Below are 57,511 nucleotides of genomic sequence, written 5' to 3' on the forward strand. Positions count from 1 at the left end.
GATAGACCTGCCCCGACGAGGTGCTGGTGGCCGTCTCCCCCCGCTGCTCCAGCAGCGGGCCACCGGCCGGGCGGTACCAGCTCAGCGTCCCGCTCAGCTCACCGACGAGCAGCAGCGCGCCGTCGGCCGAACGCAGCAGATGACGCGGGCCGGTACCGGGCTTCACCTCGACCGCGACCTCCGGAAGCCCCAGCCGGCCCGTGTTCGGGTCCAGGCGCGACCGCCACACGCGGTCCGACCCCAGGTCGGAGATGAGGATGTCGGCGCCGTTCGGGTCGGGGACCACCTGGTGGGCGTGCGGACCGGACTGGCGCTCGGCGTCCGGCCCCGAACCGGTCAGTGTCAGCAGGTCGCTGCGCTCGGCCGGGGCGCCCTCGGCGTCGAGCGGGTGCACCGAGACCGAGCCGCTCGCGTAGTTCGCCACCACCAGGTGCCGGCCGTCCGCGGTCACCGCCAGATGACACGGATCCGCGCCGCCGGTCGAGCGGGTCACCATCGGGGTCAGCGAGCAGTCCGGCGCCACCGTGAAGGCGGACACCGTGCCCCGGTCCAGCTCGTTCACCGCGTACAGGACCGGGAGGGTGGGGTGCTGGGCGAGGAACGAGGGCGACGAGGTCCGTGCGGCCAGCCCCAGCCGGGTCAGTTCCCCGGTCACGGGGTCACGCCGCAGGAGCGTGATGCCGTCGCCCTCACCTCCCTTGTCTCCGGTGTAACAACCGACGAAGACGTACTCATGGCTTGAACCCATGTCCCCGATCCCATCACAGAACTCGGGAACCGTCCGGTATGACACCACCCCCGGCGGCGCGGACCCCCGTTATCGCCCGCGCAGCTGGTGGTGGTGTCTCAGGTCGTGCCCGATCAGCCGTTCAGGAGCTCGTACGCCGCGGCCGGGGCGGCGACCGCGTCGGCCGGCGCCTTGACCGGAGCGGCCGTCCCGTACTGGTCGTAGACGACCTCGTAGGTGCTCGCCTTCGTCTTGCCCGCGGCCGGGATCTTCACGACGGCCTTGGTGATCCGGCCCTCGGAATCCAGAGCCAGCTCCAGCGGTACGGCCTTCGCCTGCTCACCGAGCGCCTTGAGGGTCGCGTCGTCGACGATCTCCGCCTCGGTCGCCCGGGTCAGGTCGGCGGTCCCGGCGTACACACCCTTGCCGGTCTCCGCCAGGCCCGTGGCCGACTCGATCAGCGTGCTCACGAAACCGGGGTCGCTCTCACCGTTGTAGGTGAGGTCCTCGGAGGAGTCGGCGGACAGCTTGCCCGACTCCAGCTTCATCCACTTCTTCGGCAGCTTGGGCAGGCCGGAGTTCGCCGGCGCCCCGGCGAACGAGATCTTCGCCCAGGCCTGCTTCTCGACGACCAGGAACTTCATGGTGAGGGTGAATCCACCACCCTCCTCGATCTTCTGGACGAAGTCACTGGTGATCGACTTGTTGGGGGCGTCCACCACGCCCGAGAACGGCGACACACCGCCCTTGATCGTGTAGTGGAACACCGGGCTGCTCGTGGTCGGGACGCCCTTGATCAGGGTGGTGGTCGCGGAGACCTCCTCGACCGTCTCCTGAACCGTCTCGGCGACGCCGCAGGCGGACAGGCCGGCGGTGCCGATCAACAGTGCGCCGGTCGCGGCCAGGCGCTTGGCGAGAACGTTCATCACTTCGTCTTCCTCACGGCGGGTACGCAATGCGTTTGATGCCAGGAAGCCTCCAGAAGACGACTGCCGATGCGCTGCGGCTATGCTGCTGCCGGCTGCGGTTCCGCTGCCGAAAACGAGAAACCGCAGGTCAAACAGGGGGTGCCGATGTACGGGGAACCGGCCACCAACCCGCTGCGATTCGAGATCCTGGGCGTCGTCCGCGCCTTCCGCGGCGGCCGGCAGCTCGATCTCGGACCCGCCAAGCAGCGTGCCGTCCTCGCTGTGCTGCTGCTGAACCCGGGCCGGCCCGTCCCGACCCATCGCATCGTCGACGCGGTCTGGGGCGACGAGCCGCCAGAGAACGGCCCCAACGTCGTCCAGAAGTACGTGGCCGGCCTGCGGCGGGTCCTCGACCCCGACCGGTCCCCGCGCACCCCCGGCGAGATGCTCGCGCTCACCGACGGCGGCTATGTGCTGCGTGCCGCCTCACTCGACGCCGAGGACTTCCGCAACGGACTGGCCCGCGCCGACGCCGAACGCCGGGCCGGTCGTCTCGAGGAGGCCGCCCGGCTTGCCCGTACCGCCCTGGAACTCTGGAACGGCGAGGCGCTCGGCGGACTGACCGGCCCCCTCTTCGACTCCGCCCGGACACGGCTGGTCGAGGAACGGGCCAGTGCCTGGGAGATGTGGGCCGAGATCGAACTGTCCCGCGGCGGTTTCGCGGGCCTCGTCTCCGAACTGTCCCGGCTGGTCCAGGAGTTCCCGCTCCGCGAGGGTCTGCGGGCCCAGCTGATGATCGCGCTGCACCGGAGCGGGCGTCAGGCCGAGGCGCTGGCCGTGTTCCGGGACGCCCGCGAGTACCTCCTGGATGAGCTCGGCGTCGAACCCGGCGAGCGGCTGCAGGAGACACATCGTCAGATCCTGCGCAACGAGCCGCCGGCACCGCCTACGGCTGTGCACACCCCGGCGGCCGTGCACATCCCGGCGCCGCGACCACCCGCCGATCCGATGCCGGCGGCGGTCCAGCCGTACTCACCGGCGCCACCGCCGCACGCACTGATGCCGGGCCTGCCGTTCGCGCCGCGCCGCCACGGCATCTCCTGGGCCGAGGTGATCCTCGCCGCGGTGCTGCCGCTGGCGACCTGCTCCATGGGCAGCTGGTTCTACTTCGCGTACGCGGCGTTCCAGCGGCGCACGATCCGCGACGTGCTGGTGGCCGTCGGATACTTCTTCGCGGTCATCGGCGTACTCGTCTTTCTGGTGATCGACCCCAGCGACCCGAATTCGGAACTCGCCTCGGACGCCGAGACGATCGGGTTCCTCCTCGGCCTGGGCCTGATCGCCCTCGCCGCGTTCCACGGGGCGTTCCTGGCCGTCTTCCCCGGCGACAGCCGGCGGGCCCGCAGGCAGCGTGACATGGCGCGGATGTACGCGACGTTCCACCCGGACGCGGCCCGTCAGGCCGGGATCGGCCGGCCCGACCTCATGCGGTCCTTCGACGACGGCGGGCTGGTCGACCTCAACCACGCTCCGGCCCAGGAGATCGCACGCCTGCACGGGATCAACCCGATCGAGGCGCACCGGATCGCCGTCGACCGCTACGAGCGCGGGCCCTACCGCGCCCCGGATGATCTGGTGGTCCGTGGACTGCTGCGGCCGAAGACGTTGCAGCGCCTCGAGCCGTGGCTGATCTGCGTCCCGCCCGCGATGCCGGCCCGGGCCGACGCTCCTGGCCCGGATCCGGTCTAGCGACCGCGTTTCGAAAATTCGGCCTAGCGGCTCGCGGCCGCGGCCAGCTGGCGCCGGGCGACGTACTCCACGAGCTCGATCAGCACGTTGCGGGCCGAACCCTGGTCACGAGCGTCGAAGAGGACGACCGGCACACCGGGGTCCAGGTCGAGGGCACGCGCCACCGCCTCGGGCGCGTACCGGTGATCGGTGTCGAAGCAGTTCACCGCCACCACGAACGGGGTGCCGCGCTGCTCGAAGTAGTCGATCGACGGGAAGCAGTCGGCCAGCCGCCGGGTGTCGGCCAGCACCACGGCGCCGAGCGCGCCCTGCGACAGCTCGTCCCAGAGGAACCAGAACCGGTCCTGCCCCGGCGTACCGAAGAGGTAGAGCTGCAGATCCTCGGTGATGGTGATGCGGCCGAAGTCCATCGTGACCGTGGTGGTGGTCTTGGTCTCCACACCGGAGACGTCGTCGGCACCCTCGGCACCGGTCAGGACCTCTTCGGTCTGCAGTGGCCGGATCTCACTCACCGATCCGACCATCGTGGTCTTGCCCGCTCCGAACCCACCCGCGATGAGGATCTTGAGAGCTACGGGAATGCGCGACGATCCGCCGTTGCGGTCAGAGCGCACGGAGTCCATTGACAACCGCCTTGAGTACGTCGACGTCATGCGGCTGGGTTGCAGCCGGGGGTTCGTACAGCGAGATCAAACCCGCTGAGCGTAGATCACCGAGGAAGACCCGGACCACGCCGATCGCCAGGTCGAGCTGGGAAGCCAGCTCGACCACGGAGATCGGCTCCCAGGCCGCGGCCACGATGGCATGGTGCTCCGGCTGCAACTGCTGCCCGGGCGTGAGGTCGGGCACGGTCGCCACGACGAACGCGACCAGGTCGAAGTCACAGTCCGCCGGGGCGACGCGTCCCTGGGTCATCGCATAGGGGCGCACCACCGGGCCCGCGTCGTTGTCCAGCCAGTCGTGAGTCACACGCGGCTGCTCAGAAGACGTCGGACGGTGTCAGTACCGTCCGTTCGGGGGCGGCCATGGTCTGGCCGACCCGGGTGACCAGCATCGCCATCTCATAGGCGATCAGGCCGAGGTCGGCGTCGGCGGACGCGAGCACGGCCAGGCACGCCCCCTGCCCGGCGGCGGTGACGAAGAGGAAGGCCTCCTCCATCTCCACCACCGTCTGACGGACCTGGCCGGCGTGGAAGTGCCGGCTCGCCCCCTTGGCCAGGCTCTGGAAACCGGCCGCCATCGCCGACAGGTGCTCCGCGTCCTCGCGGTCCATCGCCGCCGAGGCGCCGAGCATCAGGCCGTCGGCCGAGAGGACCACCGCCTGCTGTGCGGTTGGCACGCGTTCGACGAGGTCGTCGAGGAGCCAGGTGAGATTCGCGCTCTGCTTCGTCTGTGCCACTATGCGTCCTTCTCCAGCATGAGGTTCTCCCCGGGACCATCGGCGTGTTCGCCGTTCACGCCGGCCTCCGGCCCGGATGGTGCTTTCTCCCCGTCCGTCGCGGGATGCGCGAGGGCCGGGAAACTGACGGTAGCCGCATCGGAGATCGTCGCGTCGCCGGGCTTCGCGGCGTGTCCGTCGACCGGCGCTTCGGAGTCGCCGGACTCCTCGCGGGCCGCATCGGCGCGACCACGGTTGGTACCGAGTTGCAGGGCGCTCATCAGTGAACGGACCTGCTCCGGGCTCCGGGCCGGAGCCGTGGACTCGGGTTCCACGACCGGCGCACGCAGCTGCGGCGCCAGGTTCGCCTGCCGGACCCGGCGGGGCAGGCCGTCTTCACCGATGATCTCCCCCGTCGTCTCGCCGACGGGCTGCGTGATCTCCTCCACCTCGACCGGCGGCAGCTCGGCCGGTGCAACGGGTTCGGCGGGCCCCGAGTTCCGCGGCACCGCACGGGGCGCGACGGGCAGGCCCGCGGCCAGCTCGTCCAGCACCGAGAGATCGATGGTCTGGTCCGCCTCGGCGGAGCCGTTCACGGCCGCCGGCGGTAGCGCCTGCTTGCGGGTCCTCCGGCGCTGCACCAGGCCTTCGGCGCTCAGCTCGGCCGCGACCGTGCTCGGTGCCGGACCGGTCAGCTCCGGGGCCGAGCGGTGATGGCCGTTGAGTGAGGGCGTGCCCGCGCTCGCCGGGGCCGGGCTGTCGTCCGGCGTGGTCCGGCGGCCTCTCGTGGCCACCTGCCGCAGGTCGCCGCTGATCTGCCCCGGCAGGACCGCGAACCGGTCCTCGGACGGGCCGTCGCCGGCGGGGCCGGCGGGAGCGGGCTGACCACCGGAGCCGGGTGCGGAGACCAGCTCGCCGGGGAGCAGCACCACCGCGGTGATCCCGCCGTACGCCGAAGCCCGCAGCGAGACCCGGATGTTGTGCCGCTGAGCGAGCTGGGCCACCACGAACAGGCCGAGCCGGGCGCTGTCGGCCGGATCGAAGTCGGGCGGCTCGACCAGACGCCGGTTCGCCTCCTCGATCGCCTCGGGGGTCATGCCCAGGCCGCGGTCCTCGATCTCGACGGCGTAGCCGTTCGGCAGAACCTGCCCGATCACCTGGACCCGGGTGTGCGGCGGCGAGTACGACGCGGCGTTCTCGATCAGCTCGGCGAGCAGGTGGATCACGTCACCGACGGAACGGCCGACCAGCGCTGAGGTGGCGATCGCCCGGATGTCGACGCGCTTGTAGTCCTCCACCTCACTGATCGCGCCCCGGATGACGTCGATCACCGGGACCGGGTTGCGCCAGCCACGGCCGGGGGCGGCGCCGGCCAGGATGACCAGGTCCTCAGCGTGGCGCCGCATCCGGGTGGCGAGGTGGTCGACCCGGTAGAGGTCCTCCAGCTCCTGCGGGTCGGTCTCGCGACGTTCCATCTTGTCGAGCAGGGACAGCTGGCGGTGCAGCAGCGTCTGGCTGCGCCGGGCGATGTTGAGGAACACCTCGTTGATGCCGCGCCGGACGTTGGCCTCCTCGACCGCGGACTGCACGGCCGTACGCTGCACGTCGTTGAACGCGCGGCCGAGCTGGCCGATCTCGTCCTCGCCGTACTCCAGCGGCGGCGTCTCGGAGCCCACGTCGACCATCTCGCCGCGCTGCAGGCGCCGTACCACCGAGGGCAGTTGTTCCGAGGCCAGTTCCAGCGCGTCACGCCGCAGCCGGATCAGCCGGCCGACCAGCGAGCGGCCGAGGCGGACCGAGACGTAGACCGACAGGCCCAGGGCGACCAGGCCGAGCACCGCGCCGATGCCCAGCTTGCCGAGGATGTCCACGGCGAACGGGACGGCGTCGCGGGACACCTGCTGGATCGACCGCTCACCGAAGAGCCGCAGTTCCTGGGCCGCGTAGTCGTAGGCGTGCTGCCACTCGGTACCGGACACCGGCGGCGGGCCACCGGCGTAGCTCTGCGCCAGCAGCCTGTTCTGCATGATGTCGAGGTCGATGAAGGTCGGGTGCGTGATCAGCCGGGCGTAGTCGTTCTGCACGCTCTCCGGCATGTCGGCCACACCGGAGACGAGCAGGTAGCGCTCGATGCCGATGTACTCGATCAGCACCTGCCGGGTCTTGGCGTCGATGCGGCCGTCGGCGTTGGCGCCGGCCAGGAGGGCATCGATCCGGCTCAGGTACTCGAGGCCGCGAAAGGTGGCGATGACGCCACGGACCTCCCGGTCCACCCGCTCGTGGAAGAACACGGCGGCGGTACGGGAGACGTCGAACCCGATCTCGATGATCGTGTCGTACTTCTGCACGACGTAGAGGTAACTGATCTTGCGCTCGTCGACCTCACGACGCAGATCCGGCAGCTCGGCCGCCTTGCCGAGGAAGGCCTCGACCTCGACACGGAGGTCCTCGGTCATCTCGGTGTCGCCGGCCTGCCGCTTGAACTCGTCGATGATCAGGTCGGTGGTGGCGCGTTCCCGGTCCAGCTCGGTCTTCGCCGGACGGGTGGTGGCCTGGTAGATCGCCGAGAAGTGCCGCTCCCGCTGCAGCTGTGCGATCAGCCGCAGGCCGGGGTCGCCCAGCCTCTGCACCGCGTCCCGAGCGTTGAGCAGCGTGAAGGCCGGGCCGGCAGTCACCACGGTCGCGAAGATCCAGATCGCGAGCAACGCGGACAGCGGCACCGCGACCATCGCGATGATCTTCGAACGGATCGACCAGTTGCGGCTTCTCATCAAGCTCCGCCCGAGGGGTTCGGCAGGGAACGATCAGCGTCCCGCCCGTGACATCGGCCGTCTGGAAGGGGGAAACGACCGGAACGCCCGTGGCGTGCGCTCCGGAAGAATACGTAATGACGTCCGTCTCAGCTAGCTCCCGGAGCCGGTCGATCCCCGTCGTCTCTCCTGTTTGTCCTGCCAGAGCCGCTCACGATCTTTTTCTCGCCGATCGTCGGGCTTACGACAGCGGGCCGGTGTCACCGTGCCCGATTACGACCCTGGCGCGCGTTGTTCGTGCCGACGGGATTGGCGCAGGGTGCCGATTGGGAATACAGGCGGTGGAAGAAGGAGGAACCTGATGTCCCCCACCGCCACCATCGTCCTGATCGTCGTCCTGCTGCTCGTCGTGGCCGCGGTCGTGATCGGTGTTCAGCTCGGACGCCGCCGGCGGCTCCGGCAGACCTTCGGCCCCGAGTACGACCGCGTGGTCGCCGACACCGGCAACCGCACCGAGGCGGAGAAGGAACTGCTCGAGCGCACCAAGCGGCATGCGCGCCTCGAACTGAAGCCGCTCTCGGCCGAGTCCCGCACCCGTTACGCCGCCGCCTGGGAAGAGGTCCAGATCCGTTTCGTGGATGACCCCGGCGAAGCGGTCTCGACCGCCGACGAGCTGGTCACCCGCCTGATCGCCGAGCGGGGATACCCGACCGGCGACTACAACGAGCAGCTCGCCGACCTGTCCGTCGAGCACGCCGCCACCCTCGAGCACTACCGCTCCGCCCACGACATCAGCCGGCGCAGCCGGGAGGGCGCGGCCGAGACCGAGGACCTGCGCCAGGCGCTGGTCCACTACCGCGCGCTCTTCGCCGACCTGCTCGGTGAGGACCCGGTCGCGCACACCACGCCCGCGCCCCGGCCGGCCGCGGACGAAACCGTCCCCAACACCGACACCAGCACCCGCTGAGGAGGCTCCACCGATGCGTTTCTTCTCCAACGAGGCCCAGGAGAACGTCGACGACAAGAACGCCGACGGCAAGGCGGACGACCGTGTCGACCGCGACCCGGCCGAGACGCAGGCCGTGCCGCAGCAGCGGGCCGGATCGCCGTGGCAGCACGACTCCGACCCGACGCCGCAGCCGACGGCCGTCGGGACGTCACCGCAGCCCACGGTGGTCGGCACCGCGCCGCAGCCGACGGCGGTCGGGACTTCTCCGGTAGCCGGCGCCGAAACGGTTCCGGACCCTGCCGACACCGACAGGAAAGACACCGACGAGCAAGACGCCGACAAGCAAGACACCGATAAGAAAGACACCGATAAGAAAGACACGCACGAGATCGACGCGGACAAGAGGGACACCGACAGGATCGACGCCGCACTCGAGGACCGCGGCACCTTCGACGACCCGCACGTCGGTGAGCCCGGCCCCCGCGACACCGGCACCGGCCCCCGCGACACCGAGACCGGCTTCCCCGACGCCAAGGTCGGCTCCCACGACGCGAAGATCGACGCGCCCGTGGACGAGAAGGTGGACGACAAGGTCGATGAGAAGGCGGACGAGAAGGCCACCCCCGAGGTCACCACACCGTCCGGCCCCGCGCCGTTCTTCCCGTCCGCCGACACCCAGCCGATGCGGGACCGCTGGCGCGACGTCCAGCTCCGCTTCGTCGACGACCCGAAGGGTGCCACCGCCGAGGCCTCCGGGCTGGTCGACGAGGCCGTGGACAAGCTGTCGAAGGCGTTGCGCGACCATCACGGCTCACTCGCGAAGGGCACCGACGACACCGAGCAGTTGCGTGTCGAGTTCCGCAGTTACCGCGACATCCTGGACCGCCTGCTCGGTCTGTGAACGTCCGGCCGCGGAGGAGGGGGAGCCGTCAGGACTCCCCCTCCTCCGTCGTTGCGGGGCCGGTCGAGGCACTGGGACTCGCACTGTCGCTCGTGGAGGGTCCGGTGGGCGGATCCTCCGGCGGCGAGGACGACGTGGACGCCGAAGGCGAGACCGACGGTGACCGGGACGGCGAGGCCGGCGGGCGCGGCGGCACGGTCCGCGCCGGACTGGGGCGGCTGGTGGCGACGAGCTTCGGCACCGGCGAGGTCTCGGTGGGCGGCGAGTACGAGTACGTGATGACCGGCCCGTCGTCCGCCAGATCACCCGCTCCGGCCCCACCGAAGTCCATGTCGGCGCCGGGGAACTGTTCGTCGACCGTTCCGGGGCGCTGGCCGGGGGCGAGATTGACGGCACCGAGCTGGGCACCGAGCCACAGCGCCGGGCCGAGACCCACGGCGATGATGGCTCCGAAGAGCGCCAACGGCCCTCGTTCCATGACGGCCTCCCCCGTTACGCCAGACGATCGTCTCGCCTCACCCGGGACCCTGCTACCCAATTCGGGCATCGGCGAAGCGAACGATCGCTGAGGCCATTGTGACCCGAAGTGACGTAACGGTTACTAGTTCGTCGCACACGCGACTGGGTTCACTTTCGGGTACGCAGGAGTCTCCCGACGGGTTCACCCCGTCACCTCATCGTGTACCGGCCAGGAACGTCAGCGCCTCATCCCATGCGGACCATCCGCCGGGCAGCTCGTCGGTGTCGAGGGCCGGGCGCAGCGTCAGATCAGGGCCGTCCCGCATGTCGAGCGTCCAGCTCCTACGTCGCCCGCCCGTCGCGGTGACCCCGGCGACGTCCGCGAACGGCACGAACCGGCCGCCGCCGGGCAGCACAAGGGCATCACCCGCCGGGCCGCCGGACGGATCACCCTCGGGTGCCACCGTGCCACCGACCGGTACGCCGTCCGCCGCGATGCGGGTGAGCCGGCGTTTCGACTCCGGCCCGCGGCCGCGCGGCAGTCCGGGCACCAGGAGCAGCCCGAGATCGGTGATCAGTACGTCGGTACGCGCTCCGTCGGCGGAGAGGTTGACGAGCCCGCCGAGCACCTGGGCGCGGGCCGAACCCGGCCGGGACGCCGCGGCGGCCAGGTCGACGCCCGCCTCGGTCAGGTAGGCCCGGACCGCCTCGGTGGTCTCCGGGTCGGCGGCCGCGGCGGCCAGTTCGGCCAGGTTGAGGTAGGTTCCGTCGGCCGCGGCCACCTCGGCGGCACCGGTCCAGCTGTGCCGCCAGCGGGCCACACCGCTGCGCAGCGCGGCGAGGGCGAGCATCAGTCCGAGCAGCTCGACGATCCGCTCAGTCCTCTCCTCCGGCGGCACCTCCGGGAAGACCGTCTCGGCGGCGGCGCGCAGGCGTCCGTCGGCGACGAGCGTGAGCAGCTGACCGGCGTCGGGCACCGGGCTGCCCACGGCCCGGGAGATCGCCGCGAGCGCGGCCTCGGCCTCCCGCTCCATCTCCGCGGTGCGGGCCACACTCAGGCACTCGTCCCAGGTCACCACGGCCCGTCCACGCGGCGGGAAGGCCACCGCCTGCAGAACCCGGCCAAGCGCCGGTAGGTCCGGAACGAGCTCCGGCCCGGCAGCGGCGGACGATTCGGATGAAGAGGGCGATTCAGCGGAGTCGGTGGCGGGCTGGGTGACAGCGTCGGGCTCGGGAGAGGCTGCGGGTTCGGGGGAGGCTGCGGGTTCGGGTGAGGCAGCGGGCTCGGGAGATGCCGCGGATCCCGCCGTGAGGGCCGCGATCCGCTCGGCAGGCGGTGGATGGGGGTCCCACGGCCCGGCCGGTTCCGGCTCCCGGGCCCGCAGCATGCTCATCTCGGTGCTCCGGGCCGCCAGCACCCGCAGCAGCCCGCCGAACACGTCATCCGGCACGTAACCGGCCTGCCAGCCCGGCCCCACGTACTCGGCGTGGAAGAGGCGCTGCATCCCGGCCAGCGCCGGCAGATCCCGCAGTGCCGCGACGGTGGCCTCGGTCCCCGCGAAGGCCGCGGCGATCCGGTCGGCGGCGAACTCCTGCTCCCGGCCGAACGGCGCGTCCAACCGCCGGTAGAGCCCCGCGTAGGCACGCAGCAGCATCCCCGCCGGGTTGCGCCGGGAGATTCGCGGCAGGGTCCGCCCGACCGCGACCCGGCCGCGATGCGCGAGCGGCGCCCATCGGCCGAGCACGGGTGAGGAGTGCGCGAGTTCGTGCGCGACGATCGCCTTCAGCCGGTCCGGGTCCAGTGCCTGCAGCAGCGGAAGCCCGAGGTAGAGGTCCCGGCGTCCGCCGATCAGCCCGAGGAGCCGGGTGCGCTCGCCGACCGCGGCGGTGGCGTCGGCGACCACGGTCACGCCGGCCGGCACCGGCACTCCGGCGGCCGCCGCCGCCCCGTCGACGAGCTCCCACAGCCGAGGTGCCTGCTCACGGCCGACCGCCACGCCGGCCGGGACGCGGTGCCGGGTGTGCAGGGCACGCCACGTCGCGTACGCCAGGGTGCCGAACGTGGCCAGGCTGAGCGGCGCACCGATGCGCAGGGCGAACGAGCTGGGCAGCAGCCACAGCACCGCCCAGAGGGCGAGCAGGACGGCTGCGAGCTGCAGTCCCGCGACGATCAGGAACCCGGCCAGCGCCACGGCCGACCGGGCCGCTCCTGGTGCACCCTTGCTCAAGCCGCACTCCTCCCGGACGAGTCGGCCCCCAACAGTAGGGCCAAAACGGTGCGTAACCGTTTCGCGCACGTCCAGTGGGTTATACGAGCCCTATGGCTGACCTCGATCAGACACTGGCCGTCGCCCTGAAGGGGTACGCGTGGCTTCCGGATCTCCGCCGCCGGACGGGTGGCGGGCCGGCGCGGACCCGGGTGATGGGGCAACCTGCCGTCGGCATCTGCGGCCCCGCGGCCGCGCGGTCCTTCTACGCCGCCGGCAATCTGGAGCGGCACACGGCGCTGCCGGAGTTCGTGGTGCGGACGCTCTTCGGCCGCGGAGCGGTGCACACGCTCGACGGGGCCGCGCACCGGCGCCGCAAGTCCCTCTTCACGTCTCTGCTGATGGGCGACGGGATCGACCGGCTCGCCGCGATGGCCGGGGAGGAGTTCGACGTGGCGGCCGCCCGATGGCGCGGCGGGCCGCCGGTACGCCTCTTCGACGAGGCGGCCGTGATCATCACGCGGGCGCTGTCGCGATGGACGGGCATGCCTCTGGAGGAGCGCGAGGTGACGGCGCTCGCCCGGGACTGCGTCGCGATGGTGGACGGGTTCGCGACGGTGGGCCCACGCCGTGCCCGGGCGTTGCTGGCGCGGCGGTCCCAGGAGCGGCGTCTTTCCAAGATCATTTCTGCGGTACGGGCAAAGCCGCTCTCCACCAGCCCTCTGTCGGTGGTGGCGCACCACAGCGACGAGGACGCGCTACTGGATCCGCGAACGGCGGCCGTCGAACTGCTGAACATCCTGCGCCCGACGATCGCGGTGGCGTGGTTCGTCGCGTTCGCCGCGCACGCCATGGACATGTGGCCGAGCCACCAGGCCCGGATGCGTGCCGGCGACGACGAGTTCACCGAGGCGTTCACGCACGAGGTCCGGCGGTTCTACCCGTTCGTCCCGTTCCTCGGCGGCCGGGCACTGCGCGACCTGTTCTTCCAGGGTGAGCCGATCCAGGCCGGCACGCTGGTGCTGCTGGACGTCTTCGGGCAGAACCACGACCCGGAGCTGTGGCCGGACCCGTACCGGTTCGACCCGGCGCGCTTCCTGAACCGGGAGATCGGCGAGTTCGACCTGATCCCGCAGGGTGGCGGCGATCCGCGGACCGGCCACCGCTGCCCGGGCGAGAAGATCACCGTGGCACTGCTCGGCACCCTGTGCCGGCGCCTCGCCGGCCTGGACCACTACCTGCCGCCGCAGCGGACCGGGATCGACCTGTCCCGCATCCCGGCGATACCCCGGGACCGCATCCGCCTGGTCGTCCCGGAGCACCGCCCCGCGTTCAGCGACACTCTCAGTGCCAGTCGATCTCCGGTGAGCGGTGGAAGCTGACGCCGGCGGCCTCCCAGCGCGGGCCGAACGCGGCCAGCCGGGCCCGGAACGACTGCCAGTCCCGGCTCTCCCGCGGTGACCAGGCCACCTCGGCGACGGCCGGGAGCCGCGGGAAGGTGAGGTGGCGCACGTCGTCGACGCTGCGCAGGGTCTCCGACCAGAGCGGCGCCTCGACGCCGAGGATCGCCTCCTCGCCGACGCCCGGCAGTCGCTCGGCCGGGTCCCAGTCGTAGGCGCGCTCGACGCTGACGTGCCCGGCCCAGTCGAGGCCGAGCCGGGTGCCGGCGTCGTACTTCATGTCCAGGTAGGTGCGGTCGGCCGGGGAGACGATCACCCGGTGGCCGGTCGCGGCGGCGCGGGCCACGGCCTCGTCGGCGGCCTCGATCCGCCAGTACTGCACGACGGCGTCCTCGGGCAGGTCGGCGGTGGCGATCTCGTGCCAGCCGATCACGGTCTTGCCGAACCGGGCGGGGATCGGCAGCACCCGGGCCAGGAAGGTCCGGTAGTCCTCCGGCGGCGTGGACAGGCACTCGTCGCCGCCGATGTGCAGGTAGGGGCCGGGGGTCAGGTCGGCGACCGTCTTGAGGACGGTCTCGACGAAGGCGTACGTCTCCTCCTTGCCCGCGACCAGCGAGGAGTAGCCGACCTCGGCGTCGGTACGCGGCACGACCGGCTGCCCGTCGGCGGTGAGCTCCGGGTAGGCGACGTGCACGGCGTTCACGTGGCCGGGCATGTCGATCTCGGGGACGATCGTGACGAACCGCGCGGCCGCGTACTCCACGACGTCGACGTACTCGGCGCAGGTCAGGAAGCCCGGCCCGGCTCCGTCGACACCCGTGCCGGGGCCGCCGCTGACGTCGGTGAGCCGGGGCCACCCGGGGATCTCCAGCCGCCAGCCCTGGTCGTCCGTGAGGTGCAGGTGCAGATGATTGATCTTGAACTGCACCAGCAGGTCGATGTGCGCCTTGATCTCGTCCGGGGTGAAGAAGTGCCGGGCGATGTCGAGCATCGCGCCGCGGTAGGCGTAGCGGGGACGGTCCTCGATCACGCCGCCGGGCAGGACCGTGCCGAACTGACGCAACGTCTGCACGCCCCAGAACACGCCCTGCGCCGAGCCGCCGAGCAGGCTGACCCCGGCCGCGGTGATCTCCAGCCGGTACGCCTCGGCAGGCAGTGCCTCGTCGAGGCCGAGCCGGATCGCGCCGTCCGCGGCGGCCGGCAGATTCAGGTGCGCCGCGACGTCCCCGAGTGACGGCGGCGCGCTCACCGCCGTACTCCCGGTGATCGTGAACGATGCGTCCGTGACCGGCCGCACCGATGCCGGTCGGGGGATAACATCGCCGAGTTGCTGTTCCGTCCGCTCGCTCACTCTGAAGATTGTAAACAGTTTCGCCATGACGACCATCACACGTCTCGCTCGCCGGGGTGACGAAGCGGTCCTGCACGACCTGGCCGCACGGACATTCGGGCTGGCCTGCCCGCCCGGGACCGAACAGGCCGACATCGACGCGTTCGTGGCGACCCATCTGTCCGAGGCGAGTTTCGCCGGCTACCTGGACGACCCCGCCCGGACCATCGTGATCGTGTCGGCAGACGACCGGCCCGTCGGATATTCGATGCTGGTCAGCGGCCCGATCACCGACCCGGACGTGTCCGCCGTGGTGGACTGGTCGACCAGTGTGGAGCTGAGCAAGTTCTATCTGGCGGCGGAGCGGCACGGGGGCGGCGCCGCGCACGAGCTGATGTCCGGGACGCTGGCGGAGGCGGCGCGGACCGGCGCCGCGACGTGCTGGCTCGGCGTCAATCAGCAGAACGAGCGGGCCGCCCGGTTCTACGCCAAGCACGGCTTCGAGATCGTCGGGGTGAAGAGGTTCCTGGTCGGCTCCGAGTGGCACGACGACCACATCAGGCAACGCGCCCTATCCTCGGCGAATGGCACTGGTACGACCGGCTCGTGACGAGGATGCGGCGGCCATCGTGGACATCTGCACACGGGGTTACCGGCACACCTATCCCGCCCTGCTGAGCAGCGAGTTCATCGAGCGGATGATCGCCGAGTCGTTCCACCCGGAGCGGGTGGCCAAGGAGATCGCCCCCGCGCCTCCGGGCCGGCTCGGCTACCAGGTCGCCGAGGAGGACGGCCGGGTCCTGGGTGCGGCCGTCGGCGGGATGATCGCACCCGAGGCGGGTGAGCTGTTCCTGCTCTACGTGGACCCGGACGAACTCGGCCGCGGACTCGGAACCCTGCTGCTGAACCGGGTGATCGATCAGCTCCGCGCATCGGGCGCCACCGCGGTGTGGGTGGCCGCCCTGGACGGCAACGAGCTGGGCATCCCGTTCTACGAGGCACGCGGTTTCCAGAAGATCCAACGGCGGCGCACCCACGGCGCGACCGATGCCGACAACGCCTGGTCCTGGCTACTCTCCCGCCCTCTCTGAGTCCGCGTGAACCGGATCGGCCGTTGCGGGCATCAACGGTTGTGAACGACCTACGCTCGCAACCGATGCACCCTCAACCGATGCATACGGCCGATGACGTGCTGATCCGGGAATCGGTGCGGGAGCCGGACCGGTTCGCGCCGCTCTTCGACCGGCACGCGGTGGCGATCCACCGCTACCTGGCCCGCCGGATCGGGGCGCCCGCTGACGACCTGCTCGCCGAGACCTTTCTGATCGCCTTCCGCCGCCGGGCCGCCTATCAGCCACTCGGCCTCGAGGTCCGGTCCTGGCTGTTCGGCATCGCCACGAACGTCCTGCACCGGCACGTCCGGCAGGAGGAGCGGCGGTACCGGGCCCTGGCCCGCGCCGTCGCGGAGCAGCCGCGGCCGCACGCCGACGACTCGGCCGAGGACCGGGTGGACGCCGCGGCTCTGCGCTCGGATCTGGCCGCGGCGCTGGCCCGGCTCAAACCGGGTGACCGAGACGCGCTGCTGCTCCTGGCGTACGCGCAGCTCTCGTACGCCGAAATCGCCGTGGCCCTGGAGATCCCGGTGGGCACCGTCCGCTCCCGGATCAGCCGGGCCCGCAAGATCACTCGCGCCGCCCTCAGTCTTCCCGCCGAGCTCAGCCCTCTCGAGGAGGAGAAGTGAACGACCTCGAACTGCTCGACACCTACGGTCCGGACGCTCCCCCGCCCTCGGACGCCGCCCTGGACGCCGCACGAGCCAGGCTGCTCGGTGCCATGGACCCGGCCACCGCACGCCCTCGTCCGTCTCTGACCCGCGGCTGGGGCATCGCCGTGGCCGGACTGGGCCTGGCCGCCGCGGTGGCCGTAGCCGGTGTCACGCTCCCCCGGATCGCCGACCGTCCGGCCCCCGGAGTGACGGCGACGACAGGTTCGGGCCCGATCCGGCTGGTCGCCGCCGCGAAACCGGAGTTCCCGTGGACACTTCCCGGCCTCGGCAAGGCGTCGTTCACCGCGAACCCGGGCGATCCGGTGATCGCTGTCTACCTCGCCGAGGACCACAGTGACGTCTACCTGACCAGCACGGACGCTCCGTCGAAGGGAGAGCCGGCGGACGTGGGCGGGCGGCCGGGACGGATCATCGAGTTCAACGGCACCACGGACAACGGCCGGCCACCGCTCGACCTGGTCTGGGAGCACCGGCCGGACCTGTGGCTGCGACTGACCGGACAGGGGCGATACGCCACGCCGGAGGCACTGATCGAGCTGGCCGGCCGCGTCCAGGACAAGCCGCAGCGCCTGCGTTTCGAGGTCACCGTGGGCCTGATCCCGGACGGCTGGGAGCTCGCCGCGTTCAAGGACGAGAGCATCCTGACGTATCGCGATCCGGCCGATCCCGGCACCGACTTCTCCGTCCAGTGGACGCCGAAGGGCGAGCCGCTGTTCCGGGCCCGGGAGATCGAAGGGATGGAGAACGCGTCGAAGGTGACCGTGCAGGGCCGCCCCGCCGATCTGTTCCGGGCGGGCGAGTTCTGGATGGTGCAGGCACGGCTGGCGGACGGTTCGATCTTCCGGCTGATGACGCCACGGTCGTTCACGGAGGAGCAGGCGCTCGAACTCGCGGGGTCGATCCGGCGCTCCACGTAGTTTTCATCGATATTTATATAAGTGACGACTGAAACGTGACAGGAATTTGTCGTACCCGGTCGCTAATTTCTTTCCTGCGGACCGGCGCCACGGGGGCGCCGGTCTGTCCACATTCCTCACGCGGCGTGGCGCATCAGGTTCTCGCCCGTCGCACGGATCTGCTCCCGCAGCTCAACGGGTGACTCCACAGTGAACGGTGCGGCCAGCACGCCGAGCACCATGACCGGCCAGCCCAGATCGTCGACACCCATCCGCAGCCGGCAACCCTCCGGCAGTTCCTCGATCCGGCCCCAGTTCCCGACGAAGGCACGCACCGTGTCGGCCGGAGCCTGGATCACCACCGAGACGTCATACCTGTTGGGGATGGTCCGCATCCGCGAGCGCAGCCACTCCACCGGATCACCGCCGGGCAGCTCACGCGGGCGAAACCGCGCACCGGTCGGCTGCGGGGCGGTCAGCCGGTCCACCCGGAAACTGCGCCAGTCACCGCGCTCCAGGTCCCACGCCACCAGGTACCACCGCCGGCCGAGCGAGACCAGCCGGTGCGGCTCGACGTGGCGGCGGGCGGCCTCGCCCTCCCGCGGGGCGTAGTCGAAGCGCAGCCGCTCCTCACCCCGGCAGGCCATCGCCAGGGTGGTGAGGGTGAGCGCGTCGAGGACCGGGCCGCCGCCGAACACCCCTGGCGAGGTGACCGCCTGGAGCGCGTCGATCCGGCGCCGCAGCCGGGGCGGGAGCAGCTGAATCACCTTGGCGAGGGCGCGTACCGAGGTCTCCTCGAAGCCCGCGACCGCACCCGCGGCGGCGCTGCGCAGGCCGACCGCGATCGCGACCGCCTCCTCGTCGTCGAGCAGCAGCGGCGGCATGGCCGCTCCGGCCTGCAACTGGTAACCACCGGCGACGCCGCGCGAGGCGTCGACCGGATAGCCCAGCTCGCGGAGCCGGTCGACGTCGCGCCGAAGCGTCCGGGAGCTGACCTCGAGACGGTCGGCGAGTTCGGAGCCCGGCCAGTAGCGATGGGTCTGCAGCAGCGACAGCAGTCGCAGCATCCGTGCACTCGTGTTCGCCATGCGTCCAAGACTCCATTGCATTGCGGTCAAAAAGTGGCCGCATCAAATCCTAACCTCGAAGCATGATTGAGACGCGAGAGCTGACGAAGCACTTCAAGGACGTCCGCGCCGTCGACGGCATCGACCTGACGGTGGCCCGGGGCGAACTGGTCGCGCTGCTCGGGCCCAACGGCGCCGGCAAGTCGACCACGCTGCGCATGCTCACCACCCTCATTCCGCCGACCAGCGGCAGCGCCCGGGTGGCCGGATTCGACGTGGTCCGTCAGCAGCGCGAGGTTCGGCTGCGGATCGGCTACATCGGACAGGGCAACGGCGCGGGGCACAGCCAGCGCGGCCGTGACGAACTGATCAGCCAGGGCCGGGCGTACGGGATGAGCGTCAAACCCGCCCGCGCCCGTGCCGACGAGCTGATCGAGTCGCTGGGCCTGGCCGAGGTCGCGAACCGGACCGTCTCCACACTCTCCGGCGGCCAGCGCCGCCGCCTGGACATCGCGATGGGTCTGATCCACGCGCCCGAGCTGCTCTTCCTCGACGAGCCGTCCACCGGGCTGGACCCGCAGAACCGCGCCAACCTGCAGGAGCACATCGTGCGGCTGCGCGCCGAGCACGGCACCACGATCGTGCTGACCACGCACTACCTGGAGGAGGCCGACTCGATGGCCGAGCGGGTGGTGGTCATCGACCACGGGCGGATCATCGCCGACGACACACCGCAGCGGCTCAAGGCCAAGCACGTCGGCGACCGGGTGATCCTCGGGTTCGCGTCGGCGGACGAGGCGGCACGGGCCGCGCAGTCCTCGGGTGGGCGGCAGGACGGCACCGAGGTGCGGATCACCGACGAGGACGGGCCCCGGCTCGCCGCCAGGCTGGCCGCGACTCTCGCACCGGCCTCGATCGAGGTCATCCGCCCGACCCTGGACGACGTCTTCCTCACCCTGACCGGCCGCAGCCTGCGTGAGGACGCCGCAGCCGTCACCAAGACCGAGCTCGTGGAGGCCTGATCATGACTTCTCTCGTTTCCGACACCCGTGTCGTCTTCAGCCGCGAGCTGCGGCCGGTCCTCCGCGACCCGTTCTCGGTGATCTTCTCAATGATCCAGCCGCTGTTCTTCCTCGCGCTGTTCGCGCCGCTGCTGCCGGGCGACAACTCGCTGCAGTGGTTCGTGCCCGGGATCATCGTGATGTCCTGCCTCTTCGGCTCCTCGATGACCGGGTCGAACCTGCTGTACGAGATGCAGACCGGCTCGCACGAGCGGATGCTGGTCACCCCGCTGCGCCGGCCCGCGTTGCTGATCGGGCGCGCGCTCAAGGAGATCGTCCCGATGTTCGTGCAGGCGGGTGTGATCGTGGCGGCCTGCATCCCGTTCGGGTTCGAGCTGCACCTCGGCGGCGCGCTGCTCGGACTGCTCGTCATGGCCGCGTTCTGCATCGGGCTGGGCTCACTGTCGTACACGCTGGCTCTGGCCTCGAAGAGCAAGGAGTGGCTGTTCTGGACCGTACAGCAGACCCTGATCTTCCCGTTGTTGCTCCTGGCCGGGGTGCTGCTGCCGCTGGACAACGGGCCGGGCTGGCTGAAGGCGCTTTCGAAGATCAATCCGATGACGTACGTGGTGGACGCCGAACGGGCACTGTTCAACGGTGACGTGTGGGCGCGCAGCACGGTCGAGGGCCTGATCGCGGCCGTCACGGTCGGAGCCGTCGGCCTAGCCGTAGGCGTTCGCGCCATGAAGCGCTCCGACTGACCCCGGGTTCCGTACAGCCACAAAGATGCGACAGCCGGGACCCGGCCCGCTACCTTGTGCTTCGCAATGAATGGCGAGGCGGAAGGTGGCGGGCCGATGCTCGGTCGCGAACGTGGTGACAGGCGACGGCGACTGCTCCCCCTGCCCGACCTGCCCGGCGCGGTGAAGAGCTTCATCGGCACCATCACCCGGCCCGACGTCCCCGGCCCCGCGCCTCGTAACGGCAATCCGGACGCCGTGGTGGACTGCGCGGTCTACGCCGGCGGGCTCCGGCACGGCGGCTCCGCCCAGGTGCCGTACCCCGAGGCGGCCCGGCTGGCCCGTCGTCGCCGCGGCGCGTTCGTCTGGCTCGGTCTGCACGAACCCGACCTGGCCACGATGCGCCCGGTCGCCGAGGTGTTCGGGCTGCACGAGCTACTGGTCGACCAGGCCGTCTCGGGCGGCGGCCACCGTCCCGGCGTGGAGACCCTCGGCGAGGTGACCCGGCTGGTGCTGCGCACCGCGCGCTACGTCGAGCACGACAAGCTGACCGCCACCTCCGAGGTCGTCGAGACCGGGGACGTCACGGTGCTGATCGGACCCTGGTTCGCGATCACGGTGCGGCACGGCCCGGTCGGACCCCTCTGGGAGGTACGCAAGGAGCTGCAGAGCCGTCCCGAGGTGCTCCGCCAGGGACCGTGGTCGGTGGCGTACGCGGTGGGCAGCCGGATGGTCGACAGCTACCTGGACGTGGCCGAACACGTCGAGCACGACCTGGAGCGCATCGAGGAGGAGACCTTCGCCTCCGAGCGCACCTCCGATTTCGCCCATATCTACCAGCTCAAACGGGAGATGGTCGAGTTCAAGCGGGCGGTGCTGCCGCTGGCCGAGCCGCTGTCCCGGCTACTGGAGTCGCGCGGCCTGCCGGTCAGCCTGCGACCCTATCTGGAGGACGTCCGCGGCCGCCTGGCCCGGGCCGTGGACCGGGTCGGCAGCTTCGACGACCTTCTGAACTCGATCCTGCAGGCCCGGCTCGCGCAGGTGTCGGTGGACCAGAACCACGACATGCGCAAGATCGCCGCATGGGCCGCCATCGCCGCGGTGCCCACCGTCATCGCCGGCATCTTCGGGATGAACTTCGACGTGATGCCCGGCACCGGGGAGCCGTGGGGCTTCTATGCCTCGGTCGGCACGATGCTCCTGATCGGTGGCGGCCTGTATCACCGTCTGAAAAAGTCCGGCTGGCTCTGATCACTCCGAGTAACTGTGCCATCTTCCCCCAATAAGGCCATCTTACAGGCCATATAGCCACCCGAACCCGAGCGTCTCGACCTACCAATGAACACGGCGAGTTACTAACTTAGGTAACTGAGTCGACCATTGGGGGGAATCAGCGTGACGGCAATCGACGCTTTGCCACGGCACGCCAAGCACGGCATGTTCACCGCCCTCAAGGGGCACGTGGACCTGTTCCTGAACGCGGGCTCCCTGATGGCGACCACGCTCGTCACGTCCGTGTTCGGCTTCGCCTACTGGTGGGTGGCGGCGCAGTTCGCGCCGCAGGCGGCGGTCGGCCAGGCATCGGCCGCGGTCTCGGCGATGACCCTGATCGGCACGATCGGCATGTTCGGCATGGGCACCATGCTCATCTCCGAGCTGCCGACGATGGCCCGCGGCAAGTGGGACCTGATCTCCACCTGCCTGCTCACCGCCGGAACGGCCGCGACCGCCGGAGGCCTCGCCTACGTCATGGTCGCGAGCCTGTGGGTACCCAGCCTCCAGGACGCGCTCGGCGGGACGCCCGGCACGATCCTGCTGGTCGTCGGCATCGCCCTGAACGCCATGACCCTGGTCCTCGACGAGGCCATGGTCGGCCTCCTGCAGGGGCCGCTCCAGCTGATGCGCAACGCCTGGTTCTCGCTGATCAAGCTGGCACTGCTCGCTCTCGTGGTGGTGATACCGGGCCTGGCGCTGACCGGCACCGTACTGCTGCTGACCTGGGTGGCCGGTATCGTCGCCGCCACCGCGATCCTGTTCCGCACGCTGCGCCGCCGCCGCATGATCGACTCGCTGCAGCCCCGGCCGGGCCTGATGCGCGGTCGCGGGCGGGCCACGTTCGACCACAACCTGCTGAACCTGGCCACCTATCTGCCCCGGGCCGCACTGCCGCTGATCGTCACCGCCACCCTGTCGGCCGAGGCCAACGCGGCGTTCTACACCGCGTTCATGGTGCTGTCGTTCATGGCCATGGTGCCGGGCAACGTGGCGCTGACCCTGTTCGCGGTGACCGCCGGCGACCGGAGCGCGCTGCGGAGCAAGGTCCGGGTCGGCCTGGTGATCTGCCTCGGTGGAGGTCTCCCGGCATCGCTCGTGGTGTTCCTGCTGTCCGAGCAGATCATGGGCCTGTTCGGCGCGAACTACGCGAAGTCGGCGGGCGAGGCACTGGCGATCCTGTCGCTCACCTACGTGCCCTTCGTCTTCCACCACTTCTTCCTGGCCATCTCCCGGGTGCAGAACAAGCTGCGCGGCGCGGGGATCTTCTCGATCTTCGCGGGCGTGGCCGAGTTGCTGGCCGCCTGGTGGGCCGGCTCCACCGGCGATCTGAACGACCTGGTCACCGCGGTGGCCGTGGTGATGGCGATCGAGATGGTGCTGGTCGCCCCGATCGTGCTGAAGGTCGTCTTCGCGCCGGTCCCCGACATGTCCGCGGTATCAGAGGGAGTAAACGTCATGTCCACCACCAGCCTGACCCTGCACGAGCGTGCCTGGCTGCCGCTGGAGTACATCCGCACCGTCGGCCCGCTCGCCGGTGTCGACGCGGCACGGGTGCGCAACGCGCTGATCGGCCTGCACGCCATCGACCCCACTCACCGGGCGGTGTCCCGGCTGGACCGTTCCGGCGCCCGCTGGCAGCACATGGACGCCACGTCGTTCGCCGCCTACGTGCAGGAGGCGGTCACCGACATCGGCCACGGACCGGTCGACTTCGACGCCATGACCCGGTACCTGCAGGCCGAGCCGCGGGCCCACCACCCGGTGCGGATCCTGGTCGGCGGCGGATACTTCGCGATGAAGGTGTCGCACGCCTACGGCGACGCAGGCCCGGTCAACACCCTGGTTCAAGAGCTGATCAAGGCGGCGTACGAGGGTCGCGCGGCCCGGATCGCGCCGTCCAAGCGTCACCGCACCGCCCTGGCGAAGGCGTGGTGGAAGCAGTTCGGCCTGAAGCCCGGCCGCTGGAAGGAGGGCCTGAGCTTCGCCCGCCCGCCGCACGTCGAGGAGGGGCCGGCGCGGCCGTGGCAGGCGAACCTCACCGTGGTCACGGCCCGGTCCGGTCACGTGCTCGGTCAGATGCGGACCTGGCGTGACCAGTACGCGCCCGGCGTCACCACCTCGGCGATCACGTTCGCGGCCTTCACCTCCGCGCTGATCGAACTGGGATTCCGTCCCGACCTGCGCGGGGGCACGTTCCTCGCCGACGCCCGCCGTTACCTCGACTCCGGCGTCAGCATCGACAGCAACTTCTGCATGGGGCCGTTCCTCACGCCGCCGAGTCTCACCGACCCGATGGCCATCCACCGGACGCTCAAGGCGGAGCTGGCCACCGGCCGGATCCTGACCATGATGCTGCTCCGCGAGGGCAAGATTCTGCTCAGTGGCGCGCCGGGGATGCCGGACCCGTACCCCACCGAGGTGGCCGCCGAGGCGCGTCCCCGGCTGACCTTCAGCAACCAGGGTCGGCACGACATGCTCGGTGACCTGCCGTGGGCGGTCGAGCCGGGTGGCCGGGTCAACCAGAGTGTGCCGACGCTCAACGGGCCGGAGGGCATCACGCTGACCACCAGCGAGATGAACGGGGTCCTGCACATGGAGGCCACGTTCCACGCTTCGACCTACGACCCGGCGATGGTCGCCCGTGCCCTCGACATGGTGTGCCGCGACCCCGCCGGACTGATCATGGCAAAACGATGAAATAACAATTTATGTACGAAAGCGCCCGGCCGCTGAATCCAGCGGCCGGGCGTTCGTTATTCGCGAGCCGGACCGGCGCTCATCGAATCATGATCAATTGCGCGGGCCGTTCTGGCCGCCGTTGCGCGGGCCATTGTTGTTCTGGCCACCGTTCTGCTGCTGGCCACCGTTGTTCTGCTGGCCACCGTTATTCTGCTGGCCGCCGTTCTGCTGCTGCCCGCCGGCGTTCTGCTGCTGACCACCGGACTGCTGGCCGCCGGCGCCCTGCTGGCTGCCGGTCTGCTGACCATCCGGCTGCTGGCCACCGGACTGCTGCCCGCCGGTGCTCTGCCCGCCGGTGCTCTGCCCGCCGGTGCTCTGCCCGCCGGTGCTCTGCCCGCCGGTGCTCTGCCCGCCGGTGCTCTGCCCGCCGGTGCTCTGCTGGCCGGTGTTCTGCTGGCCGGTGTTCTGCTGGCCGGTGTTCTGCTGGCCGGTGTTCTGCTGGCCGGTGTTCTGCTGCTGGTTTCCGGCAGGCGCACCCTGGCCACCACCGGGGGTGTGCTGACCAGGGCCGCCCCCCGGGCCGTGGGGTCCCTGGGGACCCTTCGGGCCCTGTCCCGGACCGTCGTGTCCCGGACCGCCGGGACCGCCGTGGCTCGGGCCGCCCGGGTGGCCGTGTCCGGGACCGCCCGGACCGCCGTGACCCCCCGGGCCGGTGTTCCGCAGCACGGGCAGCGAGAGCGCCACCGTGCGCGTCTGAGTACGTGACTTGAAGCCGCAGTCGTCGTACGAGATGGTCGCCCACAGCTTGGCCACACCGGGCCGCTGCAGGTACGGCGTGACACGGACCTTGACGGAGTCGGTGCGCCCCGGCCACAGCTTGTCGCCGCGGGTGAACGACGCCGAGCGCTTGAAGCCGGTGTAGTCGACACGGACCTTCTCGCCGCGGACGCGGACCTCGGCGTCGCAGATCGGCCGGTCGGTACGCCACTGGATGGTCACCCAGCTACCGGTGTTGGCCCGTACCGACTGGAGCCAGCTCGACACCGGCTGAGGGCCACGGGCTGCGGCGCCGGCCGGGGCCGTGGTGACCGTCGCCGCCATCCCGAAAGCCGCCGTGGACAGGGCGACGATCGCCCCGAGTCGCTGTGTCTTCCGCATCAGAAATTCCTCCAGTACCTGAGTCCGCCGCATCACCTGCCGGCCTGACGAAACGGACAATATGCGGATTCAGCGCAAAGGCGGCTACTTTCAACGGTGTTTCGGCATGAAAAAGATAATCCGGACAAAATGTTTAGAACGCCTTGACCGAAAAGATGATGTTGCCGAGGTGGGCTGAATGGTCGGTAAGCGGGTAAAGCGACCACATGACACAGCACACCGCACCAGAAGACCTCGGCGCGCCGGTGTCGTACCTCGTCCTTAAGGACGGCACGGACGTCTACGACCGCTCCGGCGACCCGGTGGGCACGGTCAGTCACGTGCTCGCCGACGAGCATGCCGGCATCTTCCACGGCCTGCTCATCAACACCTCGGACGGTCACCGGTTCGCCGGTGCCGACCAGGTCGACGGCCTGTTCGAGCGCGGCGTGATCGTCGCCGAACCGGCTGCGGGGCTGGCCACGCCATCCGCCGACACACCCGCCGGGCTGGCCGAGAACCGCGCCACAGGGCTGCAGCGGGCCTGGGCGTGGCTGGTCGAGCCCAAATAATGAAAAAGACCGGCCCGTCATGAAAAATCGGGCCGGTCTTTCGCGTACGTCGGTCAATGCCCCCAGCGCACCAGCGCGGCGCCCATCGACATGCCGCCGCCGAAACCGGCCAGCAACACCAGCTCGCCGTCGCGCAGCGATCCGTTGCGGCTCGCCTCGTCCAGGGTGACCGGGAGGGACGCGCTGCCCACGTTGCCGTACCAGGGCAGCGTCAGGTGGGTGTGCGCGTTCTGCAGGCCGGCCGAGTTCACCAGCTCCTGCAGCATGATGCCGTTGGCCTGGTGCGGCACGAAGTGGTCGACGTCCTCGGCCTTGAACTCGTTGCGCCGCAGCAGCGCGTCGAGCGCCGGCGGCACCGAGGTGGCCACGAAGTCGCGGACGCCGCGGCCGTCCATCCGGAAGAAGTGGTCCCCGGCCGCGACCGTCTCCGCCGAGGCCGGCAGGCGGCTGCCACCCGCCTTGATGTGGATGAGGTCGTTCGCGTCACCCCGGGAGGCCAGGTCCAGGTCGATGATGCCGTAGCCCTCGGGCACCCGGCCGACCACCGCGGCACCGGCGCCGTCGCCGAAGAGCACGGCGGTACGCCGGTCGCTGAAGTCCAGGATGCGCGAGTAGACGTCCGACGCGATCACCAGCACCAGCGCGTCGGGCTGTGCCCGCACCAGGCCGTTCGCCACGCCGAGGGCGTAGACGAAGCCGGCGCAGACCGCGTTGACGTCGAAGCAGGCGGCCTGGGTGGCGCCGATCGCGTACTGCACCAGGTTCGACGTCGGCGGCTGCGGCGAGTCCCCGGTCGAGGTGGAGACGATGATGTAATCGATTTCGGCCGCAGCCACTCCGGCCCGCTCCAGCGCCGCGTGTGCCGCGCGGACCGCCAGATCGGACGCCGCCTGATCCGGGGCGGCGAACCTGCGCGCCTCGATCAGGGTCTTCCGGGACACCCACTCCGGGTCCGCGTCGGGCACCAGAGCGAGCAGATCCACATTGGTCACGACTCGTTCCGGGAGGTACGACCCGGTACCGAGAATCCCTACCGCCACGCCTGTTCCCCCAGCTCTCCGCACGTTTTCACGTTTCACGCTCCCGCCCTGCAAACGTAGTTGCGCAGGGCGGGAACTAGCGGATCGATCAGCTGGCGGTTCGGCTGATTAAGAACGGACAGTCGTTAGGCCACCATCGGCCCGCGGGCGTGTCTACTGACGACCGCGGTCGCGGTAGGTCCAGGAGCCGTCACCCAGCGTGGTGCGACCGGCGCGGTTGCCCGACTGCTGCTGCTGTTGCTGCGGCTGCGGCTGCGGCTGCTGCCACTGCTGACCGGCCGGCTGCCCGCCGAACGGGACCTGGGCCGATGTCTTCGCCTGGGCCCGCTCCTGGGCGTGCCGGGTGTCGATGCGTGCCCGCAGGTACTCGGCGGCCGCCCGGTCCTCCTCGGTGGGAGCCGAGACCAGGGCGTACCCCATGCCGATGATCGCGAAGACCACCGCGGCGCCGACCGGCACCAGCAGACCTGCCGCGGTCGCGCCCTCGACCGAGCCGAACTCGGCCTCCGGGACCACCGACATGGCGAGCATGCCGGTGAAGTGCATGCCGTTGACCGCGACGCCCATCACCAATGCGGAGATGAAGATCGCGATCGGCTTGGTGACGACCAGGGTGAGCCAGAGCGCGACGGTCGCGGCGACCACGGCGATCGCGATCGAGGCGATCACCTCACGGCCGGAGTAGTGGATCTCGCCGCGCAGCTGCATGGCCGCCATGCCGGTGTAGTGCATGGCCGCCACGCCGAGACCGGCCAGGATGCCGCCGATCAGGATCCGGATCTTGGAGGCCGTCCGTCCCAGCAGCGCGATGGACAGGCCGACGCCGACCGAGACCAGCGCGATGACGGCGCTGGCCACCGTCAGGCCGATGTCGTAACGGATCGGCGTGCCGTCCACGTCGAAGCCCATCATGGCCACGAAGTGCATGCTCCAGATACCGGTCGCGCCGATGGCGACCGCAGCCAGGGTGAGCCACCAGAAACGCTCACCGCTGGTCTTGGCCGACCTGAGCCGAACAGCGCTGGTGAGACCGAGTAGTGATCCGAGCACGGAAAGGATGTAGCTGACCGTTGGGGTCAGCGCCCCGTACTCGAAATGATGGATCTGCGCCATCTCGCGCTGTTCCTCTCGTTTGCGAATCCGCCGGGCTGCATACTGCCCGCACCACCGCCATGGGCGTGACTGATTGTGACGCAGGTTTCGTTAAGAGAGAACGTGCACAGCATCTCGATTTGGATCACGCCAAACGTGAGACCGGGCGGCTACCCGCACTTAGGGCTCATATTGCGACAGAACGTGACACAGCGATCACGAAGGAATTGTGACACCTAATATAACTTTCGGTAACACCGGAGAAATCCTCATATAGGTACGGTTCACCCAGCGCGGGACAGCAGGACCAACGCCTGTGCGCGCTGAGAATGCAGGATCTGCACGGTGTCCTCGGTGCATGTGCCCGGAGTCTCGTCCATCACGCACAGGGTTCCGACGACGTGCCCCTCGGCCGAATTCAAGGGCACGCTGGCGTACGACCGGACACCGCTGACCGAGAAGAGCGGGGACGTGGCGTACTCCTCGTCGGCGGCGCTGTCGCTGATCAGCACCGGCACGTCCTCGGCCACCACGATGGTGTCCGGCGACCACTCGACCGGCACTCCGCCGGCCTCACGCACCCAGCGCGGCATGCCGTGCGACCCGGCCACCACCACGCTGTCGTTGAGGACCAGGGTGATCGCCGCGGCCGGCACCCCGGTCACCTCGGTCAGACTCTCGGCGAACGCGTCCAGCGCGTCGGCGTGCGCCGGCCGGGTCAGGTAGTCCGAGACCGCGAGCAGGCGCCCGACGTCGACCAGTTGATGCGCGGCGTGGTGCTGCTCCGGCGCCTCCCCGTTGCTGCGCGCGGCGAGCAGCTCGTTGGCCGCCTCCACCACGTGCTTCGGGCGCACCGGCTTCGAGATCGTCACGTCGCAGAGCCCGCGGGCGGCGGCCGGCGCCGCGGCCGAAAGCATGATCAGCGGGATCGAGGCGGTGGCCGCGTCGTCGCGCAGCCGGCCGGCCACGTCCAGGCCACTCATGCCGGGCATGTGGTGATCGAGAATGATCAGATCCGGTCCGGTCTCACCGATCATGTCCAGGGCGGCCCGGCCGGTCGGCGCGGTCCGGACGGTGTGCCCGGCATTGCTCAGCACGGTGGCGAGAAGCTGTGCGATGTCGGTGTCGTCCTCGGCTACCAAGATCGACGCCATCTCGTACTCCCCTCGCCGAGAACAACGGGTCGACCGACACTAACCCGGCCCGGCTGCACCACGCCTGTGAACAGGCAATACAGCGGCCCAGAGGTGCCACGTAGGGTGGTGACCATGCGGGAACGTCTGACCAACTGGGCCGGGAACATCGACTTCGGCGCGCGGCGAGTGCACCGGCCGCGCACCTTCGACGAACTGGGCGAGGTGGTCTCCGCAGCGGACCGGCTCCGGGTCCTCGGCAGCGGCCACTCGTTCAACCGGCTCGCCGACACCGACGGCGACCTGATCTCCCTGGCCGGGATGCCGCGCACGGTCGAGATCAGCGCCGACCGCTCGACGGTCCGGATCGACGGCGGCATCCGGTACGGCGAACTCGCCACCCACCTGGCCGCCGAGGGCCTGGCCGTGCACAACATGGCGTCACTGCCGCACATCTCGGTCGCCGGCGCGATCGCCACCGCCACCCACGGTTCCGGCGTGCGCCACGGCAACCTGGCCACCGCCGTCTCCGGCCTGGAGATCCTCCGCGCCGACGGCTCGACGACGGTCCTCGACCGGTCCCACCCAGACTTCACCGGAGCGGTCGTCGGCCTGGGCGCGCTCGGCGTCGTCACGGCACTCACCCTCGACGTCGTTCCGGCGTTCGAGCTGCGGCAGTACGTCTACGAGAACCTGCCCGGGCAGTCCCTGCACGCCCATCTCGACGAGATCCTGTCGGCCGGCTACAGCGTCAGCCTGTTCACCCGCTGGACCGGGACCGACATCGACCAGGTGTGGCTCAAACGGGCCGAGCCACTCACCGGCGACCTGTTCGGCGCCCGGCCCGCCGACGGCCCGCGGCACCCGGTGCCCGGCATGCCCACCGTCAGCTGCACCGAGCAGGGCGGGGTGCCCGGTCCGTGGCACGAGCGGCTACCACACTTCCGGATGGAGTTCACCCCGAGCAGCGGCGAGGAGCTGCAGTCCGAGTGGCACGTGCCCCGGACCGCAGCGCTGTCCGCGATCGAGGCCGTGGCCGGACTCCGCGAGCGGGTCGCGGCGGTCCTACAGGTCTGCGAGATCCGCACGATCGCCGCCGACGACCTGTGGCTGAGCCCGAACCACGGCCGCGACAGCCTCGCCCTGCACTTCACCTGGATCGCCGACACCGACGCGGTGCTCCCGATCGTCGCCGACCTGGAGAAGGCGCTCGCCCCGTTCGACGCCCGCCCGCACTGGGGCAAGATCTTCACCACCGCCCCGGCCGATCTGCGCGCGTCATACGACCGCTTCGCCGACTTCACCGCCCTGGTAGACCGCTTCGATCCACAGAAGACGTTCGCCAACCCCTACCTCGAAACCCTGCTCCACTAACCCCAGCCCAACCCCGCCTCCAACCCCGGCTCCCGGCTCCCGCTCGCCCCCGCTCCCCGCTCGCCCCGCTCCCCGCACCAACCTCGCCACGCCTCCACCCGGCTCCGGCTCCGACCTCCCCCAAACCGACCGACCTTGTGAGTTTGGGGTGGAACGGGCGGCCAAAGTTCACAACATCGCCAGGAGGTAGGCGGTGTGGTCGGCCGCCACCAACCGCCAGCCATCCGCCACCAACCGCAAGTCAGCCGCCACCGCCGGCCGCCAGCCAACCCGCCGCCATCCGCCATCCGCCATCCGCCATCCGCCATCCGCCGTCCGCCGTCCGCCGTCCGCCGTCCGCGCGATCTTGTGAGGTTCCGGTCGCGTAGGCGCTCAAAGCTCTCAAGATCTAGCAAGAGCTGGGCGATGAGGCCGATCGGCCACAGCCCAACCACCACCGGCCAACCACCGCCGCCCGTCCGCCCGCCATCCGCCGCCCGCCATCCGCCATCCGCCATCCGCCATCCGCCGTCCGCCATCCGCCATCCGCCATCCGCGCGATCTTGTGAGGTTCCGGTCGCGTAGGCGCCCAGAGCTCTCAAGATCTAGCAAGAGCTGGGCGATGAGGCCGATCGGCCACAGCCCAACCACCACCGGCCAACCACCGCCGCCCGCCACCCATCCGCCCGTCCGCCCGTCCGCCCGTCCGCCCGTCCGCCCGTCCGCCCGTCCGTCCGCCCGTCCGCCCGTCCGCCCGTCCGTCCGCCCGTCCGCCCGTCCGTCCGCCGTCCGCCGTCCGCCGTCCGCCGTCCGCCGTCCGCCGTCCGCCGTCCGCGCGATCTTGTGAGGTTCCGGTCGCGTAAGCGGCCAAAGCTCTCAAGATCTGGCAGGGGTGGGCGGCGTGGTCGGTTGGCAGTCCTCCGCCAACCACCCGCCTGTCAGCCGCCGCCCGCAGGCAGTGGGCGGCGGACGTCAGCGACCACGGGCGGTGGGCGGTCGAGGCCAGCAACCACGGGCGGTGGGCGGTCGAGGCCAGCAACCACGGGCGGTGGGCGGTCGAGGCCAGCAACCACGGGCGGTGGGCGGTCGAGGCCAGCGACCACGGGCGGTGGGCGGCCGAGGTCAGCAGCCGCAAGCGACGGTGGCCGGGGCGGTCAGGTCGTCGACCGGGCGGGAGCTTCGGCCGTCGGCGGTGTCGATCGGGAAGCCCTCGCGCGCCCAGTACTCGAAGCCGCCGATCATCTCCTTGACCGGGTAGCCGAGCTTCGCGAACTCCAGCGCGGCCCGCGTCGCCCCGTTGCAGCCGGGGCCCCAGCAGTAGGTGACGACCGCGCTGCCGGGTGGCACCAGGGAAGCGGCCCGCGAAGCGATGTCCCGGGTCGGCAGGTGGATGGCGCCCGGGATGCGGCCCTGGTCCCAGGATTCGGTGCTGCGGGAGTCGACGACGACGAGGCCGGGGGTGCCGGACTCGAGGTCGTGGTGGACGTCGCTCACGTCGGTCTCGAAGCGGAGCCGGTTGCTGAAGTGTTCGATCGCGCTGGTCATGGCATTGATCGTGCCGCCCGGCGAGAAGGGGGCCCAGTGGCGGTGATGCCATCCACCGCTAGGATCCCGCCATGCTGTTGCATCAGGTCCGCAGTCGCGGGCACCAGGTCACCGTGCTCGCCTACGACGGCATGTCGCTGTTCGAGATGGGCATCGTCACTGAGGTCTTCGGCCTGCCCCGGCCTGAGTTCGACCGCGCCTGGTACGACCTGACCATCTGCGCCGAGACGCCCGGCCCGGTGCGGGTGATCGGCGGCGCGGCGCTGCACACCGAGCACGGCCTGGACACCTTCGCCGCGGCCGGAACGCTGATCGTGCCGGGAGTGCCGGACGTCCGGGCCGACCCGTCACCCGCACTGGTCGCGGCGCTGCGGGCGGCCCACTCCCGGGGTGCGCGGGTGATGTCCATCTGCTCGGGCGTTTTCGCGCTGGCCGCCGCCGGCCTGCTGGACGGGCGCCGGGCCACCACCCACTGGCGGTACGCGGAGGCGCTGCGCTCCCGTCATCCCGCCGTCGACGTCGACGCCGACGTGCTCTACATCGACCACGGCGACGTGCTGACCAGCGCGGGCAGCGCGGCGGGCCTCGATCTCTGCCTGCACGTCATCCGGCGCGACCACGGCCCGAGTGTGGCGAACATGGTGGCCCGCCGCCTGGTGGTGCAACCGCACCGGGACGGCGGTCAGGCCCAGTTCATCGAGGCGCCGATGCCGGACGAGCCGGACGACGACCGGCTGTCCCGGAGCATGGAGTGGGCTCTCGGCAACCTGACCGAGCCGATCACCGTGGAGACGCTGGCCCGGCGCGCGCACATGTCGGAGCGCACCTACCTGCGGCATTTCGCGCGGGCCACCGGGACCACGCCGATCCGCTGGCTGATCAACCAGCGGGTGCAGGCCAGCCTCGCGCTGCTGGAGGCGACCGGCACACCGATCGAGGAGGTCGCCGCCGCGGTCGGTTTCGAGAGCACGGTCACCTACCGGCACCACTTCGGACAGGCCATGCGCACGTCACCCTCGGCCTACCGCCGGGCCTTCCACGGCTGACCGGATTCGGACACCTCCGCCGGGGACCACGATGTCGCCGACGGTCGCCGGCGCCGTTCCGTGGTTGAAGAGGAACAGCCGATCACCGCGGCGCACCGCCTCCACCTCGGACGGCAGTCCGCTCAGCACCGGCTCCACTCCGGCGGCGGCCGCGACCCGGCGCAGCAGGGTTTCCAGGGAGTCGTCGGTCAGGCCGGTCGACACATACCAGGCGCTGCCCGCGCCGTACCGGTTCCGGGTGATCGCCGGCGCCCCGGCCAGCGGCCCGTCGGCGTAGAGGCTGATCGTCTCGGCTCCGGCGGTCTCGACCCGCTCGATCCAGCGGTTCGCGGTGAGTCCGTCGTCCAGCGTGATCGGGGTACCCGGCGCCTGCGGGTGCCACTCGACCACCCGTACGCCCAGAATCTCCCGGAAAGCACCGGGGTAACCGCCTAGCCGGATCCGCGTGTCGGGTTCGGCGATGCCGCTCAGGTAGGTCACCAGCAGGTGCCCGCCGTCCGCCACGTAGTCCCGGAAGGCGGCCGCCGCCTCGTCGGACACCAGGTAGAGGTGCGGCACGACGATCATCGCGTAGTCACCGAGCCCGGTGGAGACGCCGGGGAAGACGAAGTCGGTCTGCAGCTTGGCGCGGAACAGCGCGCGGTGTGCCTGGCGTACCGCGCCGAGGTAGTCGATGTCCGCCGACGGGAGCCCGGGCGCCTGCAGCGCCCACCATGACGGGGCGTCCCAGGTCACCGCGACGCTTGCGGCAGGCGGATCACTTTCGGACACGTCGGAGAGATTCTTGAGGGTACGCCCCAGCGCCACCGCCTCGCGGAACACCGGTGTGTCCGGCCCGGCGTGCGGCACCAGCGCCGAGTGGAACAGTTCGGCCCCGCCGCGCGGCTGCCGCCACTGGAAATACATGGCCCCGCGCGATCCGCGCGCCACATAGCTCAGGCTGTGCGCGGTGAGCCGGCCCGGCTCCTTGGCGTGCATCCGCCCGCGCGTGTAGATCAGGTTGGGCCCGGTCTCCATGAGCAGCCACGATCCGCCGCCCCAGCCACGTGCCAGGTCCGCGGCGAACGCGGTCTCCTCCTCGGCACCCGGCCCGGTGTCGTCCGGGTAGTGGTCGACCGCGACGACGTCGACCTCCTCGGCCCAGCGCGCGTGGTCGACGCTGACCCAGCCACCCTGCACGAAGTTGGTGGTGACCGGCACGCCCGGGTTGGCGGCGCGTAGCAGGTCACGCTGCTCGATGTAGCCGCCGAGCAGTTCGTCGGAGAGGAAGCGGCGGAAGTCGAGGGCGTGTGCCGGGTTGGGCAGGTACTGGGTGGCGCGCGGCGGCGCGATCTGCTCCCACGCGGAGTAGCGCTGGCTCCAGAACGCGGTGGTCCACGACTCGTTGAGGGCGTCCAGACTGCCGTGCCTCTTCCGCAGCCAGGTCCGGAACGCGGCGGCGGTGACGTCGCAGCGGCAGTCGGTGCCGTACTCGTTGTGTACGTGCCACATCGCGAGCGCCGGGTGGTGGGCGTACCGCTCGGCGAGCCGGCCGGCGATCTCCCGGGCCGCCGTGCGGTACGCCGGCGACGACACGCAGTAGGTGTCGCGGCTGCCGTGGGTGAGCCGGACCCCGTCGGCGTTGACCGGCAGCGCCTCCGGGTGGGCGAGGCTGAACCAGGGCGGCGGCGAGGCGGTCGGGGTGGCCAGCGCGACCCTGATGCCGCCGTCGTGCAGCAGGTCCATGACCCGGTCCAGCCAGCCGAACTCGTAGCGGCCCCGCTCCGGCTCCAGGTTCGACCAGGAGAAGACGCCGACCGTGGCGATGTTGACCCCGGCCCGTCGCATGAGCGCGACGTCTTCCTCCCAGATCTCCGCCGGCCACTGCTCCGGGTTGTAGTCGCCGCCGAAGAAGAGCATCCGCAAACCCACCCTTGCTATTAGTTTGAACCCTAAACAAAATATGAGCCGTGCAGAGCAACGTCAATCCGTCGTTCCGGGACGCCGTGGCCACCGAGGACTGGGAACACGCGCTGATCAGCGGCAACGGCAGGCAGGGCGTGCTCTGCTACGGCTCGCCGGCCGCGCTGCGCTTCACCCTCGCCCACGAGGACCTCTTCCAGCCGGTCACCGAACCGCTCCCGGCGCCGCTCACCGCCCCCCTGCTGCCGCGTCTGCGCGAGCTGCTCGCGGCCGACCGGTTCCGTGACGCGGCTCGCGAGGTCTGCGACCTCGCTGTTCGGGAGCATTCCGGGTACGGGCAGACGCGCTGGATCGATCCGCTGATCGGCGCGGGAACACTGACGTTCACCCCGGCGAACCCCGGTGACGGCTACCGGCGGGGCACCGACTTCGCCACCGGCGTGGTACGGCAGGAGTGGGCCGGGGTGACGGTGGACGCGTTCGTGTCCCGGGCCGCGGACGTGCTGGTCGTACGGGTGAACGGCACGGACGGCACGGTCGTGGCCGGGCCGATCGACGGTGAACCGGAGCAGCCTGTCGACTACTCGGTCGAGCGGTGCGGTGACGATCTCGTCCTGACCGGACGGTTCGCCGGACCGACATGGGCGGGAGCGCTCGATGGCTGGACCTTGGCAGTACGCGTAGAGCGTACGAAAGAAGGGGTTTTGATCGTCGCCCGAACCGTGACCGGAACGCCCTCGCCCTCCGACGCCCTCGCCGCCCTGCCGCATGGCGGCTTCGACGAGCTGCTCGAGGAGCACGCCACCCGGCACCGTGACCTGTTCGGCCGGGTCGAACTGGACCTCGGCGGGCATCGCGCGCAGCAGCTGTTCGACGCCGGGCGATACGCGATCATCAGCAGCACCGGAACCCGCCCGCCGACCCTGCAGGGCGTCTGGAGCGGCACCTGGTCGCCGCCGTGGCGCAGCGGCTGGACCATCGACGGCAACCTGCAGGCCGCGCTGCTCGCCGTGCACCCGACCGGTACCCCGGAACTGATGCCGCCGCTGTTCGACCTTCTCGACGACCTGCGTGACGACTTCCGGGAGAACGCGCGCCGCCTCTACGGGCTGCCCGGCCTGTTCGCGCCCGCGCATCTCGGCACGCACGGCCGGCAGAACCACTTCGGCCCGGTCTGGTGCCTGACCTTCTGGACCGCGGGCGCCGCCTGGCTGGCACGGCTCTACCTCGAGCACTGGCAGCACACCGGTGACCTGGAGTTCCTGCGGGAGCGGGCGCTGCCGTTCCTGCGGGAGGCGGCCGAGTTCCACCTGGCGTTCGCCGAGATCAGGGATGGGCGGGCACACTTCAGCCCGTCCTACTCCCCCGAGAACGATCCGGGCGGATCGGGCGCGCAGGCCTCGGTGGACGCGACCCTCGACGTGCAGGCGGTCGGCGCTCTGCTGCGCGGCCTGCTGACCGTGACCGAGGTGCTGGGCTCTCCTTCGGACGACGACCAGATCCGCTGGAAGAGCCTGCTCGCGGCGCTGCCGCCGATGCGCGTCAACGACGCCGGTGAGCTGGCCGAATGGATCGATCCGCGGTTCCCGGACAACCACGAGCACCGGCACTGCAGCCACCTCTATCCGCTCTACTACGGCGGCGACCCGGCGTTCGACGAGGATCCGGCGCTGCGCGCCGCGGCGGTGCGTGCGGTGCGGGCCCGCCTGCGGTGGTGGTTGAGCGAGGCTTCCGACGAGATGGGGTACGGCCTCGCGCTGCTCGGTGTCGCCGCCGCGAACCTCGGGCTGGCCGAGGAGGCGTACGCGGCCCTGACCCGCATCTCGGAGGCCTACTGGCGGCCCAACATGGCGCCCACCCACAACCGGGACCACATGTTCAACGTGGACCTGGCCGGCGGTCTCCCGGCATTGGTCGTGGCGATGCTGCTGCGCAGCCGGGACGTCGGCGCGGACGGCGTGGCCCGCATCGACCTGCTGCCCGCCCTGCCCACGGCCTGGCCCACGGGTTCGGTCCGCGGCCTGGTCGCCCGAGGCCCGGTGACCGTGGACCTGACCTGGTCCCCGGGCCGCTGGGAAGCCGTCCTGACCTCCCGCACCGACCGCACTGTCCAGGTCGGACGGCCGACCGGCACGACCGAGACGATCCGCCTCCGGGCCGGCCGGCCGTTCCACCTCAACCCTTGACGGCTCCGATGATGACGCCCTTCGTGAAGTGGCGCTGGATGAACGGGTAGACGATCAGCGCCGGCACGATCGTCACCACCACGACGGCCATCTTGATCGCCAGGCTGGGCGGCACCGACGAGCCGAGGCCCGGGATCGCGACCGCCGCACCCGACGTCGACGGCGACTGCCCGGCCAGGATGAACTGCTGCAGCACCCGCTGGATCGGCTGCAGGTCGTTGCGGTCGATGTAGAGGATCGCGTTGAAGAACGCGTTCCAGTAACCCACCGCGTAGAACAGGCCGACCACCGCGGTCACCGCCTTGGACAGCGGCAGCACGATCCGGGTGAGGATGCGCAGCTCACCGGCGCCGTCCATGCGCGCGCTGTCGTACAGCTCGCCCGGGATGCTCATGAAGAACGCCCGGAGCACCACCAGGTTGAACGCGCTGATCGCGGTCGGGAGGATCAGCGCGAGCAGGTTGTCCTTCAGTCCCAGGCCGGTCACCACCAGGTAGCTGGGGATCATGCCCGGGTAGATCAGGAACGTCAGCAGGAAGTAGAACAGGATCGACCGGTGCCCGAGCGTGCCGGGCCGGGACAGCCCGTAGGCGGCCAGCACCGTGACGATCAGGCTGAGGGCCGTACCGGCGAGGGTCACGATCGTGCTGACCAGGATCGCGTCGGTGACCTGTCCGCCCGAGAAGATCACCAGGTACGCGCGCGGGTCGAACTCGCGCGGGACGAAGACGTACCCACCGGCCTCGTTGATCGTCTTCTCGGACGAGAGGCTGGTGACCACGACCACCCAGAGCGGCACGATCACGACGGCCACCACCGCGGTGAGGATCGTGCCCTTGCTGAACTGGCCGAGCAGTGTGGGTTTCTCCTCCCACACCGGACGCGACGATTTGCGGCGGGGCCGGACTACGGTGTCTGCGCTCATGATTTCGAGTAGATCCCTTGCTCGCCGAACCGGTGCGCCAGCTTGTTGGCGCCCACGATCAGGAGGATGCCGATCACGGCCTTGAACAGCCCGGCGGCCGCGCCGACCCCCCACTGCTGCACCGCGATGCCCTGGTAGTAGACGTAGGTGTCGACCACCTCGGCCGCCTCCCGGCCGACCATCTCCCGTTGCAGGATGAACTGCTCGAAGCCGACGTTAAGCGCATCGCCGAGGCGCAGGATGAGCAGCAGCACGATGACCGACCGCAGGCCGGGCAAGGTGATGTGCCACATCCGGCGCCACCGTCCGGCGCCGTCGGCCGCGGCCGCCTCGTACAGCGAGGTGTCGATGGCCGCCAGCGCCGCCAGGAAGACGATCATGCCCCAGCCGGCATCCTTCCAGAGCGCCTGCGAGGTGATGAGGAACATGAACGTGTCCGGGTTCGTCATGATCTCGGGCGGCGTGTATCCGGCCTGCCGCAGCGTCTGCGCGAGGAGGCCGGCACCACCGAGCATCATCTGGAACAGCGAGACCACCAGCACCCAGCTGAAGAAGTGCGGCAGGTAGACGACGCTCTGCACCAGTGACCTGATCTTCGGCGACAGGATGCTGTTCAGCAGGATCGCCAGCAGGATCGGGATCGGGAAGTAGAAGACCAGCTGGAACGCGGTGATCGACAGCGTGGTGATCACCGAGTCCCAGAACGCCTGCGTCCCGAACAGATACTCGAAGTTGCCGAACCCGATCCACTCGCTGTAGAGGAAGGCCTCCAGCGGGTCGTCGCCGACGAACGGGTTGTAGTCCTGGAAGGCGATGATGTTGCCGAGCGACGGTACATAGTGGAACACCAGCAGCAACGCCATCGCCGGGAAGCACATGAGCAGCAGCGGCCAGTCCCGCCGCAGCCGCTTCCCGAAGGAGAGCTGCTGCCGCGAGACCGCCTTGTCGTTCTTCTTCGCCTTCTTCGCCTTGACCTCGGGCTCAGAGGCAGTCGAAGGCGCGCCGATACTCACTGATTCGCTCGCGAGCTCGCTCATCGCCCGTTGTCAGCCAGAACCTTGGCGTAGAAGTCGCGTCCCGCATCACCGCCGGCTTTCCGCCAGTCGGCAACGACCTTGTCAAGATCACTTACTGGGGTACGGCCACGCAGGATATCGGTGATCTTGTCCTCGGTCGGCTGCGCGATGGCGGCCATCTGCGTGGGCGTCTCCACCTTGATGCCGTCCCACGGGTTCTTCTCGAGGTACTGGGTCGCGTCGTTGCCCCAGTTCACGAAGTCCGCGGCGTAGGTGGGGATGTCCGGCCCGCCGACCACGACCGGCGGGCGGCCGCCGAGGAAGATGAACTGGTTCGCGAACTCCTTGACCCACAGGTCGTTGGTGACCGGAGTACCGCTGCCATCCCGCTTGAAGTGGGTGCCCTCGACGCCGAAGTTCTGCAGCTCCCACTCCTTGGTGCCGAACGGCGCCGCCGTGTAGTTGAGCACGCGGAGCAACTCCTGGACCCGCTCCTGGCCGACGCCCTTCTTGATGAACGTCCAGATGATCGCCGAGCGCGTCTGCCAGCGGACCGGCGGCTTGCCCTTGTCCGCGCCGAACACCTTCACGGCCTGCATGTTGAACTTGGGGTTGACCTGAACGGCCGGACGCCACGTCTCCTTCCAGGAGCCGCCGCCCGTGCCGTACATGAACATCTTGCCGCCCTTGAAGAGGGCCTGGGTGTCGCCGCCCTTGCTGGAGGCGATGTCGGGGTGGATCAGCTTCTCGGCGTAGAGCCTGGCCATGAACTCGACGGCCCGCTTGTACTCGGGCGTCTCCATGCGGTGCACGACCTTGCCGTCGGCAGTCTTCATCCAGCCGTTCTCCGAGCCGCCGGCACCGGCGATCTGCTGCACCTCGAGCCAGATGTCGCCGAACGCCCACTCACCCTTGTCGGCGTTCGTGAGGCTCTTGCCGAACTGGTAGAGCTCGTCCAGCGAGGTCGGGTCCGCGATACCGCGCTGCTCGGTGACGTCCTTGCGGACGAAGAGCACCGACGGGAAGGGCGCGTCGGTCGGGAACGGGACGCCCATCAGCTTGCCGCCCCACACCGAGTCCTGCCAGGCCCGGGTGTCCAGGCCGGCGAGCAGCGGGTACGCGTTGACCTTGTCACCGGCCAGGTAGGGCGTCAGATCCTCGAACAGTGCGTGCACGCCGTCGCTGAACCGGGCCAGCTTGTTGATCTCCCAGCCCGGGATGCAGGTCAGCTCGGGCACGTCGCGGGCGCCGAGCATGGTGTTGAGCTTGTCGCCGTACGTGTTGCCGTCCTGAATGCTGAAGTTGATCGCGCCGCCCATATCGGCGCCGACCGCCTCGACCAGCTTGTTCGCGGCCGGCGGGGCCGGACCCCACCACGGCGTGGTCGCGGTGACCGGCTTGCCGCTGGTGATCGCCTTCTCGGAGATCGCGTCGGCGAGCGAGGTGGGGTACTTCACGTATCCGTCGGCCATCGGCCGCACGCCCTTGACGTCCGGCGGCACCAGGGTGGAGTCCTTGAAGTTGGGAACCACACCGGCGGCCTGCTCGGCGGTGGTGGCCGAGCCCTGGGAGCGCGGGTCCTTGCTGCACCCCGCGAGCGTGCCGCCGCTCGCCATCGCCGCCGCGCCGAGGCCGACCAGCCCCAGGAAGTTCCGCCTGTTCGTCGACGCGCCTTCCATTGCTCTCGCCACGGCGCACCACCCTTCCGTTATGGGTTTAGTTTGGTTAGCGTCTAAACTAAGTACATCGAAGACAAGCTAACTGACGTGGTGCCGACCCGACAAGCATCGAATGGGAGCGCACCCACCCGGGCAGGCATCGATCAGGGGAGACGACGATCCGCGGTGATGCGGCAAGATGACCAGGCGGACAGCACGCGAAACTTCGAGCGGAGCTTGATGTGAGGACCACCCGGGCCGACCCTCAACCGGCCGACTTCACCGACGTGCGCGCCACGAACCTCGCCGTGGTCCTGCGGCACCTGCGCGCCAACGGACCCAGCTCGCGCGCCTCGATCGCCGCGTCCACGGGCCTCAACAAGGCCACCGTCTCCAGCCTCACCGGCAGCCTGATCGAGCAGCGGCTCCTGCGCGAGACCGGCCTCAGCGGCAACCGGATCGGCCGGCCCGGCACCGCGCTGGCCCTCGACGGCTCCGCCTACGCCGCGATCGGCCTGCAGGTCGCCGCCGACCGGCTCACCGCGCTCGCCGTCGACTTCGCCGGCGACCAGCTGCTGCTCTGGCACCGGCAGTTCGACGGCGGCCCGGCCGGCACCGGCCCCGGCCGCGCGGTCAGCGAGGTGGCCGCCCTGGCCCAGCGGGCCGCCAGCCGGGTACGCCAGCAGGGCCGGCAGGTCCTCGGCCTCACTGTGGCGGTGCCCGGGCTGGTCGAGGAGAGCGGCACGGTCCGGCTCTCGCCGCCGCTCGGCTGGTCCGACGTCGACCTCCGCGGCCTGCTCGCAGGCTCGCTGCGCCAGCCCGGCCTGGACGTCGCGGTCGCCAACCACGCCGGCCTGGCCGCGGTCGCCGAGCTGCGGCACGGCGGACACCCGGACCTCACCTACGTCACCGGAGCGGCCGGTGTCGAGGCGGGCATCGTGACCGACGGCCGGCTGCTGCAAGGCTCCCGTGGGTTCACCGGCCAGATCGGACGGTTCTCGCTCGGGCCGGCCGGCTCGCCCACGCTGGCCGACCTGGCCGGTGTCGAGCCGCTGGTCCGTCGCGCACTACCCGGCTTCGACCCGGAGTCACTGACCGACCTGACACCGGCGGTCGAACAGGTCGCGACCCTGGCCCGGTCCGGTGACCCGGACGTGCTGGCCGCGCTGCGGGACACCGGCTGCCACCTCGGTCAGGGGCTGGCCCTGCTCGCGAACCTGGTCAACCCTGAGGTGATCGTGCTGGGCGACCACTACGCGGCCCTGGCCGAGTGGATCCTGCCGGCGGCCGCGTCCGAGCTGGCGCGCAACACCCTGGCGCCCGACGCCGGGGGCGCCCGGCTGACGGTCTCCACGCTGGGCCTGCACGCCGCGGCCCTGGGCGGCGCGGTGTCCCACCTGGACCGCGTCGACACCGGCACCCTGCCCGCGTCCCCCTGACCCGCAGCGCGGTGACCTGCGGCTCGCCCGTGGGCACAGGTCACCACACACCCCGCCACACCCCAGCAGCGCGGTGACCTACGGTCCGCCCGTAGGCACAGGTCACCACACACCCCGCCACACCCCAGCAGCGCGGTGACCTACGGTCCGCCCGTAGGCACAGGTCACCACACACCCCGCCACACCCCAGCAGCGCGGTGACCTACGGTCCGCCCGCGGGCACACGTCACCACACACCCCGCCACACCTCCCAGCGCGGTGACCTACGGTCCACCCGCGGGCACAGGTCACCACACACCCCGCCGCACCTCCCAGCGCGGTGACCTACGGTCCGCCCACAGGCACACGTCACCATGCTCGCCCGCTGGGCTCCGCCATGTGGTCACCCGCGGTCCGGATCGGACCATGGGTCACCACGCACGAAGAGGCGGGGCGGGTAACAATCGATGACCAAACATGCCCGTAGCGCCTTGACCAAGCCGTAACTGTGGTGCGAGCCTCAGGGAACTCCGACCGAAACATTCGCGAAACCACTCGCGGAGGCTTCTTCCGCCGCATTGTCGAAGCGCTTCGACGACGCGGCTTGGCCCGAAGGAACACGTTGTGACCGAATCCCCCTCTCGCATCGTCTTTCGCGACCCGCACCAGAAGCTCGCCGCGCGGGTGTCCGACCTTCTGGGCCGGCTCGACCTGGCGGAGAAGATCACCCTCCTGCACCAGCACCAGGCCGCCGTCCCACGGCTCGGCGTCGGTTCGTTCCGGACCGGCACCGAAGCGCTGCACGGCGTAGCCTGGCTCGGTGTGGCAAGCGCTTTCCCCCAGGCCGTCGGTCTCGCCTCCAGCTGGGACGCGGATCTGCTGCGCCGGGTCGGCACGGCCGTCGGCACCGAGGTCCGCGCCATGCACCACCGCGACCCGGAGAACGTCGGGCTCAATGTCTGGGCGCCGGTCGTCAACCTGCTGCGCGATCCGCGATGGGGCCGCAACGAGGAGGGCTTCGCCGAGGACCCGTGGCTCACCGGGGTGCTGAGCACGGCGTACTCGCGTGGGCTGCGCGGCGACGACCCCCGCTGGCTGTGCACCGCGCCGACCCTCAAGCACTTCCTCGGCTACAACAACGAGACCGACCGGTGCCTCACCTCCAGCAACATGCCGCCGCGGGTACTGCACGAATATGAACTGCCCGCGTTCCGGCCGGCCATCGCCGCGGGCGCAGCGGTCGCCGTGATGGCGAGCTACAACCTGATCAACGGGCGGCCCACCCACCTGAGCCCACTCATCAACGAGGTGCTGCGGGGCTGGGCCGAGGACGACGTCATGGTCGTCGGCGACGCGTACGCCGTACAGAATCTCGCCGGTGATCAAAAGGTCTTCGAGGACCATCCGGCCGGGTTCGCGGCCGCGCTGCGGGCCGGCATCGACTGCGTGACCGAACCCGGGCCGCTCTCCGAGGAGTCGTTCACCGCGGCGCTCGAGCGTGGGCTGATCACCGAGTCCGACGTGGACGCCGCGGTCCGGCACATCCTCTCGGTCCGCATCCGGCTCGGCGAGTTCAACCCCGAGGACGACCCGTACCGGGCCATCGGCCCCGAGGTGATCGACTGCCCGGAGCACCGCGCTCTGGCCCGCGAGGCCGCCCGCGCCTCGATCGTGCTGCTCGGCAACGACGGCATCCTGCCCCTCGACCCGGCCGGCGCCGGACGCGTCGCGGTCCTCGGACCGCTCGCCGCGACGACTTTCGACGACTGGTACAGCGGCACTCCCCCGTACCGGCGGACCCTGCTCGACGCGGTCACCGAACGGGCCGCCGACGTCGTCCACCACGAGGGTGTCGACCGGGTGGCACTGCGCGGCCCGGCCGGTTACCTGAGCATCGGAGACGGTCCGGTGCGGGTGGTCGCCGCCGACGACGTACCGGACACCGCCCTGTTCGACGTGCTCGACTGGGGCGAGGAGACGATCTCGCTGCGGAGCGTGGCGAGCGGCCGGTTCGTCGGCGCCGACGGCCTCGGCCCGGAATCGCACCTGCTCGTCGACGACCGGCCGGGCCCGAACGGCTGGGAGGTCCGCGAGACGTTCCGCTTCGAACCGGCCGGCGACGGCCTGGTCCTGTTACACGTGCAGAGCGGCCGGTACCTGGTCGCCGGCGAGGACGGCCTGGTCCGTACCGCCGCCGGCACCACGGCCGAGGCCACCGTGTTCACGGTCGACCTGCTCGTCGACGGGGTGGCCGCGGCCGCCGCGCTGGCCGCGGAGGCCGACGTGGTCCTGCTGGCTCTCGGCAACCATCCGCTGGTGGCCGGCCGGGAGACCGCGGACCGCCGTGACCTGAACCTGCCCGGCACCCAGGACGCACTGGCACGGGCCGTGCACGCCGCCAACCCGCGGAGCGTGCTTGTGCTGACCAGCAGTTATCCGTACGCGATCGGCTGGGCCCGGGACAACCTGCCGGCCGTTGTCTGGTCCTCGCACGGCGGTCAGGAGCACGGCACCGCCCTCGCCGACGTGCTGTTCGGCAGCGACCGCTCCGGGCAGCAGGTGGACCCGGGCGGGCGGCTGACCCAGACCTGGTACACCGACGCCGGCGACCTGCCGGACCTGCTCGACTACGACATCATCGCCACCGACGCGACCTACCTCTACTACCGTGGTGTCCCACTCTTCCCGTTCGGGCACGGGCTGTCGTACACCAGGTTCACCTACGAGAACCTGCGGGTCAGCGCGGACACCGTCGACGCCGGCGGGGAGGTCACCGTCACCGTCGACGTCGTCAACAGTGGCGACCGTCCCGGCACCGAGGTCGTCCAGCTCTACACCAGGCAGCAGCGCTCCCGCGTGAAGCAGCCGTTGCGACGCCTGCGCGGCTACCGGCAGGTCCGGCTCGGACCCGGCGAGCGGACCACTGTGGAACTGCTGCTCCCCGCCGCCGAACTGGCGTTCTGGGACGTCACCCGCTCCCGGTGGGTGGTCGAGGACGCCACGCACACGATCGCTGTCGGCGCCTCCAGCACCGACTGGCGCCTGACGGCGACGCTGCGCGTCCACGGCGAAGGCATCCCGGTCCGGTCACCGAGGTCCGGCCTCAAGATGGTCGACAATGATGGGTACGCCCAGACGACTCCCGTGGCCATTCCGGCCCCACCCTTCGAGGCCCTCCGAAGCGACGAGCCGGAAGCATGGACGGTCTTCGACGACGTCGACTTCAGCGCCGGCTTCTTCCGGGTCACACTCCAGGTGCCGGCCGGCTCCAGCGAGGGCACGGTGGTGCTGCGCCTGGACGACCCGCTCGCCGGCCCGACACTGGCCACCCTGCCCATCCGCACGGCACCCACCCCGGCCGAGGTCTCGTCCCCCCTCACGCCCGTGACCGGGGTCCACACGCTGTTCGTTCTCCTCGAGGGAACCGGCGTGACGCTCACGGCGCTGTCCTTTCAGGACTGACCGGCCGCCGGTCGGCACCGCCCATCAATGCGACAGAACTTGCGAGGTTCGGCCGCCATCTCGACCCGAACCTCACAAGACCGTCCCGAGGGGCGACGCAGCAGGGTTCGGTCGATGAGGATCGAGGCATGAGCGACGTAGGACAGGTGCTGGCGTTCGCCGGGGTGATCGGGCTGGCAGCGGCCTCGCCCGGCCCGGACTTCGCCGTCGTGGTGCGGCGATCGGTGGTCGCCGGCCGATTGCACGGCATGCTCGCGGCGGCAGGTGTGGCGGCCGGGGTGTTCGTCTGGTCGGTGGCGGCCGCGATGGGGGTGGCGGCACTGCTTGCCGCGTCGGCTGTGGCGTTCACCGTGGTCAAGCTCGCCGGTGCGGCGTACCTGCTGTGGCTGGGGGTGACCGCACTTCTCGCCGCCCGTCGTGGCGGCGGTGGCCCGGACCAGCCGGAGACGGGGCGTGCCGTGACCCGCCCCTGGGTGTCGTTCCGTGACGGCCTGCTGACCAATGTGCTGAATCCGAAGTGTGGCGTCTTCTTCGTGGCGGTGCTGCCACAGTTCGCGCCGGTGGACGGCTCGCCGGCCGACGTGCTGCTGCTCTCGGTCGTGGCCGTCGCCGTGACGGTCGCCTGGTTCACCGTGGTGGCGAACCTGGTGGCCACTCTGCGTCGTCTGCTGTCCCGGCCGGTCGTGCGCCGCTCGCTGGACGCTGTGACCGGCGCCGTCCTTATCGTCCTGGGCGTGCGCCTCGCCGCCTCCTGACGCCGGCTGTGCGGCAACGCGTGTGAGACAGCGGTGCTGCACGGCCGGGGGTGCCGGGCGGCGGGACGGTGGCCCTACCATTCCGCCGCCCGGCTGCTCATGCGCCGGTGACGGCGGCTCCGGTGCGGGTCACCTGGTAGGTGACGGTCGCGCCGCTCCAGAAGACGAACTCCAGGTTCACCGGGGTACCGTCGCTGACCTCGGCGAAGAACTCCGGCGTCAGCTTGATGGCACCGGCGTCGTAGTCGGGGGCGAAGGCCCTGTCGAACTCCTTGAACGGGGTCCAGTTGTGCGGACCGGCGTTGCTGCCGTCGGCGTAGGTGGCCTTCAGCGTGGCGAGCCGGTCACCGTTGAAGGCGGTCGGCACGGCGAACGCCGCGGTGGTCCCGGTGGCGGCGGAGAGTCGCGGCACGTCATACGAGACGACATCGAGCCGCCACGGTACGCCCCGCGAGAACCGCAGTGTCAGGGACGCCTTCACCCCGTACCCGCCGGATTTGGTCAGTCGCGTCAGCAACCCCGCGGTGAGGGTGAGTTGATCGCCGGACACCTGGTAGTCGGGCCCCCGGCGAAGCGTGGTGTTCCCGAGCCGGACGTGGGTGAAGCCCGTGCCGTTGGGGTTGACGGTGATGGTCTGCGCGGTGACCGGCGCGGCCCGCGGGACGAACAGCAGGTCGCTCGCCGCCGTGCCGGAGCGGGTGCGCCAGCTGGACGAGATCTGGCCGAACAGTTCGGTGTCACGCCACACCCCGGCCGTACGGTCGAAGTGTTGGCCGTTGTCCCAGAGCATCGTGGTGACTTTGCTGATCCGGGCCTGGTGCCCGAAGAGCTCGAAGAACTTGAGCTTCTCGCCCTGCTCGATGGTCCCGGTGTGCCGGTCGAAGCCGAGCAGGCCGTATTCGCCGAGGATGACCGGAATGCCCTTGCTGATCAGGGAGTCGCGCAGCCGCTGGAAGGTGCCCATGAGGTCGGCCTGTGCGGTCGCGTCGAACCGGTAGCCGCCGGCCACGTTGACGCTGAACGGCCAGTACCCGTAGTAGTGCACGGTCGCGATCAGGTTGGGGTCGTTCAACGCCGCGAACTCGGCGTTGAGGGCGTCGAGGCGGCCCTGGTCGGCGTTGGTGTGCAGGGTCGGCAGGACGAGCAGCCGCTGGGCGTTGCCGCCTCCGGTGCCGCGCACGATCCGGTGGAAGGACGCGTTGAGCTCGGCGAGTAGAGCGTAGTTCTCGGCGTCGCCGGAGCTGCCGGCGAACTGGGGTTCGTTGACGCTCTCCAGGACGAGGCGTGGTGAGGCGTCGCGGAAGGCGGCGGCCACCTGGGTCCATACAGCGTTGTAGCGGGCCAGCACGTTGTCGTGGTCGGTGGGCATCGTGTTGATCCACTGCCACGAGTCGTGATGAATGTTGATCATCACGTAGAAGCCCTCGTCCAGTGCCCAGTCGACGACCTCCTGGACGCGGGCCAGGTAGGCGGGGTCGATGGTGTGGTCGGCGGACTGGTGCTGCCCCCAGGTCACGGGGACACGAATGCTGTTGAAGCCCTGGTCCCGGATGCCGGCCAGCAGTTCGCGGGTGACGCGCGGGTTGCCCCACGATGTCTCGTCGGCACCGGTGGCGTCGAGGGTGTTGCCCAGGTTCCAGCCCGGCTGCATGGCGGCGACAGCCTGCGCGGGCGTGCGGACGGGTTCGCGGGCGGCGGCCGGCCCGGCCACGGACAGGCCGGCGGCGAGCAGGCCGAGGACGAGCAACCTGCCGAGTAGTCGCGACATGACGCTCCTAGGGAGGACACGCGGTTGGGGGTGGCGAGTTGGGAGCGCTCCCCATCTGATCTCGGCAGACTATGTATGGACGTCAAACTATGTCAATCGATGAACGGGCCGCCCGGCGAGCAGGGGGATGCGCTTCCCGCCGGGACGACCCGTCCCATGCGGCCGCGCCGACCACCCGCTGCGTCGTCGAAGGGTGTCCTTCATCGCGTATCTGCCATTTCGCAGAAAGGCGAATACACGGAGCCCAGCGCACGAAGGCTAGTACTCGGTGCCTTCTACAAAAAGGCTGACTCACCGAATCATGCGCTTCAAGCAAACCGTTTCCAAGCCTCCGGCGAAATGTTGCGACAAGGGTTCGATCGGGTGGGACACGGCCCTCTAGCTGCAACTACGCAAGTTGCATGCAAGTAGGTTCGAACGGCAGCCTCCAATCAGGATTGGCACACAATTTCCGCGACTGCATATTGTCGCGGCGTCAAGAATCTTCGTACTCTAAAGCCCAACATCATCGATCGCCTTGAGTACGATGAAGCGGGGAGCAGCCATGCTTGTCAAGATCATCGACCAGATCACCGACGATGAGATGCACAAGGCAGCCTGGGAACTGTATGAAGGCGCGTTCCGCGACCTCCGCTCCCTCGCCGTGCAACGTCACCTGATGTACCGGTCTGAGTTCGAAGAGGTGATGCGTGACCCGAGGGTCGACAAGTACCTCTGCCTCAATGACGACGGCGAGCTCTGTGGACTGTCCACGTTCACCAACGACCTCTACGCGGTTCCGCTGATCGCACCCGAGTACTTCGAGCGCCGCTGGCCGGAGATGTATCACCAGAAGCGCATCTGGTACGTCGGCTTCGCCGCGGTCGGCATCGAGGCGCGCGACACCCGGGCCTTCTCCGAACTCGTGACTGCCATGCAGCAGACGGCCGCCGCCCGCAACGGGATGATCGGGATCGACTACTGCCGGTACAACGACGACGAGCACAACTTCGGCAGGGTGGTCCAGCTGATGCTGCGCAGGTTGTCGGGTGGCGCGGTGCGCGCCGAGTGCCTTGACCAGCAGTCGTTCTGGATCTACGAGTTCCCGCCCGCCGTCCCGCTTCGGGTTGCCGCCTGATCCTGGACTTGGCCATTGTGCCGATCGGGCTTGCCCTCGCCTCGCTCGGTGCAGTCGGTCAAGCCATAGGCGCCCTCCACATCGACCACAGCGGCGGCCCGTCGGGTAGGTCGATCACGGACCGGACCCGGTATCCGTGCCGGAGGTAGAGGTCGCGGTTACGCGGGTCGTTCGCCTCCAGGTAGGCCGGCAGCCCGGCCCGGTCCAGGCGCGAGTGGTGGCGGTCGAGCAGCGCGCTGCCGATCCCCTCGTTCTGCCGGCCCGGACGGACCGCCAGGAACGCCAGGTAGTGGTGGGGCTCCAGCGGATGTTCCGCCTCGAGCGCCGCGTCGAGTTGCTGCACCCGGTCGAAGGCCGACTCGGTGACCTCCTTGACGCGGCGCTCGTAGTCGCGCGGCGGCGGGATCATCGCGGTGAGCGGGAACCAGAGGGCGACCCCGCACATCCGGCCGTCGTCCGCGTCGGCGGTGCTGTAGACCTCGCCGTACTGCAGGGCGTACTCCACGAAGATCTCGAAGTAGCCGGGCGACAGACGCCGGCGTTCGGAAGCGTCCGGGTGCAGCCATCGGGCCACTGGACCGTCCCACATCGCGTCGGCCACGAGGTCGGTGATCTCCTCGGTGTCGAACGGCGACACATGGCGGATCACGAGTTCCTGAATGGCGTACGTCATCGGGATTCCCTACCTGAGCTGGTGGTCGTCGAATATTGCTCGCTCTGGAACGCCATCGCGTGTGAGTGCGGCCGGGGCGGCTCCGGGAACTCGAAGACGGTCCGTCGCTCCACACCGCGGCCGATCACCGCGTACACGTCGGGCTTGGTGAACCGGACGATCGCCGCCCAGCCGGCGCCGAGCAGCGCCAGGACCGCGTACCCGGCCGCGAAGGCCCAGTTGAAGATGGAGTCCGGCGACAGTCCGAGGATGTCGCCCAGGCCCACCACGGTGGCGAACAGGATGATGCTGAGCAGGAAGAACGCGATGATCGGGGTGACCCGGCCACGCCAGACGTTCTCCAGGCGCGGGTGTTGCACGAAGAACGCGATGACCGCGGCCGACGTGCCCCACATCAGGATCAGTACGCCGAGGCCACCGACCACGGTGAGGTAGCCGAAGAGTTCCACCAGCGGATCCGCTCCGGTGAACCAGTACGCCAGGATCGCGACGAACGCCAGCACACTCTGGGTGATCGAGCCGACCACCGGCGCGCCGGTGCGCGGGTGGGTGTAGCCCCACCGGCTGGGCAGCATCCGCTCGCGGCCGAGGGCGAACTGGTAGCGGGAGACCGCCGCATGGAAGGCCAGCAGCGCCGCGAAGATACTGGTCATGAAGAGCAGGTAGCCGATGGTGATCATGACGTCCGGCACGTGTGGGCCGACCAGGCTGAAGACCAGGTTCGTCTCCTCACGCTGGGCGTCGGCCACGATCCGTCCCGGACCGGCGCCGACCGACATGGCCCAGGCCGACACCGCGCACATGAGTCCGGCGACCAGCACCGAGATGTGGGTGGCGCGGGAGATGGTCCGTTTCGGGTCCTTGGCCTCCTCGGAGAGCACCACCGTCGCCTCGAACCCGGCGAACCCACCGATCGCGATCACCATCATCGCGACGACCTCGGGTGTGAGCAGCTGCGCCGGGTTGAGGGTGGCGACGCTGACCTCGCCGTCCCGCGGGTTCGCGACCATCACCAGGTCGTAGATCAGGACGACGGCGATCTCGGCGATCAGCAGGACGCCGAGGACCTTGCCGCTGAGGTCCACCCACAGCATGCCGAGGATCGCGATCAGACCCCAGGCGACCAGCGCACAGATCACCCATGGCACGACCAGTCCCATTCCGGCGAGGATGCTCGATGCCACCACGCCGAACAGTCCGAAAAGGCCGATCTGCATCAGCGCGTAGGCCGGCAGGGCGACGAAGGCCGCCGCGACGCCGAGTTCTCTTCCGAGACCATGGCTGATGTACGAGTAGAACGCCCCGGAGTTGACGATGTGCCGGCTCATCGCCACGAAGCCGACCGTGAAGATCGACAGAATGGCCGCGACGACGAGATAGACCAGCGGCAGCGCCGTGTTGCCGACCACCGCGTAGACCGTCGTGACGGCCCCGATGATGACCGTGAGCGGGGCGGCTCCGGCGACGGCGAAGAAGACCACCGACGGCACGCCGAGCCGGTTGCTGGCCAGCGCCTGGCTGATGATGTCCGACCCGGAGGCGCCACGCTTGGCGGCGGCCTCCCGGTTGAGCTCCATCAACATCGTCCCGGCCCAGCGGTCGACGTTGTCCCGGCGGCGCTGGTGGCGTCCTCGGCTCACCGGCGGCCGACCGCTAGAGCGGATCCGACGAGCGCTTCGGTGCACTCGACGAGTTCGCGGAGATCGCCGGGCAGGGAGGCGATCATGCTGGGCAGGGCGTGGTAGATGTGCGGGTAGTCCTCGAATCCGTACATGACGTGACGGGTGAGGCCGGTCGCCACCACGAGACCGACGAGCATCCGGTCACCGACGTTCAGGTCCATCCCGCGGACCAGCATGTTCGCCACGCGGGTGGAGGCCCAGGCCGCGGCGTTGCGCTGCCGTGCGGTGTTGGGCATGTAGAGGGTCTGTGTGGTGCCGAGCATCCGGCGCCTGGTCACCAGCTCGACGGCGCCGACCCGCATGAGCCGCTCCGCCACCCGCAGTGCCGAGTCCTGCGAGAGGAAGGCCAGCCAGGTGCGGATGTCGCGGTGCTGTGGCTGGGCGTTGAGCAGGTCGAGGATGTCGTGGTTGAGTGCGTCGCGGGTCGGACGCCGATCCAGTACGAGTAGGTCTCCGTCATTGACGCCGATACGACCTTCGAGAACCAACTCCGCGAGTAATGCGGCAGCCAGCCCCAGGCCGGTCGCACGAGGATGCAGCCGGGACCGCCCGGTCCGGTCCTCGTGTGCGATCAGGTAATACTGGTCAGCCAACACTCCGTCCACGCCCCTTAGACGCAAGTTCCAATGATCTTTTACCTATGTATGTAGGAAACAAGACAGAACTCGATGTCCGCAGCATCATGTACCCAACACCAAGGTCAATACAAGAAGTACTAGACTTCTTATTCAGTCCTCGCTGTTTATTGATCTCCCGTAAAAGCGATCATGAATGGGGCGGACCGGATCATGAGGGAGCGGTCGTAGTATCGACATCATCAGGACCGTAGGGAGTCCGAGTGTCCGATATCGAGGGTCCGACGCTGCGACGCCGCCGGCTCGGCGCGGAGCTCAAACGATGCCGGGAATCGGCCGGCCTCACCCAGCAGGACGTGTCCCGCCATTTCGAGTGGCACTCGGCCAAGGTCACCCGCATCGAGACCGCGCGGGTCGCGGTCACCCCGCGGGACGTCCGTGACCTGCTCACGCTCTACAACGTGCGCGATCAGGGCTATCGCGAGGCCCTGGTCGAGCTGGCCCGGATGTCGCGGGAGCGCACCTGGTGGACCGACTATCGCGACATCATGCGCCCGGGGAACTTCGTCGGCCTGGAGGCCGCGGCCTCGGCGGTGCGCACCTGGGAGCCGGTGATCGTGCCCGGCCTGCTGCAGACCGCCGCCTACATGCGGTCACTGATGAGAAGCGGACGGCCCGACGATCCTCAGGAACACATCGAGCGGCGAATCAACCTGCGCCTGACCCGGCAGGGCCGGCTGCGCAGTGAGCGCCCGCTGGAGTTCTCCGCATTCATCGATGAATCCGTGGTGCGCCGGGTAATCGGCGGCGAAGATGTCATGGCGGAACAACTCAAGCATTTGATCGAAGTATCGAAATTGCCGAACGTATTCTTGAGAATTCTGCCGTTCACGGCCGGCGAGCACCTGTTCCTCAGCGGTCCTGCCACCCTTTTGGAGTTCCGAGAGACCACCCATATGGATGTTGTTTATATGGAAGGCCTTGCGGGAGACTTGTACGAGGAGCAGCCAGACATGGTTGACTCGTATAGGCAGGAGTTCGAGCGATTGAGCGCCAAGGCGCTCGACCATCGCACGACCATAAAGATGATCGAGAGTCTGCTCGTCGCTTAGCACTCCCGAAGAACATTCAGGAAAAGGGAGGTGCTTGAGTTGCGCGCGCACCAGATCGATGGTGCCGTCTGGAAGAAGGGCAGCCGTAGCAACGGCAGCGGCGGCAACAACTGCGTCGAGGTGGCATTCCTCGATCAGGGAATTGCCGTCCGTGACAGCAAGGACCGAACTGGTCCAGCCCTCATGTTCACATCGGCGGAGTGGACCGCCTTCGTGGACTCTGCCAAGGACGGCGAATTCGACATCGTTTCGTGAGAGCCTACCGATAGGTGCGCACCGATGGAAGAGCTGAACCGAGGCTCGACTTTCACAATGTGCACCCGGAGGGTGTCATGGCGGCCCGGCAGCGGGACGCCATGACACGGGCCGGCCCGGTCGCCGAGTGCGACCGGGCCATCACGCGCTAATGCGAACAGGAAACGCTCTCCCGTTCATTTTCTTCGATTTACGCAGCGGACCTTGAACGGTTGGTGACGATCGTTTCCGAGGGTGCCCGGCAGATTACGCGCGGCCATGATGAAGATCGGCCAGCCGCACCGCACGGTCCGCATCGAGGTCGGTCACCGTGCGCGACGAAGCACGGGATTCGGCGAGCGCCGCCTCACGCCGCAGACTGTCGCGACCCCGGCGGGCGAGCTGCACGTCGTGCCAGGCGGCACGCTCGGCGGCGATCGCGGCCCGGTACACCCGCTCCAGATGCTCCGCCACGGCCCGATGCACCACCAGCTCCTGCTCCACCGGGTGCAGCCGGGCATCCCACCCGGCGCGACCGGCCAGGACGTCCGCGAGCGCGCTCACCGGCAGCTCGTTGCGGGACACCGCCGCCCGTACCCGCTCGTGCAGGAAGCGCTCACGGGACGCGTACTCCGCCGGGTCCTGAGGGGTCCACGGCGCACCGAAGGCCGCCGCCGCCCGGCTGCGCGTCCAGCGCGCGTCGGCCTCCCGCCAGACCGCCCCGGCCGCGTCCACCCGGTCAGCGGTCGCCTGCCAGTGGCGCTGCCAGCGTTCGACCGCCCCGGCCGCCCGCGTGGCCGCGACCCGCACCTCCTGCGCGTACCGCGCCGTCCGCGCCACCTCCGCCCGCCACCGGGCCCGCCGGGCCTCCCGCCGCTCCCGGTACCGGCGCACGAAGTTCGCCGTCTCGAGCAGTGCCAGCCGCGGGTTGCGCACGCCCTCCGGGTTCGCCAGGACGACCAGCGCGGGCAGGGTGAGCAGCATCAACGCGGCCCAGATGGCCATCGGGGCAGGCTCGTTCAACAGCATTTCGGCGAGGATGTTCATGGCAGGTCCGTCCGCTCGCAAGGTCTCACACCGGGCAGGCGTCGCCCCGGACCGGCCGGATCGGCCGTCCGTGGGATCTCAGGCGGCGAGCGGAGGAGCGCGGGAACCCGCGGCGCCGGCGGTGGCGCGGCTGGTCAGCGCGGAGGCACGGTCGGCGACGGGGGTGGTTGCGGCGGGCGGTTCCGCCACCGGTTCGGCGGGGGTCTCGGCAGGCGTCGCTTCTGCGGTACGGGCTACGCGCTCAGCCCGCGACGCGGAGACCGTCACGGGGCCGGGGGCGGGTGGAGCGGCCACCACGGCCTGATGCGGCGAGAAAAGCGCCAGGAACAGTGCGAACAGCACCGGCAACGACCGCAGCAGCACACCGCGCCGCGTCGTCGTCATGTCACCGAACGTACCCGGATCGCACCTGAAGTCCGTTTCGCCGCGCCGTCAATCATCGGACCGCTCTGTCATGTTTTATCAGTATTACGCCTGATCTAAAGTTCTCCTGACCGGAACGGATCACTCACCTCCGACCGACGACGGCCGATGGGCTGTACCGACCCGGAAGCCATCCGGAGCTGTCGCCGACGGGAGCCATCATGCCGAAGCGATCCGTGGCCACCGACCCCGTACTGCTGGGGCTGGTCGCCGTCGGAGTGCTCCTGGTGCCCTGGTTCCTGCGTCACGGCGAGCAGCGGACCGCCTCCTGGGCCATCCAGACTGCCCTCGACACGGCCAACACCTACTTCATGTGGCGCACGGCCGTCCATCCGGCCATGACGGCCGCCGGACGCCGGTTCTGGTGGGCCGCGGTGATCGGATCCGCCGGATGTGTGGCCGGCGACGGCTACCAGACGGTCCTGATGCTGGCCGACCCCACGACGACCACCATCAGCGGGGTGCAGACGGGCCTCGTCGTCTCGGGCATGGCGCTGGTCGTCGGGGCGATGCTGAGGCATCCGCTCGGCGGGGCCGGACGGCAACGGCTGCGGCTCTGGTTCGACGCGGCCACGGTGCTCACCGGTGTGGCCGTCTTCCTCTGGTACTACGTGCTGGCCACCGACCTGAGCGGACGGCAGGCCGCCGACCGCTGGGGCGCCGCGGCCACCGCCGTGGTCATGCTGCTGGTCACGTTCGGGCTGCTCAAGCTGATCCTCAGCGGCACGGCGCCGTTCACCCGGTCGGCAGGCATCGCCGCGGCACTGGGCGTGACCGGCACGGCGTTCGCGGCCCCGATGATGAGCGGCATGATCGGCGACCTGAGTCCCGGCGGCACCATCGTCGTCCAGCTGCTGCCCTGTGTGCTCGCGTCGGCCGCCTTCCGGCTGCAGCAGCTGCAGGTGTGGAGGCTCGCCGGCGAGCGGAAGGCCGGCATGGCGGGACGGTCGAGCCGGCTGCCGTACCTGGCGGTGATCGCCACCCAGATCCTGCTGGTCGTCTCCCTCTCCGACGGCGACATCGACCTGCGGGTCCGGGGCGTGGCCGTCGGCGCCGTGGTGATCACCGCGCTGGTGCTGGGCCGGCAGGTCGCCGCGCTGCACGACAACGAGCGGCTCCTCACCGAGCTGGACGGGCAGGCCGAACGCTTCCGTGCCCTGGTGCAGAACACGTCCGACCTCACCCTCGTCATCGCCTACGACGGGACCGTCGAATACGCCAGCCCGGCCGCCCTCAGGGTGCTCGGGGTACGCGACGAGGATCTGGTGGGAACGTCACTGCGCGACCGCACCCACCCGGCCGACGAGCCTGTGGCCGTCGAGTTGGCCGAGCGGGTGGCCGCCCATCCCGGCACCGGTATCGGCACCCAGGTGCGGTGGCGGCACGCGGACGGGTCGTACCGCTGGCTCGACCTGGTCATCACCGACCTCAGCCACAACCCCAACGTCGGCGGTGTGGTGCTGAACGCCCGCGACGCCACCGAGGCCCGCGCCCTGCACGACGAGCTGCACCGGCAGGCCACCCACGACGCGCTGACCGGGCTCGCCAACCGGGTCCTGCTGCACCGGCGGCTGGAGGCGTCCACCGAGCGGGTCAGCATGCTGCTGATCGACCTGGACGGGTTCAAGGAGATCAACGACCGGCTGGGGCACCACACCGGCGACCTGGTGCTGCAGGAGGTCGCCCGGCGGCTGACCGGCCTGCTGGGCGCCGGCGAACTGGCGGCCCGCCTGGGCGGCGACGAGTTCGCGGTGCTGCTGCCGGGTACCGAGGCGACGGCCGCCGCCCGGCTGGCTGAGCGGATCGCCGTGGTGGTGGCCGAGCCGATGCCGATCGGGGGCGCGCTGCTCACCGTCGGCGCGAGTGTCGGCGTCGCGGCGGGGGCGCCCGGCGACGACCTGCTCCGCACCGCCGACGCCGCCATGTACGAGCGCAAGCGGGAACGCCGCGCCCTGAGAACGGCGAAGCCGGTGTGACCGTCGGACGGTCACACCGGCTCGTCAGCCGAGAATCCTCAGATCACCAGAACTTGCGGTAGTCCGTCTGAGTCTGGGCGTTGAACTGCCACGTCCGCTCCCGCTCCGCCTTGTCGATGCGGCGGTCGCTGACCTCCAGGACGTCGAAGCCCTTCTGGATGTCGCTGGAGTAGATGTAGCCGTTGTACCAGTACGCCGACCACGAGCCACCCAGGATCAGGCGCTCCAGGCTCAGCGGGCCACGCTCCCAGTACGCGATCTCCACCGGCTTGCGCGAGTTGGTGAAGTCCCAGATCGAGATGCCGCCCTGGTACCACGCCTGGACCATGATGTCGCGGCCCTTGACCGGGATCAGCGAGCCGTTGTGGGCCACGCAGTTCTCGGTCGTCGCGTTCTCCCGGGGGATCTTGTAGTAGCTGCGGAACTCCAGCTTGCGCTTGCTGCCCTTGCCGGTGATGTCGT

Annotated in this window: 49 protein-coding genes (2 of these 49 only partly in view); 23 read left to right on the plus strand and 26 right to left on the minus strand. The window is 70.0% G+C overall.

Features of this window, described 5'->3' with window-relative positions; translation table 11 throughout:
• On the minus strand, positions 1-748 hold the 5' portion of the coding sequence (locus CLV67_RS00595) for a lactonase family protein (RefSeq protein ID WP_106315151.1). Its footprint begins 311 nt before the window's first position; only the first 748 of its 1,059 coding nucleotides appear in the window; the start codon lies at positions 746-748; its stop codon lies beyond the left edge, outside the window.
• 113 nt (positions 749-861) lie between these two features.
• Positions 862-1,653 carry a hypothetical protein gene (locus CLV67_RS00600; protein ID WP_106315152.1) on the minus strand — a complete coding sequence of 264 codons (792 nt, stop codon included), beginning with the start codon at positions 1,651-1,653 and terminating at the stop codon, positions 862-864.
• A gap of 147 nt (positions 1,654-1,800) precedes the next feature.
• Between CLV67_RS00600 and CLV67_RS00605 the strand changes: the two genes are divergently transcribed.
• A complete protein-coding gene (locus CLV67_RS00605; protein ID WP_170153710.1) occupies positions 1,801-3,384 on the plus strand; it encodes a BTAD domain-containing putative transcriptional regulator in 1,584 nt (527 codons plus the stop codon).
• A gap of 23 nt (positions 3,385-3,407) precedes the next feature.
• On the opposite strand, the gene CLV67_RS00610 is transcribed toward CLV67_RS00605, so the two are convergent.
• The 4 genes from CLV67_RS00610 to CLV67_RS00625 all read right to left on the minus strand — a co-directional run bounded on the left by CLV67_RS00610 (position 3,408) and on the right by CLV67_RS00625 (position 7,533).
• Positions 3,408-4,007, minus strand: coding sequence for a GTP-binding protein (locus CLV67_RS00610; protein ID WP_106315154.1), 600 nt, complete (start codon positions 4,005-4,007; stop codon positions 3,408-3,410).
• Positions 3,988-4,299 (minus strand): DUF742 domain-containing protein, encoded by a 312-nt coding sequence (locus CLV67_RS00615; RefSeq protein ID WP_239166172.1) that lies wholly within the window; start codon positions 4,297-4,299, stop codon positions 3,988-3,990. The genes CLV67_RS00610 and CLV67_RS00615 overlap by 20 nt, the downstream gene beginning before the upstream one ends.
• A gap of 64 nt (positions 4,300-4,363) precedes the next feature.
• Positions 4,364-4,786, minus strand: a complete 423-nt coding sequence (locus CLV67_RS00620) for a roadblock/LC7 domain-containing protein (RefSeq protein ID WP_106315156.1) — start codon at positions 4,784-4,786, stop codon at positions 4,364-4,366.
• The gene (locus CLV67_RS00625; protein ID WP_106315157.1) at positions 4,783-7,533 is read right to left on the minus strand and encodes a nitrate- and nitrite sensing domain-containing protein; all 2,751 of its coding nucleotides are present in this window, start codon (positions 7,531-7,533) and stop codon (positions 4,783-4,785) included. Before CLV67_RS00625 ends, CLV67_RS00620 begins: the two co-directional genes overlap by 4 nt.
• Positions 7,534-7,873: 340 nt before the next feature.
• Between CLV67_RS00625 and CLV67_RS00630 the strand changes: the two genes are divergently transcribed.
• Together CLV67_RS00630 and CLV67_RS00635 are read left to right on the plus strand one after the other, a co-directional pair.
• Positions 7,874-8,479 carry a hypothetical protein gene (locus CLV67_RS00630; RefSeq protein WP_106315158.1) on the plus strand — a complete coding sequence of 202 codons (606 nt, stop codon included), beginning with the start codon at positions 7,874-7,876 and terminating at the stop codon, positions 8,477-8,479.
• Positions 8,480-8,492: 13 nt separating this feature from the next.
• Positions 8,493-9,362 (plus strand): hypothetical protein, encoded by an 870-nt coding sequence (locus tag CLV67_RS00635; protein WP_106315159.1) that lies wholly within the window; start codon positions 8,493-8,495, stop codon positions 9,360-9,362.
• Positions 9,363-9,390: 28 nt separating this feature from the next.
• Here the strand turns inward: CLV67_RS00635 and CLV67_RS00640 are convergent, their stop codons facing one another.
• On the minus strand, positions 9,391-9,840 hold the full coding sequence (locus tag CLV67_RS00640; protein ID WP_146168939.1) for a hypothetical protein: 450 nt from the start codon (positions 9,838-9,840) through the stop codon (positions 9,391-9,393).
• A 196-nt stretch (positions 9,841-10,036) separates the two neighbouring features.
• Complete coding sequence (locus CLV67_RS00645) at positions 10,037-12,049, minus strand: M48 family metallopeptidase (protein WP_106315161.1); 2,013 nt, start codon at positions 12,047-12,049, stop codon at positions 10,037-10,039.
• A gap of 92 nt (positions 12,050-12,141) precedes the next feature.
• Between CLV67_RS00645 and CLV67_RS54125 the strand changes: the two genes are divergently transcribed.
• Entirely contained in the window at positions 12,142-13,410 is a 1,269-nt protein-coding gene (locus CLV67_RS54125; RefSeq protein ID WP_106315162.1) for a cytochrome P450, read from the plus strand.
• Here the strand turns inward: CLV67_RS54125 and CLV67_RS00655 are convergent.
• Positions 13,373-14,779 (minus strand): family 20 glycosylhydrolase, encoded by a 1,407-nt coding sequence (locus tag CLV67_RS00655; protein ID WP_239166162.1) that lies wholly within the window; start codon positions 14,777-14,779, stop codon positions 13,373-13,375. The two genes, CLV67_RS54125 and CLV67_RS00655, sit on opposite strands and share 38 nt — an antisense overlap.
• A gap of 25 nt (positions 14,780-14,804) precedes the next feature.
• Between CLV67_RS00655 and CLV67_RS00660 the strand changes: the two genes are divergently transcribed.
• The 4 genes from CLV67_RS00660 (at position 14,805) to CLV67_RS00675 (ending at position 17,461) form a co-directional block, all read left to right on the plus strand.
• On the plus strand, positions 14,805-15,368 hold the full coding sequence (locus CLV67_RS00660) for a GNAT family N-acetyltransferase (RefSeq protein ID WP_106315164.1): 564 nt from the start codon (positions 14,805-14,807) through the stop codon (positions 15,366-15,368).
• Positions 15,343-15,849 (plus strand): GNAT family N-acetyltransferase, encoded by a 507-nt coding sequence (locus CLV67_RS00665; RefSeq protein ID WP_106315165.1) that lies wholly within the window; start codon positions 15,343-15,345, stop codon positions 15,847-15,849. Before CLV67_RS00660 ends, CLV67_RS00665 begins: the two co-directional genes overlap by 26 nt.
• An 80-nt stretch (positions 15,850-15,929) precedes the next feature.
• Positions 15,930-16,499 carry an RNA polymerase sigma factor gene (locus CLV67_RS00670; protein ID WP_203736967.1) on the plus strand — a complete coding sequence of 190 codons (570 nt, stop codon included), beginning with the start codon at positions 15,930-15,932 and terminating at the stop codon, positions 16,497-16,499.
• The gene (locus tag CLV67_RS00675) at positions 16,496-17,461 is read left to right on the plus strand and encodes a hypothetical protein (protein ID WP_106315167.1); all 966 of its coding nucleotides are present in this window, start codon (positions 16,496-16,498) and stop codon (positions 17,459-17,461) included. Before CLV67_RS00670 ends, CLV67_RS00675 begins: the two co-directional genes overlap by 4 nt.
• 116 nt (positions 17,462-17,577) lie before the next feature.
• Here CLV67_RS00675 and CLV67_RS00680 read toward each other — a convergent pair whose 3' ends face one another.
• Positions 17,578-18,528 carry a helix-turn-helix transcriptional regulator gene (locus tag CLV67_RS00680; protein ID WP_170153711.1) on the minus strand — a complete coding sequence of 317 codons (951 nt, stop codon included), beginning with the start codon at positions 18,526-18,528 and terminating at the stop codon, positions 17,578-17,580.
• Positions 18,529-18,590: 62 nt separating this feature from the next.
• On the opposite strand from CLV67_RS00680, the gene CLV67_RS00685 reads away from it, so the two are divergent.
• From CLV67_RS00685 to CLV67_RS00700, 4 genes are all read left to right on the plus strand, one after another.
• Positions 18,591-19,529: an ABC transporter ATP-binding protein gene (locus CLV67_RS00685; protein WP_106315168.1), complete on the plus strand. Its 939-nt coding sequence runs from the start codon at positions 18,591-18,593 to the stop codon at positions 19,527-19,529.
• Positions 19,530-19,531: 2 nt separating this feature from the next.
• Positions 19,532-20,269 (plus strand): ABC transporter permease, encoded by a 738-nt coding sequence (locus tag CLV67_RS00690; RefSeq protein ID WP_106315169.1) that lies wholly within the window; start codon positions 19,532-19,534, stop codon positions 20,267-20,269.
• Positions 20,270-20,365: 96 nt separating this feature from the next.
• On the plus strand, positions 20,366-21,499 hold the full coding sequence (locus tag CLV67_RS00695) for a magnesium and cobalt transport protein CorA (RefSeq protein WP_106315170.1): 1,134 nt from the start codon (positions 20,366-20,368) through the stop codon (positions 21,497-21,499).
• Positions 21,500-21,643: 144 nt separating this feature from the next.
• Positions 21,644-24,220 carry a lipopolysaccharide biosynthesis protein gene (locus CLV67_RS00700; protein WP_146168940.1) on the plus strand — a complete coding sequence of 859 codons (2,577 nt, stop codon included), beginning with the start codon at positions 21,644-21,646 and terminating at the stop codon, positions 24,218-24,220.
• 93 nt (positions 24,221-24,313) lie between these two features.
• On the opposite strand, the gene CLV67_RS52580 is transcribed toward CLV67_RS00700, so the two are convergent.
• Positions 24,314-25,360: a hypothetical protein gene (locus CLV67_RS52580; RefSeq protein ID WP_106315172.1), complete on the minus strand. Its 1,047-nt coding sequence runs from the start codon at positions 25,358-25,360 to the stop codon at positions 24,314-24,316.
• A gap of 206 nt (positions 25,361-25,566) precedes the next feature.
• On the opposite strand from CLV67_RS52580, the gene CLV67_RS00710 reads away from it, so the two are divergent.
• Positions 25,567-25,911: a PRC-barrel domain-containing protein gene (locus CLV67_RS00710; RefSeq protein WP_106315173.1), complete on the plus strand. Its 345-nt coding sequence runs from the start codon at positions 25,567-25,569 to the stop codon at positions 25,909-25,911.
• 53 nt (positions 25,912-25,964) lie between these two features.
• On the opposite strand, the gene CLV67_RS00715 is transcribed toward CLV67_RS00710, so the two are convergent.
• The 3 genes from CLV67_RS00715 to CLV67_RS00725 all read right to left on the minus strand — a co-directional run bounded on the left by CLV67_RS00715 (position 25,965) and on the right by CLV67_RS00725 (position 29,197).
• The gene (locus CLV67_RS00715; protein WP_346265163.1) at positions 25,965-26,990 is read right to left on the minus strand and encodes a 3-oxoacyl-ACP synthase III family protein; all 1,026 of its coding nucleotides are present in this window, start codon (positions 26,988-26,990) and stop codon (positions 25,965-25,967) included.
• Positions 26,991-27,104: 114 nt separating this feature from the next.
• The gene (locus CLV67_RS00720) at positions 27,105-28,064 is read right to left on the minus strand and encodes an MHYT domain-containing protein (RefSeq protein ID WP_106315175.1); all 960 of its coding nucleotides are present in this window, start codon (positions 28,062-28,064) and stop codon (positions 27,105-27,107) included.
• A 263-nt stretch (positions 28,065-28,327) separates the two neighbouring features.
• Positions 28,328-29,197, minus strand: coding sequence for a response regulator (locus CLV67_RS00725; protein WP_106315176.1), 870 nt, complete (start codon positions 29,195-29,197; stop codon positions 28,328-28,330).
• Between the two features lie 114 nt (positions 29,198-29,311).
• On the opposite strand from CLV67_RS00725, the gene CLV67_RS00730 reads away from it, so the two are divergent.
• Positions 29,312-30,550 carry a D-arabinono-1,4-lactone oxidase gene (locus CLV67_RS00730; RefSeq protein ID WP_106315177.1) on the plus strand — a complete coding sequence of 413 codons (1,239 nt, stop codon included), beginning with the start codon at positions 29,312-29,314 and terminating at the stop codon, positions 30,548-30,550.
• Between the two features lie 1,101 nt (positions 30,551-31,651).
• On the opposite strand, the gene CLV67_RS00745 is transcribed toward CLV67_RS00730, so the two are convergent.
• Complete coding sequence (locus CLV67_RS00745; protein WP_106315180.1) at positions 31,652-32,074, minus strand: rhodanese-like domain-containing protein; 423 nt, start codon at positions 32,072-32,074, stop codon at positions 31,652-31,654.
• A 71-nt stretch (positions 32,075-32,145) separates the two neighbouring features.
• Between CLV67_RS00745 and ftrA the strand changes: the two genes are divergently transcribed.
• On the plus strand, positions 32,146-33,120 hold the full coding sequence (ftrA, locus tag CLV67_RS00750; protein ID WP_106315181.1) for a transcriptional regulator FtrA: 975 nt from the start codon (positions 32,146-32,148) through the stop codon (positions 33,118-33,120).
• Here ftrA and CLV67_RS00755 read toward each other — a convergent pair.
• Entirely contained in the window at positions 33,085-35,019 is a 1,935-nt protein-coding gene (locus tag CLV67_RS00755; RefSeq protein ID WP_106315182.1) for a beta-galactosidase, read from the minus strand. The two genes, ftrA and CLV67_RS00755, sit on opposite strands and share 36 nt — an antisense overlap.
• A 50-nt stretch (positions 35,020-35,069) precedes the next feature.
• Between CLV67_RS00755 and CLV67_RS54130 the strand changes: the two genes are divergently transcribed.
• Complete coding sequence (locus tag CLV67_RS54130; protein ID WP_106315183.1) at positions 35,070-37,208, plus strand: glycosyl hydrolase family 95 catalytic domain-containing protein; 2,139 nt, start codon at positions 35,070-35,072, stop codon at positions 37,206-37,208.
• Here the strand turns inward: CLV67_RS54130 and CLV67_RS00765 are convergent.
• Genes CLV67_RS00765 through CLV67_RS00775 form a run of 3 tightly spaced genes read right to left on the minus strand, consistent with a single transcriptional unit; the run spans position 37,198 to position 40,840 of the window.
• Complete coding sequence (locus tag CLV67_RS00765; RefSeq protein WP_106315184.1) at positions 37,198-38,133, minus strand: carbohydrate ABC transporter permease; 936 nt, start codon at positions 38,131-38,133, stop codon at positions 37,198-37,200. The genes CLV67_RS54130 and CLV67_RS00765 overlap by 11 nt on opposite strands.
• Positions 38,130-39,170 carry an ABC transporter permease gene (locus tag CLV67_RS00770; RefSeq protein WP_106315185.1) on the minus strand — a complete coding sequence of 347 codons (1,041 nt, stop codon included), beginning with the start codon at positions 39,168-39,170 and terminating at the stop codon, positions 38,130-38,132. The genes CLV67_RS00765 and CLV67_RS00770 overlap by 4 nt, the downstream gene beginning before the upstream one ends.
• Positions 39,167-40,840, minus strand: coding sequence for an extracellular solute-binding protein (locus CLV67_RS00775; RefSeq protein WP_146168942.1), 1,674 nt, complete (start codon positions 40,838-40,840; stop codon positions 39,167-39,169). Before CLV67_RS00775 ends, CLV67_RS00770 begins: the two co-directional genes overlap by 4 nt.
• 209 nt (positions 40,841-41,049) lie before the next feature.
• On the opposite strand from CLV67_RS00775, the gene CLV67_RS00780 reads away from it, so the two are divergent.
• From CLV67_RS00780 to CLV67_RS00790, 3 genes are all read left to right on the plus strand, one after another.
• Positions 41,050-42,246, plus strand: coding sequence for an ROK family protein (locus CLV67_RS00780; protein WP_106315187.1), 1,197 nt, complete (start codon positions 41,050-41,052; stop codon positions 42,244-42,246).
• A 603-nt stretch (positions 42,247-42,849) separates the two neighbouring features.
• Positions 42,850-45,687, plus strand: a complete 2,838-nt coding sequence (locus CLV67_RS00785) for a glycoside hydrolase family 3 protein (protein WP_239166159.1) — start codon at positions 42,850-42,852, stop codon at positions 45,685-45,687.
• Between the two features lie 128 nt (positions 45,688-45,815).
• A complete protein-coding gene (locus CLV67_RS00790; protein ID WP_106315188.1) occupies positions 45,816-46,442 on the plus strand; it encodes a LysE family translocator in 627 nt (208 codons plus the stop codon).
• 97 nt (positions 46,443-46,539) lie between these two features.
• Here CLV67_RS00790 and CLV67_RS00795 read toward each other — a convergent pair whose 3' ends face one another.
• Positions 46,540-48,210, minus strand: coding sequence for a cellulase family glycosylhydrolase (locus CLV67_RS00795; protein WP_106315189.1), 1,671 nt, complete (start codon positions 48,208-48,210; stop codon positions 46,540-46,542).
• Between the two features lie 544 nt (positions 48,211-48,754).
• Here CLV67_RS00795 and CLV67_RS00800 point away from each other — a divergent pair.
• A complete protein-coding gene (locus tag CLV67_RS00800; RefSeq protein WP_106315190.1) occupies positions 48,755-49,327 on the plus strand; it encodes a hypothetical protein in 573 nt (190 codons plus the stop codon).
• A 58-nt stretch (positions 49,328-49,385) separates the two neighbouring features.
• On the opposite strand, the gene CLV67_RS00805 is transcribed toward CLV67_RS00800, so the two are convergent.
• The 3 genes from CLV67_RS00805 to CLV67_RS00815 are packed head-to-tail and all read right to left on the minus strand — an operon-like array spanning position 49,386 to position 52,278.
• On the minus strand, positions 49,386-50,000 hold the full coding sequence (locus CLV67_RS00805) for a GNAT family N-acetyltransferase (RefSeq protein ID WP_106315191.1): 615 nt from the start codon (positions 49,998-50,000) through the stop codon (positions 49,386-49,388).
• Complete coding sequence (locus CLV67_RS00810; RefSeq protein ID WP_307833856.1) at positions 49,997-51,640, minus strand: APC family permease; 1,644 nt, start codon at positions 51,638-51,640, stop codon at positions 49,997-49,999. The genes CLV67_RS00805 and CLV67_RS00810 overlap by 4 nt, the downstream gene beginning before the upstream one ends.
• Positions 51,637-52,278: a GOLPH3/VPS74 family protein gene (locus CLV67_RS00815; RefSeq protein WP_170153712.1), complete on the minus strand. Its 642-nt coding sequence runs from the start codon at positions 52,276-52,278 to the stop codon at positions 51,637-51,639. Before CLV67_RS00815 ends, CLV67_RS00810 begins: the two co-directional genes overlap by 4 nt.
• Positions 52,279-52,520: 242 nt before the next feature.
• Between CLV67_RS00815 and CLV67_RS00820 the strand changes: the two genes are divergently transcribed.
• On the plus strand, positions 52,521-53,369 hold the full coding sequence (locus tag CLV67_RS00820) for a helix-turn-helix domain-containing protein (RefSeq protein WP_106315194.1): 849 nt from the start codon (positions 52,521-52,523) through the stop codon (positions 53,367-53,369).
• 39 nt (positions 53,370-53,408) lie between these two features.
• A complete protein-coding gene (locus CLV67_RS00825) occupies positions 53,409-53,624 on the plus strand; it encodes a DUF397 domain-containing protein (protein WP_106315195.1) in 216 nt (71 codons plus the stop codon).
• A 246-nt stretch (positions 53,625-53,870) separates the two neighbouring features.
• Here the strand turns inward: CLV67_RS00825 and CLV67_RS00830 are convergent, their stop codons facing one another.
• Both CLV67_RS00830 and CLV67_RS00835 read right to left on the minus strand, forming a co-directional pair.
• Positions 53,871-54,650 (minus strand): hypothetical protein, encoded by a 780-nt coding sequence (locus tag CLV67_RS00830; protein ID WP_106315196.1) that lies wholly within the window; start codon positions 54,648-54,650, stop codon positions 53,871-53,873.
• 78 nt (positions 54,651-54,728) lie between these two features.
• A complete protein-coding gene (locus tag CLV67_RS00835) occupies positions 54,729-55,034 on the minus strand; it encodes a hypothetical protein (protein WP_106315197.1) in 306 nt (101 codons plus the stop codon).
• A 200-nt stretch (positions 55,035-55,234) separates the two neighbouring features.
• On the opposite strand from CLV67_RS00835, the gene CLV67_RS00840 reads away from it, so the two are divergent.
• On the plus strand, positions 55,235-57,049 hold the full coding sequence (locus tag CLV67_RS00840; RefSeq protein ID WP_106315198.1) for a diguanylate cyclase domain-containing protein: 1,815 nt from the start codon (positions 55,235-55,237) through the stop codon (positions 57,047-57,049).
• 43 nt (positions 57,050-57,092) lie between these two features.
• On the opposite strand, the gene CLV67_RS00845 is transcribed toward CLV67_RS00840, so the two are convergent.
• Positions 57,093-57,511 carry the end of an LVIVD repeat-containing protein gene (locus CLV67_RS00845; protein ID WP_106315199.1) on the minus strand. The gene runs 1,015 nt beyond the window's last position, so the window shows 419 of its 1,434 coding nt (coding positions 1,016-1,434); its start codon lies beyond the right edge, outside the window; its stop codon occupies positions 57,093-57,095.

Origin of the sequence: Actinoplanes italicus (assembly GCF_003001815.1) — a bacterium.
GTDB classification, from domain to species: Bacteria; Actinomycetota; Actinomycetes; order Mycobacteriales; family Micromonosporaceae; genus Actinoplanes; species Actinoplanes italicus.

What these genes read in the sequence shown, in the direction of transcription:
- CLV67_RS00600 (WP_106315152.1), bottom strand. Translation starts at nt 1,653, where the DNA reads ATGAACGTTCTCGCCAAGCGCCTGGCCGCGACCGGCGCACTGTTGATC.
- CLV67_RS00605 (WP_170153710.1), top strand. Translation starts at nt 1,801, where the DNA reads ATGTACGGGGAACCGGCCACCAACCCGCTGCGATTCGAGATCCTGGGC.
- CLV67_RS00610 (WP_106315154.1), bottom strand. Translation starts at nt 4,007, where the DNA reads ATGGACTCCGTGCGCTCTGACCGCAACGGCGGATCGTCGCGCATTCCC.
- CLV67_RS00615 (WP_239166172.1), bottom strand. Translation starts at nt 4,299, where the DNA reads ATGACCCAGGGACGCGTCGCCCCGGCGGACTGTGACTTCGACCTGGTC.
- CLV67_RS00625 (WP_106315157.1), bottom strand. Translation starts at nt 7,533, where the DNA reads ATGAGAAGCCGCAACTGGTCGATCCGTTCGAAGATCATCGCGATGGTC.
- CLV67_RS00630 (WP_106315158.1), top strand. Translation starts at nt 7,874, where the DNA reads ATGTCCCCCACCGCCACCATCGTCCTGATCGTCGTCCTGCTGCTCGTC.
- CLV67_RS00635 (WP_106315159.1), top strand. Translation starts at nt 8,493, where the DNA reads ATGCGTTTCTTCTCCAACGAGGCCCAGGAGAACGTCGACGACAAGAAC.
- CLV67_RS00640 (WP_146168939.1), bottom strand. Translation starts at nt 9,840, where the DNA reads ATGGAACGAGGGCCGTTGGCGCTCTTCGGAGCCATCATCGCCGTGGGT.
- CLV67_RS54125 (WP_106315162.1), top strand. Translation starts at nt 12,142, where the DNA reads ATGGCTGACCTCGATCAGACACTGGCCGTCGCCCTGAAGGGGTACGCG.
- CLV67_RS00660 (WP_106315164.1), top strand. Translation starts at nt 14,805, where the DNA reads ATGACGACCATCACACGTCTCGCTCGCCGGGGTGACGAAGCGGTCCTG.
- CLV67_RS00665 (WP_106315165.1), top strand. Translation starts at nt 15,343, where the DNA reads ATGGCACTGGTACGACCGGCTCGTGACGAGGATGCGGCGGCCATCGTG.
- CLV67_RS00670 (WP_203736967.1), top strand. Translation starts at nt 15,930, where the DNA reads ATGCATACGGCCGATGACGTGCTGATCCGGGAATCGGTGCGGGAGCCG.
- CLV67_RS00680 (WP_170153711.1), bottom strand. Translation starts at nt 18,528, where the DNA reads ATGGCGAACACGAGTGCACGGATGCTGCGACTGCTGTCGCTGCTGCAG.
- CLV67_RS00685 (WP_106315168.1), top strand. Translation starts at nt 18,591, where the DNA reads ATGATTGAGACGCGAGAGCTGACGAAGCACTTCAAGGACGTCCGCGCC.
- CLV67_RS00690 (WP_106315169.1), top strand. Translation starts at nt 19,532, where the DNA reads ATGACTTCTCTCGTTTCCGACACCCGTGTCGTCTTCAGCCGCGAGCTG.
- CLV67_RS00695 (WP_106315170.1), top strand. Translation starts at nt 20,366, where the DNA reads ATGCTCGGTCGCGAACGTGGTGACAGGCGACGGCGACTGCTCCCCCTG.
- CLV67_RS52580 (WP_106315172.1), bottom strand. Translation starts at nt 25,360, where the DNA reads ATGCGGAAGACACAGCGACTCGGGGCGATCGTCGCCCTGTCCACGGCG.
- CLV67_RS00710 (WP_106315173.1), top strand. Translation starts at nt 25,567, where the DNA reads ATGACACAGCACACCGCACCAGAAGACCTCGGCGCGCCGGTGTCGTAC.
- CLV67_RS00720 (WP_106315175.1), bottom strand. Translation starts at nt 28,064, where the DNA reads ATGGCGCAGATCCATCATTTCGAGTACGGGGCGCTGACCCCAACGGTC.
- CLV67_RS00725 (WP_106315176.1), bottom strand. Translation starts at nt 29,197, where the DNA reads ATGGCGTCGATCTTGGTAGCCGAGGACGACACCGACATCGCACAGCTT.
- CLV67_RS00730 (WP_106315177.1), top strand. Translation starts at nt 29,312, where the DNA reads ATGCGGGAACGTCTGACCAACTGGGCCGGGAACATCGACTTCGGCGCG.
- CLV67_RS00745 (WP_106315180.1), bottom strand. Translation starts at nt 32,074, where the DNA reads ATGACCAGCGCGATCGAACACTTCAGCAACCGGCTCCGCTTCGAGACC.
- ftrA (WP_106315181.1), top strand. Translation starts at nt 32,146, where the DNA reads ATGCTGTTGCATCAGGTCCGCAGTCGCGGGCACCAGGTCACCGTGCTC.
- CLV67_RS00755 (WP_106315182.1), bottom strand. Translation starts at nt 35,019, where the DNA reads ATGCTCTTCTTCGGCGGCGACTACAACCCGGAGCAGTGGCCGGCGGAG.
- CLV67_RS00765 (WP_106315184.1), bottom strand. Translation starts at nt 38,133, where the DNA reads ATGAGCGCAGACACCGTAGTCCGGCCCCGCCGCAAATCGTCGCGTCCG.
- CLV67_RS00770 (WP_106315185.1), bottom strand. Translation starts at nt 39,170, where the DNA reads ATGAGCGAGCTCGCGAGCGAATCAGTGAGTATCGGCGCGCCTTCGACT.
- CLV67_RS00790 (WP_106315188.1), top strand. Translation starts at nt 45,816, where the DNA reads ATGAGCGACGTAGGACAGGTGCTGGCGTTCGCCGGGGTGATCGGGCTG.
- CLV67_RS00795 (WP_106315189.1), bottom strand. Translation starts at nt 48,210, where the DNA reads ATGTCGCGACTACTCGGCAGGTTGCTCGTCCTCGGCCTGCTCGCCGCC.
- CLV67_RS00800 (WP_106315190.1), top strand. Translation starts at nt 48,755, where the DNA reads ATGCTTGTCAAGATCATCGACCAGATCACCGACGATGAGATGCACAAG.
- CLV67_RS00805 (WP_106315191.1), bottom strand. Translation starts at nt 50,000, where the DNA reads ATGACGTACGCCATTCAGGAACTCGTGATCCGCCATGTGTCGCCGTTC.
- CLV67_RS00830 (WP_106315196.1), bottom strand. Translation starts at nt 54,650, where the DNA reads ATGAACATCCTCGCCGAAATGCTGTTGAACGAGCCTGCCCCGATGGCC.
- CLV67_RS00835 (WP_106315197.1), bottom strand. Translation starts at nt 55,034, where the DNA reads ATGACGACGACGCGGCGCGGTGTGCTGCTGCGGTCGTTGCCGGTGCTG.
- CLV67_RS00840 (WP_106315198.1), top strand. Translation starts at nt 55,235, where the DNA reads ATGCCGAAGCGATCCGTGGCCACCGACCCCGTACTGCTGGGGCTGGTC.